Genomic DNA, 57,321 nt, shown 5'->3' on the forward strand with positions numbered 1-57,321 from the left:
TTCAATGGCGCACCACCCACCCCTGAGATCCACAGCCGCATCCCCTCGAGAAAATCAGCACTTCCACGTTGTCGCATCCTTGCTTCAACCAGCACCACAAAGCAGATCCACTCAGATCCCCTGTTAAACCGGAATTGCGATGCGAAATGCCGTGCGACAGGTCTCGGTGAAATTTTGTTCTCACCACGCTACCCCGCCGACACCATCCGGCAGTAGTAACTATCGGCCAACAAACATCTCAAAACGAGTTCCGCAGGTGGTAACCGCATCACACCCGACTCAGCCACCCTCCACACCCACACACGGGCAGGGCTGTCGAGGCTTATTCACAGAATGGCCAGCTATGACTAGGGGCAGTCCACTGGGAGCAGGTTTCTGAGCAGGCGGATCGGGAACTGGAAACGGCAGTTCCTTGAAGGTGACAGAGCTGGGATTGAGGCAGGTAGGTCCAAGCCCACGTCCCGGGAGTAGCAGTTGGAGGCTGAGCCGCCGAAGAGACCGCGGCCCCAACCGGCTCGTATGGCTGCACAGGATCTTGTGGTCGGACATGCGATGCCCCAAGCCGGCTTGGGGCATCGCACGATCTGGGCGATGACCCGTCACGACGAGACATAAGGTCTCACAGGCGACCATGCTGCGGCTACTGCGTGACGAGGACCTCTTGCTGCCCTCGACACGTACACCAAGCAACGTCGTGAGCTCGCCAAGAACCGCAAAGCCGGCGTTCGCGAAGATCCCGAACGGCCCCGTACCAGGTGTGGCAACTGGATCGTGCCCGAGTTTGAGACCACGGCTGGCAGGACCTGGTGGATTGCGGGATGCCGGGACTGGTGCTCCAAGCTTGAGTATCGATTGCCATATCTCGTCGACTGCGAACCAGCATGACGCGATCGCCCGGTCGAACTCGGCGGTGGTCTGAGTGAAGGTGCGCCGTGGGCAGGTCGGTTCCGGACACACCAGCCGGGGCTTGACCACGACGAGCTCACTCCCGGCACGGGGGATGTCTGTGACTCGCTGACGGAGCCATACATGGGCCCGCCCGGAAACCATCCACAGGCGAGACAGCCATCGGCTACCTGATCGGCTTTCACGATCACCCGGCACCCATTAAGCGGTCAGGGGGTCGGCAAAGTGGGTGGGTGAGGGCGGCTGAGCGTTGACAGGGGTGGCGTGTCGTTGAGGTGGGGCGCGGGCCCCGTAGGGACGATGAGTGGTGTCTAGTCATCCCTTTCGTCCTGGGAGCCCGCGCTGATGTCATCTTCCACCACGACCGTTCTGTCACGCCAGCCCCTGGTCGAGGTTCTTAAGAACGTGGACGACCCGCGTGATCGGCGGGGAGTACGCCACAGCCTGTTCACGGTGCTGTCACTGGCCGTGACCGGAGTGATGGCCGGGTGTCGCAGCCTGACGGCGATATGGGAGCACACCACCGATCTGACCGCCACCGACCTGGAGGCCCTGGGCCTGGAGGCGGGCCAGGCCCTGCCGTCGGAGTCCACCATCCGCAGGGTGCTCCAGGACCTGGACCCCGCAGACCTCAACACCCATTTGAGGTCCTGGTTCTGTACACGTACCGGCACCGTCGCCGGTCGAAGGGTGATCGCGGTGGACGGCAAGACCATGCGTGGGGCCCGTACCAGCAAGGACCCGGCGCCTCATCTCCTCTCAGCCCTGGATCACGCCACCGGCACGGTCCTGACCCAGGCGCGGGTGGCGGACAAGACCAACGAGATCCCGGCGCTCAGGGAGCTTCTCGAACCGTTGGACCTGGACGGGGCGGTGGTCACCGCCGACGCCATGCACACCCAGGTAGACACCGCTCACTGGATCCACGATCAGGGTGGTCACTATCTTCTCACTGTCAAGAACAACCAGCCCGGTGTACGTAGGACGCTCAAGAAGCTGCCCTGGAAGAACGTTCCGTCAATCTCAAGCGTTGACACTTCGCGTGGGCGGCGGGTGCGGCGTACCGTCAAAGCGGTCGAGGCTCCCGCCTGGGTGGACTTCCCCGGGGCGGCTCAGGTGATCCAGGTCCGGCGCACCCGAACCACCAAGAATCGCAGGAACACAGGCAAGAACAGCAGCGGTAGCGCCAAGACGACGACTGTGGAGGTGGTCTACCTGGTCTGCTCTCTACCCATGACTGATGCCCAGCCCGAGACCGTCACCGCCTGGATCCAAGGGCACTGGGGAATCGAGAACCGGCTCCACTGGGTCAGAGACATGGTCTTCGACGAGGACCACCACCAGCTGCGCACCGCTAACGGCCCCGAGATCATGGCCGCCCTGCGCAACCTGGCCATCAGCCTCATCCGACTGGCCTACGGCGTCCAAGCCGCCATCGCCTCAACCACCAGGTCCCTATCACGACAACCAAAACGCGCCATCAAGCTACTCACCCAAACAACCACCTAAACCGACTTTGCCGACCCCCTGATTAAGCGGTAGGTCGACCGCACCGATTACCCGATAGCCGGGCAGATCAAAAATCACACTCGCGGCATCACGCCGCCGCCCCGTACTTTCACACACAATTCGTGGTCCTTATCGGGTCGGATGCTTCGCAATACCCATCCAGCCCAAGGCTACACGCCCTCGCATCAACGACCCGCCACGCCCAACTGCGAAGAGCCCACAAAGCCCTCTTAGTAACTCGCCTGCTCGTGTCGCACCGGGAAGTGGGATCAGCTTATCTGTGAGACTTATCCCCGTGTTGGCGCATTGTTATGAGTCCGGACACCAGCAGGGTAGAAATCAGCGCGGGCCAGAATTGCGCGCTCCCTACGAGCGGTAGAGATATGGCAGCGACTATTAGGAGAGAAACAATGATCTTGTACGGCAGCTGCGCACTATTAACACGAGATATGAAGACTTCATATGCTGTACCCCCCAACACAACCACCGCCATCAGGCCAGCAATTGTTCCCGCAGTCTCAATGGAAACCCAGGTGGACAACCAGAAAGCCAAGAAAGCCAACACCACCAAGCCCAGTCGAAACGTACACAGGGCAAAGTACGCGACCGCCTTCTCTCGCGTACTGGGTTGCGTGTCACCCATCACTACGCCCACGGGGAAGCACACCAAGCAGCTGCACCAGCGAGGAACCCGATCAACCCGACGGTTCCACCCACCGCCTTCAGCCCCTCCTTCAAAGCCGCAGGCCCGACTACCCGAATCAGATGCGAAACCACCTTGGCATACTGCCCTTTGGTCAACAATGAAAGATAGCCCCCCTGCATAGCTTTCGTGACCACCGCTCCGAAACTTGGGACGAGAGCGTTGAGTACGCATTTGCCCCACTCCCCGCTGCCGAATTGGTGCTGGGGGCTTGCTCCCTTGCCACTTGTCCCCTTGTCCTCCGAACCCGGGAACACATACTTCCCGATCGGGACATTGAACCTTTCCGCGATACGTTGCAGTTCAGCCTCAGGTGCCCCGTCCTGCCGGACGGCCTCTACATTAACGCTCCACCTGCCCTCAGAATCCTGTTGAAGATAGCGTTCAAAAATGGTTGTAACCTCAGCCTCCACAGCCTGGAGATCGACATCTTCCTGCACAAGACTCGGAACCGACGCATCCTCGGGAACAGTGACGGCCGAAGCAGGAAGCATCGCCTGCCCACACGACATCGTCGCAACAAGAGCCGTCGTCGCCAACATCTTCTTGAACCTCACCGGAATCTCCTCATCCTCTCTTCTTGAGGCCTACCCACGAAACGGAAGTCAACGACCTTTCCCCACGGGTTCAGCACACGCACGAGTTCAATGGCGCACCACCCACCCCTGAGATCCACAGCCGCATCCCCTCGAGAAAATCAGCACTTCCACGTTGTCGCATCCTTGCTTCAACCAGCACCACAAAGCAGATCCACTCAGATCCCCTGTTAAACCGGAATTGCGATGCGAAATGCCGTGCGACAGGTCTCGGTGAAATTTTGTTCTCACCACGCTACCCCGCCGACACCATCCGGCAGTAGTAACTATCGGCCAACAAACATCTCAAAACGAGTTCCGCAGGTGGTAACCGCATCACACCCGACTCAGCCACCCTCCAGATCCGGCTGATCCCCTACCCTACCCTGATGTTGCGACAGCTCCTCGGCTTGCCTTCCCCATCGCATCGCCTTGTGACTATTCTTGTGTCCGGCACCCCAGTCAACGCTTCCGCAGTGGAGCATTACACAAACTGGAGCTGTCTCATGAACTCACCATCGCGACCGCTGCTGACCACGCTGGTCTGCTCCCTCGTCGCACTCACGGGCTGCGCCTCCCCCACGACACGGGAAGCGCTGAGTCCCGCCGACTCGCTCTCAGCCCCCGCAGCACCACAGTCTTCGGAGGACACCTGTCCCGGACCCGTTCCGACGTCACCCCATTCGGCTTCGGCAGGAAACGTCCCGTCCGCGCCCACATCGACAGCTGCCCAGCCGAGTGCCGGCCTGCCGGAGTTCCACTCCTTGGCCGATGCGCGCACGCAGCTCCCGAAGGACTCGACGGGTTTCGTCCTGACCGATGGCGTCACCTCACTCACCTACGCGAAGGGCACCGGGGATGGTGAGGTCACCATCAATGACACGACCTACGCCACCACCTTCGAAGAGGTCAGGGACGGCAAGAAAGTAGGGTTCGTTCCCCTGCTGGCGCAGGACATTCCCGCCGATGCGACGTCCACCCTCAAGGCCGCTCTGGAGCTCGCCACGCAACGTGGCGTCGGGGTCCGGCTGAGCCCGTCGCAGAGCTACACCATCTCCGCAGAGCTTCAGCTTCCGAAGGGACTGACGTACTTCGACGGCGCAGGCGCGACCATCACAGCCGCACTCAAGGGCGGGACCAGCAACGATCCGAAAAACGTTTTCCGAATCGCCCCGGGCTCCAGCGGAACGACCCTGACCAATACCACTATCGACATGACAGGTTCCGATACCTTCACTCGCGGGGTGCTGGCTTTCGCAAGAAATGGGGAGAACATCAGTGATGTGACCATCAGCGGTCTGACCATCGTCAATTCCCAGTATCGCGGTATCGCGGTGCTGGGACGCGAAGGCGATGTTGACAACATCCGCATCGAGAACAACCAGGTCACGGTACGGCCCGAGTTCCAACGCACCGAAGGAGTGGTTGCGATCGGCGTCTACTCCGGTCTCTCGAAGGACTCCACCCCGGTCTACGACCAATTCGTGACAACCGGTAAGGTGCCACAACTCACCCACAGGGCGACCCGGGTCACCGTCTCCGGGAACCGCGTCACGGGCGGGTACTACGGCATCGAGTTCTCTGGGGTCGGGTGCAGTGTCGTGAGCAACAACTTCTCCACCATGAACACCCGCAACCTGTCCATGCAGGACAGCTCCTACAAGAACACTGTGGAGGACAATCACTTCAACTACAGCATTTCTTCATCCATCCACCTGGCCTACGGGTCGCACGACAACACGATCCAGCGCAACACGATCGTCACCGGCGTCTCAATGGGGCAGGGACTGCTGCAGGCCTACCAGGGAAGCCACGACAACACCTTCCGGGACAACACCATCGAGGCTTTCGATGACAAAACAGTAAAGGTGCCTGACAAGAAAGATGATGATCCCATGCATCCCCACTGGATGTTGTACGTCGGGCCCCACTCGGACAACAACACCTTCAGCGGAAACGTCCTTTCAGGACAGGCCAAGAGGTCGGTCGTCGCAGTGGAATCAATCTGGGACAAGAAATCCTCATTCTCCGGCGAAGTGAGCGGAAACCCACACTCGTACATGGGAACCAAACCTGGATACCCGGGCACCTCCATCGAGGTGGACTATGTCGGGGGAAGAAGGGACCTCACAGGAACCACGATCACCGGCAATGTGATGCTGCCCACTGGAACCCCGTTCTACGTGGCCGCCGACGTCTCCAAGGGCTTGAAAGTCGAAAACAATGATGTCGCCAGGGCCTCGGAAGGCACCGAGCGTCTCATCGGCAACAATACGGGCCTGAACCTGTCCGGAAACCAGCTGGCGGGTACCGGCTACCCGGTCGACAAGCCCTTGGTTCAGCATGAGGGAACCCTCGACGGCGTCGGCACGGCACACGTCACCTACACCGACCGGACGATCGGTACCCACCACTCCCAGATCACCACCCAGCAGGGCGATGACAAGGACACCAACCTCGTCGTCGACTCCCCCGACGACACCGTGACCGACGCCGGGGGCACCGACACCCTCAACGCCGCCGTCGACTCGACCCTGCCGTCGGGGGTGGAGAATCTCCGGATGCTGGGCAGCGATCCACTGCGGGCCACGGGCAACGAGCTGTCGAACACGATGCACGGCAACTCCGCGGACAACGTCATTGACGGCGCCGCCGGCGACGACTCCCTGGCAGGCGGTCAGGGAAACGACACCCTCACCGGTGGCGCAGGACATGACAGGTTCGTCCTGGACGGCCAACTGAACGGTGACGTCGACACGATCACGGATTTCACCCCCGGACAGGACAAGATCAGCCTGCCCGTAGCCACCTTCGGCGGCCTGAGCGGCAACTGGTTCACCGCCGACGCGGTCACCGCCACCACGCGGGTGTACCAGCAGGGAGAGACGCTGCTCTTCGACGCCGACGGCTCGGGCACGCTGTTCACCCCGGTCGCATTCGCGACGCTGCCGTCAGGAGTCCAGCTCACCGTCAACGACTTCGCCTGACCCCCACGCCCTAGGTCTGCGAATCCGCGGTCGGGCGGCTTGCCGAAACAGGCCGCCCGACCTTTCACGTGATCACGGAACAACAGGTGCGGAATCAACCGTTTGGGAGGCTTCCTAGGATGGGGGCATGGGCATCTCCGACGACTCCACCACGCTCACTGTGAGGTCGGACTGCATCGATTCCGATGGACGTTTCCGAACCGACTTCACTGGGCGGGGCAGGAACATTTCCCCCAAGCTGCGCCTCGACGGCCTCGACCCGAGCACCCGCACCCTGGCGGTGACGCTCGAGGACCTGACCCATCCCCTGTTCGGCTCCATGGCCCACTGGATCGCATGGAATATCCCTCCGGGGGATTCGATACCGGCCGCCATCCCACCGGGTCGCGTCAACCCCTCGACGGGAATCGTCCAGGGAACCGCCTACGGGTGGCACAGATACCGTGGCCCGAAACCTCCCCAGGGCATGACACACACCTACCGGTTCACCGTTCACGCGCTCGACTGCACCCTGACGCTCCCCTCCAGAACCCGCTTGGCGGGCTTCAAACACGCGGTTGAGGGGCACGTCCTGCAGTGGGCCGTGCTCGAGGGAATCTACGAATAGCCGCGCACGCCCCCGTGGGCGAAGCGGTCACGCCTTGTTGGCAGGTTTCCGTCAGGGGTTCGGACGGTCACAAACCGCTTTCCGCGGCTGCTTCTCGCGCCATTTTTCCGTGCTCTCTCGGAGGATGCTTCTCCAACCAGTCGAGCAGGAATTTCATGAGGACGAGCGAGATCAGGCTGGCCGTCAGCGCCGCGAGGAGACCTTGGAAGAACGTCGTGAACAGCCAAGCGACCGCGAACCACATGAGGAGATCCTCAAAGACGTCATCGATTCTCCGGAAAATCCCCATGACGAGAAGAGCGGTCAGGAACTTATCGATGACCACAGTGATGACCCAAAAAGCAGGAAACATCCACAGGAGATTGAGCCAGAGCCATGGATCGTCGCTCCGAAGCTCACCAACACCCGGGATGAGGGCGACGCTCACCACACCCACAGCCATCGGTACGGCGGCAACGGCGCTGATAGCTGCAAGGAGCCAAAACATGATGATCGCACCCCAGAAGGTGCCAGGCTGATCCTTCGACGCCACGATCCCATTCCCTCCGATCACACGTTCAAAAAAGCAGTGGCGGGCTCGGCACATCGACGACCGATCACTGACTCCCCGGACACGATCACTTCGACGCCCCCTCCTTCCCGGCGCCATCATCACCGGGATCGTCATCATCCTTCGGGGCGTGTTTCTCCAGCCATGTCACGAAGGGCTTCATGGTGACAGCTGATATCAGACCGGCCAGCAAAGCTCCCAAGGGATCGCGAAAAAAGACAGTAAAAAACCACGATATCAAGAGCCAAATGAAGAGATTCTCCAACAGCTCCCCGAATTTCCGCGAGTTTCCCGTAGCGAAGAGATGTTTCAGAACTGGGCTGATGACCAAGCTGGAGGCCCAAGCCGCTGGATACATCCACAGGAAATGAAGAAGAAACCACGGGTTGAAGCTCTGGAGCTCCCCGACCCCCGGAATGAGAGCGACGATCGCGACCCCTACCATCATGGGGACGGTGGAAACGATGATGGCGGCGACGAGGAGCCAGAACATGATGATCACACCCCAGAATGTGACGGGCTGGTCTTTTGAACTCATGTCCTGGCCCCTCTCGTTCAGGCGAACGTCACGATCCACCGCGCGATTTCGATGGCCACATCCGCCGGGATGCCATTCTGCGTGAGGAAGGTTGCGATACCCAGCTCGCTCGTGGCTTCAATGGAGTCTACCAAGCCATAGATCTTGTCGGCCCAGGAACGGACCGGATTCGGCAGGAATGGGCGTCCGTATGTCAGGGCTATTTTGATCACTTTCCTGAGGATGGACCCCAAGGACTCCTGCCCATTGCTGGCTATGCCGTCTCGCTGGGCAATTTCACGCGCAATCTGAGCACTCTTCTGATCGCCTGCCGCTTCCGCTTGGCGCGCAATGGCTTCCCAGTTGGTGGCGCTGATGTACCCGGCGGTCCGTTCACCGTTCTGATCGTTCGCGAAGACCGCGGGCGAGCCACTCGTGGTCGCGGATGCCTGCTGCACTCCGAGGCCGACCCCGCCGAGCAGGATCGTCCCTGCCAGAGACGTCACGGCTGCTCTCTTCACGCGAGAGCGGAACGCGGATGTCAGTGTCATGTCAACTCCCCTGTGATGATTGGTTGATTCCGGGACGGGAAACAGCCTTCCAACACCCCATGACGGCGCGCAATGGTCAACCGGACCGATCAAGCACCCAGATGGATCAAGATGCTGCCAGAAGCAACCACACGGCCTCTGCGATCCGTGATCGCTGACCTTTCGGGTAGTCCTGCTGTCCTTCCAGGCAGTTTTCTTCATGCGCCGGCGAACCGGGCATGCCTGTCGTACGCTGAGAGGGTCGAGCCAGCGCGAGTGATGCAAGGAAGGGGTGCTTGGAGAAAATGAACATCAGAGTTCTAGTGGTCGATGATGACCTGTTCGTGCGGCAAAGTCTCCAGAAAATACTCTCACGCACTCCGGGAATCAGCACGGCCGGATTCGCCGAGAACGGCACCCAGGCACTTGAAATTTTTACCTCCGAGGCGGTCGACCTGGTCCTCATGGATGTTCAGTTGCCGGACATGGATGGCGTGAGTACCGCTGCCGAGATTCACGCCCTGGAACCAGAGGCTCGCGTGTTGATGTTCAGCTCGCGCTGCGACCAGAACAGTCTGAGAAAAGCGATCGGGGCGGGCGCCTCCGGATATCTTCTCAAGGACGCGGAGCCGGGTACGCTGATCAGTGCCATTCACGCTGCTGCTTCAGGCCTCGTCGTGTTCTCGGACATCATTCTCGAGATGCTCTTCGATAACCGTCCCACCGGGCCGCCACAGGTCGACGACTTGACCTCTGGGGAGCAGGATGCGCTGCATTTGCTGTCCTTGGGGAAATCCAATCGTGAGATCGCGGAGGCGTTGCATCTCTCGGAATCTTCGGTCAAGGCGAGGCTCTCGTCTGCCGCGTCGAAACTTGGCAGCTCTTCCCGCACGGGAACCGTTGCCCGCGCCAAGGATCTCGGAATTGTCTGACCCACGGCACCCCTCCCAGCATCCTCGCAGTGACACGCGGACGGGCAACGGCGCGCACCGCGGCGCCGGCAGATTCGGCACCAACTCTGTGCTCAACAACAATGATTTCGTCATCCTGCCACCCGACCACCCAACGGTCGTCGGCTTTCGTGACCTCATCGACACCCACAGAACGGAGATCCCGGGCATCGATCAGGAAACCCCATGGTCGGAAGCATCGCTTCTGGCAGCGGAACAAGCGTATGTACAGTTTTCGGACACCGAAGCGGAGCGGACAAGAACGCTCTACGAAGCTTTTCTCGGTGAAGGTCTGGTAAGGCTGTACGGCGGAAGCTGGGTGAGGCTCAGAGCCCACGCCAGAAGCGGCGAGCCATCATATGGATACGGAATTCACCACGACATCACCGACCACATCGACGTGGTGACGAGCCTCCCGCCGCTGGCGCGACGTCTGGGAACAGGATCACACTGGGCCACAATCTACGCATCGACGGCCACAATGCTGGACCTGGCCCTCACGCCCCGCCCGCCCGATGCATAGAACCGCCCTCCCGATCACCGCAACCGTCGGCGCGACCACGGCACCGAGCCCCAGGACGAGGCGGCGTAGACCGCACAACACCGCCGCCACCCAGCTCGTCAGCAACCAAAAAACCCTCCAGGAGGAAATCCCGGAGGGCGACACCCACATTCACTTGAGTGATGTTTCGTGTAAGTCGCTTGTGGTGAACACGGGTGGACTCAAACCGAACACTTGGCAGCGGCTCGAACGGCTTGGTTCCGCGTGGAAATAGGAGAAACTCACTGTTGGCGACGACCCAGAAGGTGCCGCAGAGGACGAGCCGGGAGTCATCGCGAACCCTAGGAGATGAGCTAGAACGCCCCTATCCGAGAGGCAAGTGGAAGCTATCTGAACTACACGCACGAACGGCGAGAGCGTGATCTCGCTCTGGCAGCGGTTCGACGTGCATCGGATGACCGTCTAGACGCACACGAGAGACTTGCTCTGACGTCCCCTCGTGCTGCACGCCGGAGGGCCCCGTGCACGAGCTGCGGCTTACGAGAGTTGCTGAGTCGGGAAGCCTGTTGGCTTCACTTGTGATAATGGCACCATGAAGTTCAAGCGCCGCAACCTCGAAGCTCTTGCTGACCTCATCGTGGGCAACACGGGCTGTGACGACGCTGAAAATGAGGACGAAGCCAAGTACTTCCCGTACCGGTCCAGCATGTACATCACCGAGTTCTTCCAGGAGCTGGAGACGGAGTACCGGCATGACGGTTCAACTCGCCACCGCTGGGTGGCAGATGTGTTGGAACAGATGCTGGCCGAACCGCACGACGGACCCAACCGCCCGCCAGAGATCTTCTGCCGCCTCATCGACCAGCTGATGAGCCCAGCTGATCGGCTCAACGAAGGGTCCGACCGTCCTCGGGCGCTCGCGCAACTCAATGAGGTACTTGGCCGCGAAGGTTTCGAGGCGTTCTATGGCGAGGACAACCACTGCTACCTCCGGCATGTCGGCACCCAAACCGTGACCATCCTTGCCGCCAATCCCCACCGCCCCTTAAGCAAGGCTGAACTAGAGCGGCGGCAGCTCCTGGCGGCGTACCTCGACCAGTGCAGTGAGGATGACCTCATCGAAGAGGTGCTACTCCCGATGTTCAGGCAACTTGGCTACCACCGCATCACCGCCGCCGGGCACAAGGACAAGGCCCTAGAGTACGGCAAGGACATTTGGATGCGCTACACCTTGCCGACACAGCACATTCTCTACTTCGGCATACAGGCGAAGAAGGGCAAGCTCGACGCTTCGGGGGTAACCAAGACGGGTAATGCCAACATGGCCGAGATCCACAACCAGGCACTCATGATGCTGGCACACGAGATCTTTGACCCCGAAACCAACCGTCGCGTCCTGGTCGATCACGCCTTCATTGTCGCGGGTGGCGAGATCACCAAAGCGGCCCGCAACTGGCTCGGCAACGCTCTCGACGCCCACAAGCGCAGCCAGATCATGTTCATGGATCGCGACGACATCTTGAACCTCTACGTCGTCGCAAACCTACCGCTGCCAGAAGGCGCGTTGCCACCAACGCCAAGCAGTCCGTGGTCAACGAGCGCCGAGACTCCGTTTTGAATCTCGACGGTGTTCGCCCGCGGAATCGGCGCGACGAAGGCAGATTGACCTATTCTGGCAGCCTCGGCGGACTAACAGAATCGAGGAAGGAGTGTAGTGAGCAATCAGTTTCAAAAGGCAGGTGAGTTCCTGCGGGATGCTGCACAAGAGTCTGCTCGACAGGTACTGAGCGATCATCATTATGACGGCTACATAAGAGGTTTCAGCAGAGCTGCCGGTATAGCCTTGCACCGAATTCAGGAGAAGCTTGATGCGTACAGAGAAAAGATGAAGGGTCCAGGCCTGTCCAAGTCTGAGCAAGCGAGTTACGCTCAATTGGATGAGCTGAGGTCTGAGATCGAGGCGGAATATGACCGCTATTGGCGAAGCAGCGGCATTGACTGGAGGCCATTGAAACCAGTCGCCAAGGGCATCGTTAAGCGAGCAAGCGAATCACAGTTTGACGACTGACGTGAAGTCTCGCCTCGACACGGAATCTAGATAATCGCGTCTTGCATTACCAGCATGTGGTTCATGATCGACAGCTCCTTGACTTTTCCAATTCCAGGAAAATGCTGACGCTGATACAGATCGCGAAACTCGTCGATTTCTAGGTTTGTCGGGAGCGACCTTTCGTCAACGAAGTCGATGAGCTTCTCAAGGGCCTCGAAGAACTTACCGGCTGGGTCATCCTGAGTCTCATTGCTGTCAGAGCAGAAATGCTTCAAGCGGACGACATCACCTGATTCATAAGTGAAGTGAATTACTACCGCATAGGCGGGACCGCCACCTGGTCGATATTCCCTTCCAAGCGTGAGAAAGTCGCTGACGTCAAGGCAGGGGGTCGGCAAAGTGGGTGGGTGAGGGCGGCTGAGCGTTGACAGGGGTGGCGTGTCGTTGAGGTGGGGCGCGGGCCCCGTAGGGACGATGAGTGGTGTCTAGTCATCCCTTTCGTCCTGGGAGCCCGCGCTGATGTCATCTTCCACCACGACCGTTCTGTCACGCCAGCCCCTGGTCGAGGTTCTTAAGAACGTGGACGACCCGCGTGATCGGCGGGGAGTACGCCACAGCCTGTTCACGGTGCTGTCACTGGCCGTGACCGGAGTGATGGCCGGGTGTCGCAGCCTGACGGCGATATGGGAGCACACCACCGATCTGACCGCCACCGACCTGGAGGCCCTGGGCCTGGAGGCGGGCCAGGCCCTGCCGTCGGAGTCCACCATCCGCAGGGTGCTCCAGGACCTGGACCCCGCAGACCTCAACACCCATTTGAGGTCCTGGTTCTGTACACGTACCGGCACCGTCGCCGGTCGAAGGGTGATCGCGGTGGACGGCAAGACCATGCGTGGGGCCCGTACCAGCAAGGACCCGGCGCCTCATCTCCTCTCAGCCCTGGATCACGCCACCGGCACGGTCCTGACCCAGGCGCGGGTGGCGGACAAGACCAACGAGATCCCGGCGCTCAGGGAGCTTCTCGAACCGTTGGACCTGGACGGGGCGGTGGTCACCGCCGACGCCATGCACACCCAGGTAGACACCGCTCACTGGATCCACGATCAGGGTGGTCACTATCTTCTCACTGTCAAGAACAACCAGCCCGGTGTACGTAGGACGCTCAAGAAGCTGCCCTGGAAGAACGTTCCGTCAATCTCAAGCGTTGACACTTCGCGTGGGCGGCGGGTGCGGCGTACCGTCAAAGCGGTCGAGGCTCCCGCCTGGGTGGACTTCCCCGGGGCGGCTCAGGTGATCCAGGTCCGGCGCACCCGAACCACCAAGAATCGCAGGAACACAGGCAAGAACAGCAGCGGTAGCGCCAAGACGACGACTGTGGAGGTGGTCTACCTGGTCTGCTCTCTACCCATGACTGATGCCCAGCCCGAGACCGTCACCGCCTGGATCCAAGGGCACTGGGGAATCGAGAACCGGCTCCACTGGGTCAGAGACATGGTCTTCGACGAGGACCACCACCAGCTGCGCACCGCTAACGGCCCCGAGATCATGGCCGCCCTGCGCAACCTGGCCATCAGCCTCATCCGACTGGCCTACGGCGTCCAAGCCGCCATCGCCTCAACCACCAGGTCCCTATCACGACAACCAAAACGCGCCATCAAGCTACTCACCCAAACAACCACCTAAACCGACTTTGCCGACCCCCTGGACGTCAAGGTAGCCTGCACTCTTGTAGCCGGCAACGCGAGTGCTTAAGCGGCTCATCGCAAATGAGGGTGTAGGTGGTTCCTGAAGCCGCTGGTCTCAAGCAGCGACCGGGCGATGTAGTTCGTCAGGTTCCGGAACCCCAAGGCCGATCCGCGGAGGTGCTCGAGGCGGCCGTTGATTGCCTCCGTGGGGCCGTTGCTGGTGCCGGGGCGGTCGAAGAACGCGAGGATGTCGGCGGCGCGCTGCTTCAGGGTGCGGCCGAGGCGGCGCAGCTCGACGAGCCGGTTTGGGACACTAGTGGTCAGCGAGTCGATGACGGACTGCATGAGGAACTTTCCGAGTTTGCGGTCGGGTTCCCGGTAGGCGGTGACCATCCGCTGGTAGATGCCCCAGCTCGCCTCGACCTCGACATGCTGCTCGTCGGCGAACAGTGCTTTCAGGCGTGTCTGCTGCTTCTCGGTGAGCAGGCCGGCGCCGGTGTGGAGGGTGCGGCGGGCCTTGTATAGCGGATCGTCCTTCCGGCCCCGCCGCCCGAATACGTCGCGCTGGATCCGGCGACGGCACTGGTCCAGCGCGTCGCCGGCAAGACGGACGACGTGGAATGGATCTATCACCGTCACCGCGTCGGGCAGCTCCTCGCTGGCGGCGGTCTTGAACCCGGTGAACCCGTCCATCGTGACGACCTCGACCCCGTCCCGCCAACCCTGGACTCGGGCGGCGAGCCAGGTCTTGAATACGCTCTTGGAGCGCCCCTCGACCATGTCCAGCAGCCGCGAGGGGCCCGTCTTCTCACGCACCGGGGTGAGGTCGATGATGACGGTGACGTACTTGTCCCCGGACCTCGTGTGGCGCCAGACGTGCTCGTCGACGCCGAGCACCCGAACCCCGTCGAACCGGCCGGGGTCATCGATGAGCACGCGGCGTCCCTCGGCGAGGACCGCATCATTGGCCGTGTGCCAGGACACCCCCAGCCCTGCGGCGACCCGGGACACAGTGAGGTGGTCGATCACGATCCCTTCCAGCGCCCACCGCATCCCGCGACGAGACAGCTTCGCCCGCTCCGCCGCCGCAGCAGTGAGGTCCTCGCGCCAGGAGCGCCCGCACCCAAAACACTTGTATCGGCGGACGCGGACCAGCAGCATGGTCGGGCGGTACCCGAACGGCTCATGCGCGAGCTGTCGCGTGTCCGTCCCGCGGGAGAGCGCCCTGCTGCCGCAGCCCCGGCACCACGGATCTGGTTCAGCGACCCGGCACTCGATCACCGCCCGATCCGGGGCCAGCCGCTGGCCGACGGCCACGAGGCCGAGCTCGTCGAGACGGCAGAACACAGTCAGGTCAGGGGTCACGAAGGTAGCATGGAGCACGTCGAGGTCTTCCAACAGATGGTCAGTGTGAGAACTTCCATCATCGGAAGGCCTCGACCCTCATCCCGGCACCGACGCGCTCAGCCAGCTACCCACTCATCTGCGAAGAGCCGCTAACCGAAGGATTCTCCATCCCAGCTCAGCGAGAAGCCTGCCACCGCAAAGCCAAGAGCCTTGGCGCGGAAGTAATCGAAGAGTTCATCGACGCCGGCGAGAGCGCCAAATCCGCCCAGCGTCCCGAGCTACAGCGAATGCTCACCTACGTCAAACACAACACCATCCAGCTGGTCATCGTCCACAAAGTCGACCGCCTCGCACGCAACCGCATGGACGACGTCCAGATCAACTTCGAGATCCAACAAGCCGGCGCCCAACTCGTCTCCTGCTCAGAAAACATCGACGAAACACCAAGCGGCATGCTGCTACACGGCATCATGAGCTCCATCGCCGAGTTCTACAGCCAAAACCTCGCCACCGAAGCCAAGAAAGGCATGACCCAGAAAGCCAAATCCGGCGGCACCCCCGGACGCGCCCCATTCGGCTACATCAACACCACACAGCGCACCACCGAAGGCCGCGAAGTCCGCACCGTCGTCACCGACCCGGATCGAGCCCACTGGGTGCCATGGATATACGAACGCTACGCCACCGGCGAATGGACCATCGGGATGCTCCGCGACGAACTCAAAACCCACGGCGTCACCACCCTCGCACGCCCCAAACAACCAGCAAAACCCCTCACCACCTCCATGGTGCACTCCATCCTCAGCAACCCCTACTACACAGGCCTAGTCATCTTCGGCGGCGCCACCTACCAAGGCAAACACCAACCCCTAATCTCCACCGAACTATGGTCAAAAGTCGAAGCCATCCGCCACGGCAGATCCCACGCCAAAGAGAAACCCGCCATCCGAACCCACTACCTCAAAGGCAGCCTATTCTGCGGACAATGCGGCTCACCCCTCAGCTACGAAATCTCCCGCAACCGCCTCGGCAACTACTACCAATACTTCTACTGCCTCGGACGCCAAGCACGAAAAAACGGCTGCACCTTCGTCGCAATCCAAGCCCACCACGCCGAACAACTCATCGAAGACCACTGGGCAACCATCACACTGCCAGACAAAACCCTCACCACAGTACGCGAACTAGTCATCTCCCACCTCGATACCATCCTCAAAGAACACAACCACCAAGCACACCAAGCAGAAACCACCCTCGCTGAAGCCACCGCCCACAGCGAACGCCTCATGCAGGCCTACTACGCCGGAGCCATCGACACAGAACTACTCCGCAAAGAACAAGAACGCATCAGAACCGACAAAACAACCGCCGAACGCCAACTCCGCCACCTACAAACCTCCCGAGACAAACTCCACACCGCCCTCGACCAATGCCTCTCCGTCCTCCACAACGGACAACAGCAATACCTCGCAGCCACCGACAACTCACGACGCGACCTCAACCAAGCCGTCTTCGACAAGATCTACCTCGACGACGACGAGATCACCAACAGCCAACACAAAGCCGTCTACCACTACCTCCTCGACAGCAACCTCCCAGCAGTCCTGGAGAACGAAGCCAAGAAGCAACAGGACACCACCACCCCTGACAAAACCAAAAACCTCCGACCAATGGCCGGAGGTTCTAACATGACACTTTTGGTGGAGCTAAGGGGATTCGAACCCCTGACCTTCTCATTGCGAACGAGACGCGCTACCAGCTGCGCCATAGCCCCAAGTACCGGATGATGGTAGCACCAGCGTCCGGCGATGTGGCAAATCATCACTGCCCCACGGCCCTGGGCCAGGAGCTCTCCTCCTCCATGTCCCAGTCAGCAGGAGCGGCCCGCCGCGGTTTGGGTCCTGCCGCCGGACGTTCGGCTGTGGGGATGATGACGGTGTTGGTGACGGGAGCCGACAGATCGATGGTGCGAACGGTTCGCGGCACGAGCGGCTTCGAGACGTAAGTGGGGGTAACCACGGGAATCGGGTCCCACAGCGGCCCGGTCTTCTCAGGCGCCGTCAGATCGACGGAGAACTCGTGGGAGGTTTCCTCCTCGACCGCCTTCATCGTCGAGGTGGCCTCGCTGTCGACGTAACCAGCCTTGACCTGCGCGGCCTTCTCGTCGAGCCTGCGATGCATCTTCTTCACCCCGACCCGAGCGGAAACCAGGAACGCTCCCAACGCGACGACAGGGATCGCGACCGCCCAGCCGGGCACGACGTTGAACACGCTGAGCACCAGGCACAACAGGGTCATCGACCCGAGCATCGTGACCATGCGTCGCCGCCGCATGGCGGCAGCTCGGGCCCTCAGCCGCAGTTCGGTGAGCTCGGCCCTGCGGGTCAGAGGCGTCGACACCTCTACGGGAGGCTCGTCGTCGTAGTCGGCGGCGGTGTGCTCACGCAGAATCCGCATGGAACCGGAGAAGCGTTCTGCCGGATCCCCGTCGATGGCGTCAAGGTCGTCCTTGTGCACCGACAACCAGGGCAGCCCGAAGGCCAGGACGGCCAGGACCAACACACTGATGACAATTCCCGCGAGCACGATCACACGTTAAACAACACCGATGTGATTCGCGCCGGTGGCGCGCCGCCGACGCGCCAAGAATCCTGAAAAAAACTCAGGATTTGTCTAGCAGCCAGCATTGTACGGCTTCCCCGGGTCGTACCAGCTCGGTGTCCTCATCCAAAACGATCAATGCATTTGCGCGACCCAGTTCCGCCATGGCAAAAGGGTCGCTGATCCGGGTGGCGGTGCGGAGCCGCCCGTCGTCGATCACCTCAGCGCGCAACAGGTGCCTTTGCCCCCAGATTGAGCGCATGGTCGTCCTGGCGATGGCGCGCACGGACTTGCGGCGCACCTCGGCACCCATGAGACGCCGCAGCAGCGGCCACACGAACACCTGGAAGGACACATAAGCCGACACAGGGTTCCCGGGCAACATCACCATCGGGACGCGTTCCTCACCGATCAACCCGAAGGTCTGGGTGCGTCCCGGCGACATCGCCACCTCGACTGCATCCACCAGGCCCAGTTCGGACATGGCCTCGGCCACCGCTTCGTACTCCTCGCGACGCCCCCCGGTGGTGGAGATGACCAGGTCGGCACGAATCAGCTGGTCGGTGATGGCCTGTTTCAGTTCCTGCTTGTCGTTGGAGTGCACGGCGACACGGAACACCGTCGCACCGGCAGCCCGGGCGGCGGCGGAAATCAGGAACGAGTTGGCATCCGTGGACTCGCCGTAGCCGACGCTCTCCCCAGGTTCCACCAAATCCGCCCCGGAGCTGACGACCACCACGCGCGGTCTTGGCCTCACCAGCACCTTGTCGATGCCCGCGGCGGCCAGCATCCCCACGCTGCGGTCGGTGAGCGCCTCCCCCTCGGAGAGGAGCCGGTCCCCCACCGCGAGATGTTCACCTGCGGCGCGCAGGTATTCGCCCTCCGCCACCTCCTGGATGATCTCGATGCGATCACCGGCGACAGTCGCGTAAGAGTAGGGCAGAACCGCTGTGGTTCCACGAGGAACCACCTCTCCGACATCGACCGGCACGGCCTGGCCAATCCCGAGATGTTCCGTGCCGGTGGCCAGCTGAAGCGATTCCACCACCTGGTCGTTCTGCCACAGATCCGTGGCACGCACGGCATAGCCCGCAACCTTGCTCGTGGAGTTCGGTGGAACGTTGATCATGGAGTCGATGTCCTCACAGATCACCTGGTTCCATGCCTCCAGCACCGACATGCCGAACGGCTTGAGGGGTTCGACGAGTTCCAGCAGGTACTCGACATGGTCCTGAACACGGCGCAGCCCGTTGAGATCCGGCTCGGGTGGCGGTGGAAGGGTCGGGACGGGAAGCTCCTCAACATTCTGAGATTCCTCTTCCACATGCTTCCTGCGACCGAAAAGCGCCATGTTTCTACGATAGGCCAATGGAATTCACACATGAGAAGGGCGCGCTGCGCGAGACCATCACCGCGCGCCGCAAGGCACTGGACGACACCAGCTGGCAGAGCTTCGACGAGGCCCGCCTCACGGCTCTCCTGAAGGCACTCCCGCCCCCCGGGGTGATCGCCATCTATGCATCACGTCGACATGAACCCGGCACCTTGACCACCATCAAAGAATTGCGAAGCCGAGGCTGGCAGGTGCTGCTCCCGAAACTGTCCAAGGAACCGGACTGGGCCTGGGCCACCGACGAGCTTCGTTCCGGCTGGGCGGGTATCCCCGAACCATCCGGTTCCGCCCTAGGAATCGATTCCCTCGCGCAGGCCGATGTGATCGTGGTGCCGTGCCTGGCGGTCTCCCGCGACGGCACCCGTCTGGGCATGGGGGGCGGCTGGTATGACCGTGCACTTCGCCACCGCCGGTCCGGAACACCCATCTGGGCCCTGGCAAACGCCGACGAGGTACTGCAGAAACTCCCCAGCGAGCCACATGACATCCCCGTCGACGCAGTGGTCACGGAGAACGGATTCACTCACCTCGGGGCGGGGAGCGTATCCTGATTCGCGTTTGTCCACCACAGCGGGAGCGTGAATGCCCACCTATCAGTACCGTTGCACGGCCTGCAGCAAAGAACTCGAGGCCGTCCAGAAGTTCTCCGACCCTGCGCTGACCACCTGCCCGGCGTGCAGTGGTGACCTGAGGAAGGTCTACAGCGCCGTCGGCGTGGTGTTCAAGGGTTCCGGGTTCTACGCGACGGATTCCCGCACGTCGAGTTCCGCATCCACACCGGCCTCGACCCCGGAAACCAAGAAGGAATCGACCCCGACGCCTGCCAAGGCCCCGGAAAGCACCACGACTGCTTCCTGAGAGGATCCACGAACGAGAACCCCAGGCTGGTCGAACCGACCCATGCGCATCGGCGAATGGGCCGGTTCGACCATCTCCTCGACGGGAACTCTCGCTCGTCCACCTGTTGAAAAGTGATCAGTGCGGGTCATGTGCTCCCACAAAGGGGATGTGGAGAGTTTCATCCGGCGCCTGGGGCGCTTCCTGAGCTGGCATCGACGCGCCATCGCAGCCCTGTTGGCAGGACTCGGTGCCTTCGCATTGGCGACGCACCTGTCCCCGAACGACCAGGATCGGGTACCGGCGGTTGTTCTGACCCGTTCCGTCGCAGCGGGGACGGAGCTGAGGAGCGATGACCTGAGGATCGCGCACCTGCCTTCCGAGATGCTTCCCGGGCAACGGTTTCCTAATCCCGGGGAGCTCATCGGCCAGACCCTGGGGTTTGGCCTGGAGGCCGGCACCGTACTGCAACCCGGAATGTTGGCGGCCTCGCCATCGCTAGCCGCGGGGCGGTCGCTGGTGCCGGTCCTGATCCGCGACAACTCACTGCGGTCGCTCATGACCCCCGGCACCCCAATCACACTGGTGCTGGCCGATTCAGGGCAGGTGGTCACCGCTGACGCCCGGATCTCGGCCGCACCAACCAGGTCCAGCGGGACGGTACTGAACCCGGGTGGTGATGCGAAGCCCCTCGTCCTGGTCGACGTTCCCTCGGAGATCGGCCCCGAGGTTTCCGCTCTGGGGCAGCAGGGAAAACTGACGGTGATCCTCGGAAACACGCCATAGGGCTCTGCACATTGCCGGGGCAGCATGCAAGGATCCCTCCGGACCAGATCTCCGTTTGTTCGAGGCCCACGATTCATCCTGATCCGTCATGAAACAACCCCATCCACAGATCTCCGGTCAGCATTTGATACACGCTGAAGAAGTCGCTTTCGACACCAACGGCGTCATCCGATTGGCCAGAATTTACCCCCAACCTGCGTTTGTTGGTCAAAAAGCTGGCTTCATCCGGCACTGTCTGCATAGAGTGATGCCGGTCTTCGACGCGAAGACCACCCGGACCTGAATCCGCAGGTTCCGGGCCACTCTCCGGCCTTCACGAAACCGGAGCACAGAAGGAAAGCAGATGAAGGGCTTCAAAGAATTCATCATGCGAGGCAATCTCGTCGAGCTTGCCGTCGCAGTCATCATCGGTACCGTGTTCTCCGCGGTGGTCAAAGAGTTCACCTCCGTACTCATGGGTTTCATCGGCAAGATCGGTGGCCAGCCGGACTTCTCTCACGTGACCATCTTCGATGTCACCATCGGTCTGTTCATCAATGCGACGATCACCTTCGTGATCACGTCAGCGGTCGTCTACTTCTGCGTGGTGAAGCCATACAACATGCTGCGCGAGCGTTACTTCCCGAAGAAGGAAGAGGAGGCGGGCCCCAGCTCCGAGGAGCTGCTCGCCGAGATCCGCGACCTGCTCCGCAGCCGCGGCTGATTCCAACGACGTGCCGCTCCACTGGGCGAGAGCTTCCGGCGAGCGATTACCCCCAGTGGGGCGGCCGATCCGCCAGCAGCCGGCGTTCGTCGGCGTTGAGCGGACGCACCGGGGCCTGTGCCCGGGACCTCGTCCCGGCCAGGCCCAATTCTTTTCTCACCTGGGCAAGCAGCGCATCGAAGCGCGCGAAGCCCAGTTCTTCACGAGCATCCAGGCTGATCGGGAAAGGCCAGGGCAGGCGCCGCCGCATCCGTTCCGCCCGCAGTGCGGTCAACCGCTCGGCGTCCCAGCCGAGCCGGGCCAGCTCTGCGACCAGACCAACTGCGTCACCGGTGACCGGCAGAACCTCACCCGTGAGTGCCCGGGCGAGCTCCACCGCCTCGTCAACCAAGATCAGGCACCCAGGACGGTACCGCCGGGGATCACCCGTGGCCTTCCCTCGTCGGCCAAGTCAACGGAACCCACGACCTTCACATCCGGTTCGAAGGTCCAGTCCCCCTTGACCCGAAGGCTCTCCGCCCCACGCAGCGACGGGGGCTGCGGAATACGGGCATCGAAGTCCTGGATGGTCTTGTAGTACCGGGAGTCCAGGTTCACCTCGGGTGTGGCGGAGCGCGCCACGAGATGGCCGTTCTCGTCGAGATCGTAGACGTCGGAGCGCAGCAACAACAGCTCGTTGGTTGTCTTGACGGGCTGGAACCGATCGCGTCCAACGCAGATGGCGGTGGCCCCCGGGAAAACCTCGATCGCAGCCCCCATCGCCGTCTCCACCTGGATGACCTTGGGTGAGCCGGGATCAGCAGGATCCACCGTCTTCTCGTTGCGGATCATCGGCAGGCCAAGAACCGCGTCACGCTCGCGAATGGTGTCGAACAGGCGTTGCAGATCGAACCACAGGTTGTTGGTGTGGAAGAACGGATGCCGGTGCTCGTCAGTGAAATAATCCATTTCCTCGGGTGCGGTCTGGGCGGTGTCACGAAGGATGAGCTGCCCGTCACGTTTGCGGATGGCCAGGTGTCCGCCCTTGCGGTCGTTGACGGTGCGGCGGCACAGCTCGGCTGCGTAGGGGGCACCCGAAGCAGCGAACCAACCTGCCAGACGAGCGTTCGGCGCTGCCCCGAGGTTGTCTCCATTCGAGATACAGGCATAGCGGAAGCCCTTCTCGATCAACCGCTGCAACAGGTTATGGCTCCACAAGGCGGTGTAGAGATCGCCATGGCCCGGCGGGCACCACTCCAGGGACGGATCCTCGGGCCACTCCACCGGGGTCAGGTCATCGGCCCGCAGCTTCGGTTCCTGACTTTGCAGGAAGCTGAGCGGTAGGTCATCGACGGGAAGGTCGGGGTAGCGCTCCAGATGGGCGAGGGTGTCGGTCTCGGTGCGGAAGGAGTTCATGAACAACAGCGGCAGCGGAGCGTCCCAATCCCGTCGAGCCGCCCGTACCTGTTGCACGATGAGATCCAGGAAATTCAGACCATCACGCACCTCGAGCAAGTTTTTGGCCCGGTCGAGCCCCATTGAGGTGCCAAGCCCACCGTTGAGCTTGATCATGACGGTTGCGCCTATCGCTTCGCGGGCCTCGTTATCGCTGACCTCGACGTCATCGAGCATCGGCGGATCGAGCAGAGGGTCGATGCTTTCCTCCCGGATCAATCCGGTTTCCCCGGATTCCAGGAGCTGGTAGTAGTGGGAGAACACCTCGATCGCAGAGGGAACCACCCGGGCTTCCGTCATCTTCCTACGAGCAGCCTCCAGGCCCTGTTGCGACATTGCGATCTCCCTTCTCAGATTAATCGCCATCCTAGTGAACGGGAAAATGCCCCGGCGAGATGCGCGCCGATTCTTTCGAGACTTCCGGCCCGCTTCACACGGCCTCGACCACACCCCCTCTTCCTGCGAATCCCCATACACGGAGCTTGTCTTGCTGCACGTACAGATACGATAGGGATTCGCAGAGACTGGGAGGTGATGGTGAATTCAATCCTGCTGGTCTCCCCCACCGGTCCGGCGCCCGACTTCCTATCGCTGCTGAATCACAACCTCAGCACCGCCGCGAGCGCGGAGGAGGCCCTGCGCAGCATGGACGTCGCCGATGTTGTCGTCATCGATGCACGCGGCGACCTCGCCTGGGCGCGCACCGCCACCACCATTGTCCGGCAAACCCATCCCGACATGCCCGTATTGCTCCTGGCCACGACAGCAGCCCTGGGACTCCTGAGCCACGACTGGGGCTTCTCCGACTTCGTGCTCGACGGCTGCGAGGCGGCGGAGGTCGATGTCCGGTTGCGGTTGCTACTGCACGCAGGTGAGCAACCACACGTGCTGGTGGCGGGGCCTATCCGCATAGACGAGGACGCCTACCATGCCACCATCTCAGGCGATCCCCTCGATCTCACCTACACCGAGTTCGAGCTGCTCCGCTACCTGGTGCAGCACCAGGGAAAGGTGCTGACCCGTGAGGTACTGCTCAGCAAGGTGTGGGGGTACGACTACTTCGGCGGCACCCGTACCGTCGACGTCCATATCCGCAGGCTGCGCGCAAAGCTCGGCCAGTTCGACCACTTCATCGGAACCGTGCGCAACGTCGGTTACCGGTTCGCGGCACGTTGGGAGGATCACGATGCCTGAACTAGACCCCCGTGTATTGGCTGCTGCCTGCGAGGCCCGTGATGGTTTCAGCCCCCTCAACGACTCCGCTCGCCTGGTCCTAGATCACGCCCGGCAAGGTGAGGTGCTGACGCACCAGGATGGTTTCGCGGTCCTCGACGACCACGACAACACCATCCTGGTCGCCGTCTCGCCCGGGGCCAGGGGCAAGGGACTCGGCACGTCCTTGGTGGCCGAAGCCATCAAGGCACGTCCCGGACACTCGGTCTGGGCATTCCACACCTTGCCAGCGGCCCGCGCCATCGCGGCGAAACTAGGGCTCCAGCCGATACGCGAGCTGTTACGAATGGGGCGCCCTCTCGCAGGAATTGCCGCGGTCCCCGCGCCTCCCGGCTACCGCATCCTCCCCTTCGAAGCGGCGGACACCGACGGGGTGGTGGCGGTCAACCGGGCGGCCTTCACCCGCCACCCGGAACAGGGAAGGCTCACTGTCGACGACTTCCAGGCGCTGGCCCGGCAACCGTGGTTCGATGCGGGCGGGCTGCTGGTGGCCCACCACGACGACGAGGTAACAGGTTTCCACTGGACGAAACGTCACGACGCAGCCCTGGGAGAGGTCTACGTCCTGGCCGTCCACCCCAACCACGGGGGTGTGGGGCTGGGCCATGCCCTGTTGACGGCGGGATTGGCCCACCTGCACTCCGTCGGCTGTGAGAACGTCGAACTGTACGTCGAAGCTTCCGAAGAAAAAGTGATCTCGCTGTACACCACAGCTGGTTTCCGCACGCTGACCACCGACACCGCCTATCGCCAGAGAGGTGCGCCGTGAGCGGACACAGGAATGAGAAGCTCCCGAAACACCGTTACCTGGACCGGGAGCTGGCCTGGCTGGACTTCAACAACCGGGTTCTGGACCTTGCCCGCGATGCACAGCGCATCCCGCTTCTGGAGCGCGTAAAATTCCTGGCAATCTTCTCCAGTAACCTCGACGAGTTCTTCATGGTGCGGGTCGCGGGGCTGAAACGCCGCATCCAGGCCGGGGTGGCGGTGACCACCATCACCGGTGCCCGGCCAGGTCAGTTGCACGCATCGATCCTGCAACGCACCGCCGAGCTCGCCGCCGAACAGTCCCGCTTGTTCCAGCAGGAGATCCGACCCCAGCTGCACGCCGAAGGCATCGAGATCCTCACGTGGGACGAACTGACCGCTGCGGAAAAAGATCGGATGCGCACCTTGTTCGGGGAACGCATCTTCCCGGTGCTGACCCCCCTCGCGGTGGACCCATCACACCCATTCCCCTACATCTCCGGGCTGTCGGTGAACCTGGCGGTGCTGCTGCGCAATCCCGCAACGGGCGCCAGTCAGTTCGCCCGCGTGAAGGTGCCCACCAACCTGTCACGATTCGTGAAACTCGCGGAGGGGCGCTTCCTGCCCCTGGAGGAGATCATCTCCCGGCACCTCGGGCAGCTGTTCGCGGGCATGGAGGTGCTGGACCACGCCACCTTCCGCGTCACCCGCAACGAGGACATCGAGGTGGAGGAGGACGACGCCGAGAATCTTCTCTACGCGTTGGAGAAGGAGCTGCTACGACGCAAGGTGGGCCGTCCCCCCGTGCGCCTGGAGGTGGAAGAGGACATCGATGAGACGATGCTGGCCACCATCATCAGCGAACTGGACGTTGCCCCCGGCGAGGTCTTCCACCTGCCCACTCCTCTCGACCTAACGGGTCTGTTCGCCCTGGAGGACTCACGTCGCGAGGATCTCAAATACCCGGGTTTCCTTCCGATCACCCACCCGGACCTGGCGGAGGTGGAGTCGGCCTCGCCCGCCGACATGTTCAAGGCGTTGAAGCGCCGCGACGTGCTGGTGCAGCATCCCTACGACTCGTTCGCCACCAGCGTGCAGCGGTTCATCGAGCAGGCCGCCGCCGATCCCGCGGTGCTGGCCATCAAACAGACCTTGTACCGCACCTCCGGCGACTCCCCCATCGTTGACGCCCTCATTGAGGCCGCCCAGGCGGGAAAACAGGTGCTCGCCGTGGTGGAGATCAAGGCTCGTTTCGACGAGCAGAACAACATCTCCTGGGCCAGGCAGCTGGAGCAGGCGGGGGTGCACGTCGTCTACGGCATGGTCGGGTTGAAAACCCACTGCAAGCTGTCCCTGGTGGTGCGTGAGGAATCCGGAGGGCTGCGCCGCTACGCCCACGTGGGCACCGGCAATTACCATCCCAAGACCGCCCGCAGCTACGAGGACATGGGATTGTTGACCGCCAATCCTGTCATCACCGACGACGTGGCGCGCCTGTTCAACCACCTGTCCGGAATCACCCACCAGACCGAGTACCGCCGACTGCTCGTCGCCCCACACGGCATCCGCAGCGGCCTGCTGGAACGCATCGAAACCGAAATCGCCAACCACGCCGCGGGTCTGCCGTCGGGAATCCGCATCAAGGTGAACTCCATCGTCGACGAGGCCGTCATCGACGCCCTCTACCGCGCTTCCCGGGCGGGGGTGAAAGTGGACGTGTGGGTGCGGGGTATCTGCACCATCCGGCCCGGTGTGGAGGGGCTGAGCGAGAGCATCCGGGTGCGTTCCATCCTGGGACGGTTTCTGGAACACTCCCGCATCTACTGGTTCGAGGCGGGCGGGCAGCCGAACGTCGGGATTGGTTCCGCGGATCTGATGCACCGCAACCTGGACCGGCGCGTCGAGGCCGTCGTCGGGTTGTCGAATCCGGTGCACATCGCCCGCATCAGGGACCTCTTCGATCGCGCCTTCGACGACCGAACCGCACACTGGGAGCTGCAGGACCGCACCTGGTCGGTCCACACCACCGGCCCTGACGGCCAGCCACTGACAGACCTGCAGGAGGAGCTGATCCGGCTCACCCGCGAGAGGCGACGTCGATGAGCAAGAAACCGAAGATCGTCTCTGCGGGGGGTGTGGTGCTGCGCGAGCACACCAACGGTCTCCAGGTGCTGCTGATCCACCGGGAACGCTACGACGACTGGTCACTGCCGAAGGGCAAGGGAGAGGCCGACGAGCTGCTACCAGAAACCGCCATCCGCGAGATCCAGGAGGAAACAGGCGTCACGGCACGGTTGGGGCTGCGGTTGCCGAGCCTGCGTTACAAGGTCGGCAAACGTCCCAAGGCGGTTCACTACTGGCGTTCCTCGGTGCTCTCACAGCGTCCCCGCCGACCCGACCAGGAGGTGTCGGCGGTGAAGTGGTTTCCCATCGATGCGGCTCTGAAGAAAGCCACCTACCCAGATGAACGCGCCGTGATCGAGGCGGCCGTCGCGGCCCCTCCGACGAATGCGCTGTTGATCGTCCGACACGCCAAGGCGATGCAACGCAAGCACTGGTCCGGCGACGACCGGAAACGCCGCCTCTCGGGCCGGGGGCGGGATCAGGCAAACCGCCTCGTCGACGTACTGGCGGCCTTCGGGATCGAACGTCTCGTCAGCTCCGCATCGGCACGCTGCAAGGAAACGCTCAAGCCCTACGCAAAAACCCAGAAGATCAGCATCGAGACCTACGACCAGCTCACCGAGGAATCCGCTGCGAAGAATCCAAAAGCAGTGCACAAACTCATGGCAGAGCTGCTGAAGAATCTTGATCGCCCGACGGCGGTGTGCGGCCACCGCCCGGTGCTTCCGGAGATGTACGCGGGCCTTGCCGTCAAGGAGAAACCGATGGTGGTCTCGGAGGTACGTGCTCTGCACTTCGGGCCCGACGGTCTGGTCACCATGGAAACCTTCAAGCCGACGGCGTAAAGCACGTCCCCGAATTGGCCATTCGGATGACAGAACCACACGGCCAAGGACCATAGAGTTGTTGATTAGGCAACGAGGGAAACGAGAACTGCGATGAACAGCTTCTTCCCGATTCAACCCCACATCTCGCGCCGTTCGCTCGGCGCGGTAGGTCTGTCGGTGGCGGCGTCGTTGGGTCTTTCCAGCGCATTCGCCCACGCCGACACCGCGAACCCGACCACCACCGGGGAATCCTCCCGTCTGGTTCTGCCCCCCGAAGGAGGGTTTCGCCTGGATTCGGCGGAGTTCTCCCGACTCTACGGCCCCGGTGTGTTCACCATGTCAACCCTGTACAACGTTCCCGTCGGGATCGAGGGCGGGATGGACAAAATCGCCTCCCTCCGGTTCCGGGCCGTTGTCGCAGGACCGCTGCAGAAGATCCGTCTGTACTGGCCAACCGGCTCCGGATACTCGGCGGGCACGGGCGGGAGGATCCGCATCACGGTGCTTCCCGATGACGGTTCCGACACGCACCTGCCCGTCCTGGATGGCTCCCCGCTGGCCCAAACCCACTTCACCCCGGGCCTGAATCCACGCTCGCCACGGTCCCTCCTGGACGACATCACCTTCGAACAGAACCCACATCCCCTGGTACCGGGCGAGCTATACCACGTGGTGCTGGAGAACGTCGATCCACAACCGTCGACGAACTTCATCAGCGTCAACAACGTGCTCGTCCCGCGCCCCATCGGTCGCCCCGCTAGGTGGTTGAACGACACCGACTGGGGGACGCTGCTCGGGCGCAGGGCACCGGGTTCCGGGGCGGACCGCACCTGGCTCGACCTCACCGCGACCGGGTCGGGGGACAAACTGATCGCCCCGATCATGCAGCTCACCACCACCGACGGCGCATCGCAGGGGTCCTCCGACATGGAAAGCGGCAGCGTCGACCCCGGACGTACCTATGAGGCCGATGCCGCCAAGCCGATCCGGGAGCGTTTCACCCCCTCCGCCGACAAACGCGTCACGGGTGTGTCCGTGGCGGTCGTCGCCACCGTCGCGGGCAGCCTGCGGTGGCGTCTCCTGGAGGGGTCTCAGGAACTGGCTTCCGGGATGATCCAGGACGAGGCGAGGTTCTCACCACATCTGATGGGCCACCGAACCGTCAACGGAAAGCAGGAGGCCATCAACGTGACCAACTTCATCTGGTACGACGCTCCCACCTCTCAGGACGTCACGCTGCATGCCGGGAACACCTACGACCTGGAGCTGCGCCCGGAGGGCAGCAGTCGCTGGAAGTTCGCGGCTCACCGCAACGGTTCCGGCTGGGGCTTCACCTGGCCCGCGGCCTTCACCGAGTCACGGGCCCAGCACCTGCACGACGGCCAGTGGCTGGACACCAATTTCTGGAACTACTCAGCCTCGGGCGGAGACAACAACTGGCCGGTGGTGCTACACCTCGCACCGTGAGACGTCGATGGCGGGTCCGTGCTCACGACCGCGGGCCCGCCCCGCAGCCCGTGCGGGCGAGCACACCGGCAGGACCAGCCTGCGATGCGCCGGTTAACGATCCTTTTCCTCGGGTGGGCGGCAGCGCCACCCGGTACCGCCCTCCTGCCAGGGGTGCGGGCCGGTCAGGGGACGGTGCCCCAGACCCGCCGCGTCGAAACGCTTGAGGTGTCCCGAAAGCCGGGAGGTGAAGTCGGCGAAATCCCGTCCCTCCGGCTGCGACCACGCCACCTCCGCCAGCGCACAGCCGCGCGGCCAGGCCGCGTACTGCACGGCCCGGTAGGTGGGCAGGAACTCCGACCAGAGCTGGAACTGCGTTCCCAGCACACGCTCCGCCGCCCCGGGCGGCATGCCCTCGACCGGGTCGAACCCGTACACCTGTTCCAGGGTGGTGGTGGCAGGCTGCGCGTAGGGTTCACCCGGCAGATCGGACTGGTAGTAGTCGAAGTAGGTGTGAGTGTTGGGGCTCATGATCACGTCCATGCCCTGCTCGGCGGCCTTGACGCCGTGCTCCGCGCCCCGCCACGCCTGGCACACCATGCCTGCGACGGGCCCGTCGCCGATCACCTCGTCCCATCCGATGGGGGTGACCCCGCGCTGCAAAAGCCAGTCGCGCATGTGCAGCGTGAACCAGCGCTGGAGCGAGGTGACGTCGTCGACGCCGAACCCCACAGCCCGTCGCTTCACTTCCTCGGAGGCCTCCCACTGCGCAGTCGGAACCTCGTCACCGCCGATGTGGGCATAGCGTGCACCGGTGGCTTCCAGTACCTCGGACCAGATCCCGTGCGCGAAATCGAGGGCCTCGGGTGAGAAGTTGAGGACGTTGTCGAAGACATCCGGGTGGCACGCCACCCCAGTGACCGCCGCAGGGTCGGTGGCAATCCCGGGATAGGCAGAGAACAGGGCTGTGGCGTGCCCGGGTAGGTCGATCTCGGGGACGATCCCGATGCCGCGTTGCCGGGCGTACTCGGCGACAGCGGCAATCTGGGAAATGGTGTAGCAGCCGCCGTGCGGGGTGCCGTCACCACCCCACGTCAGGTTCACGGTGTGGGGACGCCAGCTGGCTTTCTCCGCAAGCAGCGGGTAGTGCTCCGAAGCGACCCGCCAGCCCTGGTCGTCGGTGAGGTGCCAGTGGAGGATGTTGAGTTTGTGGCGGGCCATCCAGTCGATGAAGTCGAGGATTTCCGCCACCTGCAGGAAGTGCCGGGCCGAGTCGATCATCGCGCCACGCCACGCGAACCGGGGCGCATCCTCGATCCGCGCGGTCGCCACCTTCACCGTACCTCCCAGCGGTGCGGTGTAGACGTCGTCGCCTCCGAGTTGCAGCAGGGTCTGGGCCGCCCACAGGGCGCCCCGGCGGTCGGCCGCGGCAATGGTCACGCCGTCAGGACGCACCTCGAGTCGGTAACCCTCGGTGGGCAGACCGGTGTCGATCCCGACGAGAATGTCCGGCTTCTCGGCGACAGGCAGCGGCAGACTCGTGGTCGTGGACAACACCAGCCGCGCTGCCCGTGCGGCCCCGGTCTCCTCCGGTCCTGCCCCGGCGCGGCAACCGATCGTGCTGCGCTCGGTCAGCGTGTGCTCCGCTCCTTCCCATTCGACAGCGGCAGGAAACGGTATCAGGGACGGCATGGGTGCTCTCCTTCGAGTCGGCACCGGGGCTCGGTGCAACCGAGCCATGATCTCACCGAGCGGTTTTTCCAGCCATCGGGGTGATCGTGGGGGGCGGCAGGGCGCCGACCCGGTAGATGTGTTCGGCGCACTGGTCGAAGGCGAAGACGAGAGCTCCGTGCACCGCCGCCTCATCCCCCAAACGGGATGCGATGACGGGCAATCCGAGGGGCAGACCGATGTGGCGGGCCATCGCTTCCCGGAGCGGTTCGAGCAGTTCCTCGTCGGCCAGGGACATGCCACCGCCGATGATCACGATCGCGGGGTCGATGGCCATCACCACCGTCGCGACTCCCCGAGCCAACTCGTTGATGAACTCGCGCAGCTCCTTCCGGGCGTGCGCATCCTGGTGGCGGGCGAGCGCGAACACCTCCTTGGCGGTGCGACCATCGCGCCATCGAATCTGCCCGGTGCGTTCATTGAGCCCGCGGAACGCGACCCGTCCGATGTCCCCGGCCACATTGTGCGCCCCCCGTCGTGGATAGCCTCCCAGGATCATTCCCGCGGCGATCCGGGTTCCCACGGACAGATACAAGACATCGTCGAAACGTCGACCGGAGCCCATGTGGTGTTCGGCGACGGTGGCCAGCCGGACCCCGTTGTCCATGATGACGGGGCAACCGAACCGTGCTCGCAGCTCTCCCACCATGTCGACCCCCGCCCAGGCCGGAAAGATCACGGAGGCGACCACATTGCCGAACCTATCGATGATGCCGGGCAGGGAAATCCCGATCGCCCGCAGGCGCCCGGGATCCAACCCGGATATCGCCTCACCGAGTTGTCCGATGACCGTGTCGAGCTGTGTTGCGGGGTCGAGGGTTGGGTCCACTCCGTCGGTGGTGGAGGCGACCAGGGTGGTGCCGGCCAGGTCGGCCACCACGACACGCAGACTGTGGACGCCGATGTCGACGCCGGCGACCAGCCCGCCGGCAGCGTGAAACGCGTAGTGCCGGGCTGGACGACCAGCTCCGTGGGAGCGTCCCGGCACCTCAATGATCAGATCGTGACGCTGTAGAACAGCGAGAGCATTCTCGACGGATGTACGCGACAACTTCAGGTCGCGGGCCAGGGCCGTGATTCCAGCGGGACCCGTGTCGCGCAGCCACGCGGCGGCCTTGATCGCAGTCGAGGACTGCATGGCTGCTCCTTCCACCCCATATCGCGCCCGTGCATCCACGGACAATCCCACCTCTCGGAGAGATTATCATACCCCTGTAATATAATTTATTTTTTTACGGCGCGGCTCTTCCGTGAGTTTTCACACCCGGTTATGATAATTCTGGATTCCGCGGCCACATCCTCCCCCTGTCCGCGGAATCCTTCAACGAAACCGGGATCAACCGAAGGAGCGTCGGGTCATGAGAAAGCTCTTACGGGTAGCGGCGCTGGGCCTGGCGGCGCTAATCATCTTGAGCGGATGCGCCGACGGTACCACGGGATCCGATGAGCAGACGGTCACGGTGTGGGCATATCCGACCATCAGCGACGACGCCCGCCACAAGGAGCTATGGGCGAACCTGGTCTCCAGGTTCAACGAGACCAACCCGGAGGTCAAGATCGATGTCGAAATCTTTCCCTGGGCGAAGCGTGACGAGGCCCTCCAGACCGCAATCACATCGGACACTGCTCCCGATCTGGTCTATCTCGTGCCGGATCAGCTCTCCAGCTACGAGGCCTCGATCGAGCCGATGAACACCTACCTCGAGCAGGACCGCAGGAACACGTTGCTCCCCAACGTCGCGCAGGCCGTCACCGCAGGAGACAGGCTGTTGGGCGCTCCAATGCTGATCAGCTCCAACCCCTTGGTGTGCAGCGCCACGGCCTTCCGGGCCGCCGGAGTCATGACATATCCGAGTACCTGGGAGGACATCACCGAGATGGCGCCCCGGTTCACGGAGAAAGGCATGTACGCCATCACCTACTCGGCTGATCCGGGCCAGACTCTCAACATGTCGTTCTACCCCCTGCTGTGGCAGGCCGGAGGATCCGTCTTCGACGCAGATGAACAGATCGCCTTCAATTCCCCCCAAGGGGTCCGGGCACTCGAGTTCCTGACCGCACTGGCACGGGGCAACGCCCTCGAGCCCGATTCCCTCACAACCGCCCTCAACACCGAACAAACCGAGTTCGCTGCGGGACGTTCCGGCTGCACGTGGTCAATCCCTGCCGTCGATCTGACTCCGGTTCTGGGCGAGGAGAACGTCGTGGTCCTGCCACCGCTCATCGATGAACAGTCGGTGGCCTACGGCACAGTCGGCTCCCTGTCGCTGCTCAAGAGTTCCCGGAACAAGGAGGCCGCGGGAAGGTTCGCAGCATTCGCGACCGATCCCGTGAACTCCATCGACTACCTGCGAGCCGGGGGGTACTTCTCCCCCGCGGCAGGAGCCACGCCACTGTACGCCGGCAGCCCGCTCCAGAGCAGAGTCGAGCAAACCCTTCCCACCGTCCGATTCGGAGAGCAGAATCACGCCGCACGTCAGGTCATGGGGGTGCTCTCCCCCGAGATCCAGGCTGCGCTGCTGGGACAGAAATCGCCACGGCAGGCCCTGGCGGACGCCGCCGAGGCCGCGAAACCGCTCCTCCGGTGAGAGCGGGCATCGTGCTCACCTACTTACCGCGGCAGAGCCGGCCCAGGAACCCACTGGCCGGGCGGAGTGCACGCACCGGCATGTTGTTCGCGCTGCCCGCATTCGCGCTGTTTCTCGTGTTCCGTTTCGGCCCGGCAGCCGCAGGAATCCTGCTGAGCCTCTTCAGGTTTGGCGTGGAGGGTTCGTTCTCCTGGGCCGGGGGTGAGAACTTCGCCCGGCTGATCGCCGATCCGGTGTTCTGGCGGGCACTGTCGGTAACCCTGACCTACGTGCTGTTCTCAGTTCCCGTTTCCATCGCTTTGTCAACTGTGCTGGCGCTGGGGTTACGGCGCGGGTTCCGTGGGGCGCGATTCTTCCGCTCGGTCTTCTTCCTGCCCTTCATCACGTCACTGGTGCTGCTCGGATCGGTCTTCAAATGGATCTTCTCCACCGACGGTCCCTGGTCGACGCTGATGGCCCCGCTCGGGCTGGGGGGTTCGTGGCTCGGCAGCACGATCCTGGTGCTTCCCGCCGTCATCGTGGTCGGCGTCTGGTCGCGCTTCGGGTACGGAATGCTGATCCTGGTGGCTGCTCTGCAGGACGTCCCGCAGGACCTGGAGGAGGCGGCCCTGATGGACGGCGCCGGGACCTGGGGACGGTTCCGTCACGTCCTTCTTCCGACCCTGAGGCCCGCCCTGTTCTTCCTGGCAGTGCTCGAGACCACCGTCGCCTTCCAGGTCTTCGACGTGATCTATGTCATGACCGGCGGCGGTCCGGCGAACTCCAGCCGCTCGCTGAGCCTGTTCCTCTACGACCAGGGGTTCCGCTACTCGGACCACGGGTACGCCTCCGCGGTCGGGGTGGTTCTGTTCATCATGACCCTCTCGGTGGCACTCATCCAGCGTGTCGTCCTGGGAAGGCGGTCATGATCCGCACCCGTTCCCGTCACGCCCTGCGCCCCTGCCGATTCACCGTCGCGATCCGGTGGATCGGGCTCTCGCTCATGGCCTCTGCCTGCCTGTTCCCCTTCTACGCGATGATCGTGCTGAGCCTGAAATCGGGCACGGTCGAACTACCCGGGTCGCTGTGGCCCTTCAGCGATGTCTCCCTCGACTCCTACCGGCAGGTGCTCTCCGGGCAGAATCTACCCAGATGGCTTCTCAACACCGTGATCTACTCGGTGACATCGGTGGTGGTCGTACTGTTCGTCTCGGCCTTGGCCGGCTACGCCTTCGCCAAGAAACGTTTCCCCGGTCGGGAGGTCATGTTCTGGACCTTCCTGTCCATGGTGATGGTGCCCTTCCAGGTCACGGTGATTCCCACGTTCATGCTCATCAGCACGTGGAAGGGAATCAACACCTACTGGGGGATGATCGTGCCAACCCTGGCGAACGCGCAGGCGGTGTTCCTGATGCGCCAGTTCATCCACGGGCTCCCCGACGAGTTGTTTGAGGCGGCCCGCGTCGACGGTGCGGGGGAGTTCACGATCTTCTGGCGCATTGTGCTGCCGCTCAGCAGACCGATCCTGGCTACCCTCGGGCTTTTCGTCCTCCTGTGGCACTGGAACGACTTCCTGTGGCCCCTGATCGTGGGCAGACGCAGCGAGATGTGGACCCTGACGGTCGGGGTCGCCTCGCTCCAACAGCAGACCGTGCCGTTGAACGTCACCCTCGCGGGCTCGACGGTGGCGCTGCTGCCACTCTTCATGGCGTACCTCGTGGCGCAACGTCATGTCCAGGAGGGATGCACAAGCACCGGAATCAGAGGATGAGCAATGACCACACACGCCATACCGAACAAAGTCACGGACGAGACGACATTGGAGCGGCTCCTGGCCAGCCCGCGCCCGGAACTCGTCACGGACCTCCGGAGCTGGTCGGGGGACCTGGTCGTGCTGGGGGCCGGGGGCAAAATGGGCCCCTCCCTGGCGAAACTGGCCCGGGCCGGGCTAGATGCCGCAGGACGTACGGGTGACGTCGTCCACGCGGTCTCCCGATTCCCCGAGGACAGCCTGCGTCGCGACCTGACCGAGGCCGGGGTAAACGTGATCCCCTTCGATCTGGTCGCGAACGACGACCTTTCCTCCCTGCCCGAGGCAGCCGGTGTGATCCACATGGTGGGTGCGAAATTCGGTGCCGGGAACAACCCGTCATGGGCGTGGGAGATCAACGCCGCGTTGCCGGATCGGGTGGCCCGCCGCTACCGCACATCCCGCATCGTGACGCTGTCCACCGGCAATGTCTACCCCTTCGTCACCCCCGGCAGCGGCGGGGCAACCGAGGCAACACCGCCCGAGCCCGTCGGGGAATATGCACAGTCCTGCTTGGGGCGGGAACGGGTGTTCGGGTTCGCGGCACGCACCTGGGGAACCCCGCTCAGCGTGATCCGTCTCAACTACGCCATCGACCTGCGCTACGGAGTGCTGGCCGACATCGCCACCCTCATCGCCGTGGGAGAACCCGTGCCGATCACAATCGGCCACGTCAATGTGGTCTGGCAGGGTTATGCGAACGAAGTGGTGCTCCGCAGCCTCACTCACGCCAGCACGGAGGTGTTCACGATCAACCTGACCGGCCCGGAACTGCTGGAGGTCCGGGACGTGGCGCACCGGTTCGCGGAGTTGTTGGGCACGGATGCGCGTTTCACCGGTTCCCCGGGACCGACGGCACTGCTGAGCGATTCCACGCGCTGCATGACGATGTTCGGTCGCCCCAACGTGACCGCTGACCGGTTGATTCAATGGCAGGCCCAATGGATGCTCGACGGACTTCCAATGACCGGGAAGCCCACGAAATGGGCGGTGCGGGACGGAAGGTTCTGAGATGCGCAACCACCCCGTCCTGCTCGCGGTCGTGCCTGAGGCTCTGTCTCGGGAGTTCTTCGACAAGACCTCCCGTGGCCTGCTCCAGGACGCCGCCGTCGCCCTGGGTGGCACCGCCATGTTCCGGGTCGATTCCTTCCCCGGAGACATCAACCTCGATGAGGTACGAGTGCTCGTCACGAGCTGGGGATTGTCTCACCTGGGGGCTGAGCTGCTGGACCGGATGCCATCGCTCGGACTCGTGGCCCACACCGGGGCCAGCATCCGGTCGTTCATCACCGATGAGGTGTTCGCCCGCGGCATCAGCGTCACGCAGGCAGGACAGGCCATGGCACCCGCCGTCGCGGAGGTGTCGCTGGCGTTCACCCTGACCCTCCTGCACCGGATTCATCGCATGGACCACGCGATGCACGAGGGCACCTGGCCTGACGCGACCGTCTTCGGCACACAGCACGAGCTCAGCGGGTCGGTGATCACCGTGGTGGGCGCGTCCAGGACGGGACGGGCCTACCTGTCGCTACTTCGCGCACTGGAGGCCCGTCCGCTGATCGTTGATCCGACCCTGGATCCCGCGGAGGCCTCACGGCTCGGAGCGGAACTGGTGCCCCTGGATGAGGGACTCAAACGGGCACGGATCGTGGCGCTGCACGCCCCATCACTGCCCACGACCCGACACCTGCTGGGAACCCGCGAACTGGCGTTGATGCCGGACGGGGCGGGCCTGGTTAACACGGCACGGTCGTGGCTGGTGGACGAGCAGGCGCTGCTCGCCGAGGTGCGGTCGGGCCGGTTGGATGCAGCGATCGACGTGTTCGACGAGGAACCCCTGCCCCCCGACAGCGAGTTGCGCACCCTACCGAACGTGGTCGTGACCCCGCATCGCGCGGCAGGAACTCACGAGGGCAGGCTCCGGCAGGGACTGATCGTCGCAGGGGAGGTCCACGCCTGGGCGCGTGGTCTTCCCCTCGCCCACTCTGTCGATGCACACCGCCTGCGCCTGATGGCTTGAGGGGTTCCACGAACCGGTTCGATCAGTTTCTCACAGGCCCGTTGACGCGGCCTCTGGGATCATTCGTACATGATCCCAGGACCCGCTCCATCCACCGACCCCACACCGCCTGACGCACCTGCCGGACTCCTGCCTCCAGCCAGCACCACCGAATTGACGTTGACCCTGATCTGGCGATTAGTCCTCACCCTGGCCTCCGGCGCCGGGCTGATCCTGATGTTCGCCCCGTTGAGGACGCCACCGCAGATCCTGAATCAGGTGCTGTACTTCACGACGATCTCCACCATCCTCGTGTTCCTGGTGGCGTTGTTCGGGCTACTCAGACCATTGTTCTTCCTGACTTTCCCGGCACGTCGGAAGCTGGAGGGGAATCTGGGCTGGCTGCGTGGTCTCTCGACGTGTGCGTCTCTGCTGACGGGCTTGGTCTTCGGGTTCATCATCTCCGGCAACCTGAGCACGCCAACGAGTTTCATCCCTCATCTGGCGCTACCGGTTTTGTCCGTGATCGACTGGACCCTCGTGGGCAGGAACCAGTCCCTGCTGCCCTGGTGGGTTCCGCTGACCTGGACACTGTCGCTGGTTCCGTACCTGTTCATCTACGCCTGGGACGCGCTGAACGACAAACCCATGTACGCCTTTCTGAATCCGGCGCGTCCCGACTGGTGGCCGTGGGTGGGAATGCTGAGTGCCGGTTTTCTGCTCCTCGCATATGTGCTCTGGGGAGCAGGCAGACTGCGTGCCCGGGGACACATCCGTGGCCCACAACCTGCCGGTCACCGGCCCGGTCCGGGCATGCAGGGTTCCCGGAGGCCGTGACCTCCGGGAACCCTTTTCCCGACGTCCCAGGGAGGCACCCCTACTTCCCCAGGACGTCGTTTCCCCGGCTACTCCGTGGTGTCGGGCGGGGTGCCCGGCGTTGAGGCCACGGAGTTCGGCAACGAGATCGGCGCCGGGGTGGTCCGGGTCGGGACGATCGGCCAGATGGTCATCGGCCTGCCTTCGCGTAATCGTTACGGTAGATGTCCGCCCCGCGTGCGTAGTACAGGTAGCCGTCCTTCCCGAGGGTCAGGGCACTGACGCCGCCACCGGCGATGGACTGTGAGGTGAGGTCGCTGGTCTGGATCGCGTAGAGAGTGCCCTGCACGACCCCGAACAGTTGTCCGCCGTGCTGGACCAGCCAGCTGCGGTTGACCTCCTGGGCGTCCTTGAGCACCTTGTTCTTGGTGATCGCGAAGGAGGCGGTATCCACCTTGAACACCCGGGCCCCAGTGATGCCGTAGAGCATTCCGTCGTCGCCGAAGGTCAGCGCCGTGATGGCGTTCTGGCCCTCACCCTCGAAGGGGTTGACGACGCGCGTCACCGTGCTGCTGGCGACGTCGAATTCGACGAGCTGCGCCTCCTGCGGCTTGTTGGTCTTCTTGTCGACCGCCACATTGCTGTGTCCGCCGCGCGCGGTGGTGCCGATGTAGAGCTTGCCGTTGCGGTAGGCCATGGAGATCGGCGACTGCTGCGCCAGACGATCCTGCGGGACACCCGCCGCGTAGCTCAGGCTGTCGAATGCGATGGTCTTCTGAATCTTGTGGGCGTTCGCGTCGTAGAAAGCCAGCGCTCCGCCAAGCTTGCCGTCCCCCGGAACAGTCCCGATGGCGAACACGTTGCCCGTGGTGTGGGTGATCGCGTAGGGACGATCCTGGCCGGCAACCGTTGCGGGAACGGCCTTGTACTCGGCATCATTCGTGGTGGAGCGGGACGTGACCAGGGCACCCGGGTAGAGCCCGACGACCAGCGTGTCACCGTTCACCGCCATTCCTTCTCCCTGACCGGTCGGGGAGTCCACCAGCTTGAATGTCGCGCCGTCGGCCTTCTCACCGGGGGTGACGCTGAGCAGCTGGTCCGCCGTCATGTACCAGGATGCGAACAGCCTGCCATTGTCCGCGGCCACCATTGACTGAATGGCGCGGTCCGGTGCCTTGAGCGCCTCATTGCCATCGATCCTCTTGACGGAATCCGCGCCCTGCTTGGTGGTGTCGTAGATGGTCAGGTTCCCCCTGTGCATCTGCGAGGAGACGAACATGTCGTGGGTGACCCAGCTGTTCGGGCTCAGCCGCGTGAGCAGCTGGTTTCCAGCGGGCAGCGACGTGTGCGTGGCGGTGTCAGGGTCGTACTCCACCAGCTGCTTGTCGCGAGCGTAGTAGACCTTCGTGGCCTCCCCCGGGCGGGAGATGACCTTGCCGCTGGCCTCGTTCAACCAGCTGGACGTGCCGGACGCGAGATCGTGAACGAGGTTCCGCTTCTCATCACAGGATTCGACATACAGTCTGCCCGCCCTGGCCTCGAGATGAGGCAGCTTCCCTTCGGGACACACCTCGGCAGGCAACGGCAGAGCTTTCTTCGCCCCGGTTTTCGGGTCGATCTGATAGACCTTCGGGGCGCTCGCCCCGACAGCCACGTAGACCTTGCCGTTCTCGTAGGCGATACTCCGGGCCTGCGGCTGCTCCGGATCGACGGGGTCGCCCCCCTTGAGGAAGCCCGGCCCGCTGTCCTTGTTCCAAGTCAGCACATGGCCACCGCCATTCCTGCTACCGGCGAAGGTGGCGATGTAGGCGGTGTCGTGCTCATCGACGACGACGTCCCAGAAGAAGTTGGCATTTTTGATTGCCTTATTGTCTCCCTCGATGAGGTGCTCAACGCTGTCATCCTTGGGGTCGTAACGCCACAGGCCGCTCAGCCCGGCCGCAATCAGGACCGATTTGTCGCTGAGGGTGGCGAACCCCCAGGGTTGCACATCGTACGTCTCGCCGGCGAAGTCCTTCTGGACGATGGTTGTCCCGCTGACGAGATCGACGACGTTGAGCTTGCCGCCTATCCCCCCGCTGACGACGACCGCCACCGGAGTGTCACCCTTGATGGTGGTGCCGTAGTTCGGCACGTTCACCGGTGCGGGTGGCCGCTCCCCATTCGACGTGATCTTCTCCTCGTGGCCCGCCTGATCCGCGACCGCGGTGCCGCCGAAGGACAAGGCGGTCGCAAGGCCGAGGACCAGACAGGTCGCGGCCCGGACGAACCGCCGAGGTCTGGCTTCTTGGTTCCGATGCATTCCTCACGCTCCTTCGTTGCTCACCAATTATCTTAACCAGGTGGCATAATCTTTGGTCAACATTTTCGGGCCATTCAGCGAGTTCCGTCATATGAATGTGATAATTACCCGGTGAGGAGAGGCCCTTACTCCTCGTCTCTGGCCCCGTGGCGCCACACTCCTGGACCATGCCGTCCGGGCGGCAGGCCTCACAGACCGCGCTACCCAGAGCGTGACCTGCCCCACGAGGAATCAGCCGGTTCCATTCCCCGCGAACTACACTTGCAGCATCATCCACGCGAACCGGGGCATCTTGTCCCCGACACCGATTTGGGACAGCGGCTGCTGGCCGCACGGTTTCCCGCCGGTTCTTCTCCAAGGAGTCCCTATGAACACCACGGTCTTGCTCTTCCACCCCAACCTGGCCGCCTCCCGGATCAATGCCCGCCTCGCGCAGGCGGCCCGCAGTGCCGGAACCGCAGAGAACCCGGTGGAGGTCCGCGACATGTACGCCCTCTACCCGGATTTCAAGGTCGACGTCGCTGCCGAGCAGGCCGTCTGCGAGGCCACCGACCGGATCGTCCTGCAGTTCCCCATGTACTGCGGCCCTGCTCAAGCAGTGGCAGGACGACGTCCTCACCTACGGCTGGGCCTACGGTTCAACCGGCAAAGCCCTCCACGGCAAAGAAGTCGCCATCTCCGCCTCTCTCGGGGCACCGGCCTCCAGCTACGACCGCAGCGGCGAGTACCACTACGAGCTGCACGAATTGCTGCGTCCCTTCCAGGCCATGAGCAACATGGTCGGGACCCGTTTCGTCGCCCCCTTCTTCACTGCCGGAGCCCTCAACCTGACCGACGCGGACCTGGAGTTGCGGGCCGATGCCTACCACATCTGGCTCACCTCCGAACACCCGGAACTCGACCTTCTCGGCTGAGAAACCGCGTCGCCAAGACCTGCGTCTTCCCCGCTCCTCGATGCGCTGGGGCCGACATCGTCGAGGGGAGCGACCGGGTCGAACGGCACGTCGATCCAGCGTTCACCGGGCGTTAACCCGGGTGTAGGTGTGCTGTCATCTTGCACGTCTAGCTTCGTTGACTGTGAGGTTTCGTGACCTGAAGGTGCGCCTGACCGCAATGCTGGGTTGTAGCATCCTGCTGCTGACCGGCTGCTGGAGCGGAGGTGTCGCCGTTCACCCCATCGCCACGGGGACCGCAGGTTCCCACCGGCCCACGTGCCCGGGCGGGGCGATCCGTGGAGAGGGGGCGAGTTCGCAACGAACCGCGATGGAAAAACTGATCCAGGACTACACCGCTGTCTGCCCCGGCACGGTCATCGACTACACCACTTCCGGGTCCGGCGCTGGGGTCAAAGCGTTCTTCGGCGGCACCGTCGATCTAGCCGGCTCCGACTCCCCGCTCAGTCACAGGGAGCACGACGGGGTGATCGAAACCGAGAAGGCGGAGAAACGTTGCCGAGAAAACACCGCCCTGAATCTTCCGATGGTCCTTGGCCCCATCGCCATCGCCCACAACGTCGAGGGCGTCACGGATCTGAACCTGAGCGCCGAATTGATCGCACGAATCTTCACCGGCGACATCACCCGCTGGAATGACCCCGCGATAGCGGCTGCCAATCCCGGGGTTTCACTTCCCGACGCCGGGATCGCGGTGTTCCATCGGGCCGACGAATCCGGAACCACTGAGAACTTCACGAAATACCTGGCCAAGACCACCGGCGATGCCTGGGGGCACGACGCGTCAAAGAAATGGCCCGCCACTCGGGGCGAAGGCAAGGAGAAGACCGCAGGTGTTGCGGACGCCGTCGCAAGTACCCGCAATTCCATCACCTATCTTGAATGGGGCGCCGCTCTGGAACGCGACCTGAAAGTCGTTCGCATCGACGGGGTGGTGCTGTCAGGGGAAACGGCTAGCCGGGCCGTCGCCGCAGCCGAGGCGGAGACCGACGATGACGGCATCCGCCTGGACATCAATTACGCCCCGGGGAATGGCGCCTACCCACTGGTGATGGCCACCTATGAGGTCGTCTGCTCCGCGGACGCTGCCAACCCTGAGCTGCTGCGCGACTTCCTGGAACTGTTCGCATCCGAGACCGCACAGGCCTCCCTCGAGGAACTCGGCTACGCTCCCCTGCCCGACGAGCTGCGAGAGAAGGTGAGTCGGAGCGTCTCCGGGATCCGATGAGTAACGACGAACACGCCACGCCCGGGAACGGGAAGCCCGCTCCCGGCGCTGCCACCGATGTCCTGACCAGTCGGGGCCGCAGCACCATTCACCTCGGCGATCTGCTGTTCGGCGGCTCCGCACGGGCCTCCAGCCTGGTCATCGTCGTGGTGGTGCTCATCATCGGGACGTTCCTGCTCGGCAACGCCTGGCAGCCGTTGCTGGACAACACCGCGAACTTCTTCACCTCCACCACCTTCGACTCCTCCTCGCGTCCCCCGCACTTCGGCATCGCGGCGCTGCTGTGGACCACGGTGCTGTCGTCGGTGATCGCACTGCTAGTCGCGGTACCGGTGGCGATCGGGATCGCGCTGCTGCTGACCCAGTACGTGGGGGGACGGGTCTCCCGGGGGATCGGGTTCGTCGTTGACCTGCTGGCGGCAGTCCCGTCGGTGATCTTCGGGCTGTGGGGCATCAAGGTGCTCGGCCCGGCCCTGCAGCCCGTCGCGCACTGGTTGCAGGCCCATCTGGGCTGGTTCCCGCTGTTCGGCAGCACGCAGGTGACCTCCCCCGGCACGGTGTTCACGGCATCTCTGGTGCTGGCTTTGATGATCCTGCCAATCATCACAGCTGTCACCCGCGACGTGTTCTCCCAGACTCCCAGGGAACAGATCGAGGCAGCCCTGGCTCTCGGAGCAACCCGCTGGGAAACGATCCGCATGGCTGTACTGCCCTACGGACGTTCCGGCGCTACTGCGGCCGCCATGCTGGGGCTGGGCCGTGCGCTGGGTGAGACGATCGCTGTGATGCTGATCCTGTCGGCCAGTTCCTTCAACGTCTCGATCTTCGGCGGCGGTGAGACCTTCGCCTCCATCATCGCTCGCAACGCCGCCGAGTTCGACACCGCCTACAAGGCCGGGATCTATATCTCTGCTGGCCTGGTCCTGTTCGTCCTGACGTTCGCGGTCAACGCCTTGGCGCGCATCGTCGCCGAACGCGGAAAGGCAAAATCCTGATGTCCGCTCCCCCGTCCCCCAACTCCTTGAATCTGCAACGCCCCACCGGGTGGCGGGCCGTGAAGAACAACCTGGCGACGGGCTTCGTGTGGTTCTCCGTGGCCGCGGCCACGATCCCCCTGCTGTGGATCCTGATCTCGGTGGCGGTCAAGGGCGCCCCGCTGCTGTACAGCGTCGGCGCCGACTACCACGTGATCTGCATGGACCGCTCCGAGAAAGTGCGACTCACCGCCGACGCCTGCGGGGGCGACGTAAACGCCACACCCGCCGACGAGGCCGTCGAGTGGCGTTACGTACCGGGTGGGCGTTACGTCGCAGTCGGTGAAAGGGTGAACACCTACCGCACCCGGACCACAGCTCCCGTCTCCCCCGACCCTGGACGACCCTACGACATCGTCATGATCACCGATGCCGGTTCGGGGGACGCCCGCACGCCGTCGTTGCAGTGGTGGACGACACCGCTCGGGTCGGCGCAGGCCACCGACGCCAGGGGCGGTGCCGTTCAGGCCATCTACGGCACCCTGATGCTCGGGCTGCTGACCGCGGTGATCGCGGTGCCGCTCGGGATGCTGGGCGCGATTTTTCTCGTCGAGTACGGGCGGGGCACGAAGGCGACACGGGTGGTGTCGTTCATGGTCGACGTGCTCACGGGTGTGCCGTCGATCGTCGCGGCCCTGTTCATCTACGCCCTGCTGATCACCACTTTCGGGCAACGTCCCTCGGCATTCGCGACGGTGCTGGCGCTGGTACTGCTGATGCTCCCGATGGTGCTCAGATCCACCGAGGAGATGCTGAAGCTGGTCCCCGATTCTCTGCGGGAGGGCTCCTACGCGCTGGGAGTGCCGAAGTGGAAGACGATCCTGCGGATCGTGGTGCCGACCTCCTACAGCGGCATCCTGACCGGGGTGGTGCTGGGCATCGCCCGGGTGATGGGCGAGACGGCGCCGCTGTTGATTCTGATCGGCTACACCCAGAACCTGTTCCTCGACCCGTTCGGGAACTCGATGGGGGCGCTGCCCACCATGATCAACTCGGGAATCTCCGTGCCGGAGGGCCAGCCGGGCGCCGACCGGGTGTGGGCGGCCGCCCTGACCCTGGTGCTGATCGTGATGGTGCTGAACCTGATCGCTCGGCGCATCGCCAGCCGCAACAGGCTCACATGACCGCAACGCGATCCGAAGGGATACTGGATCCATGTCGAAGCGTATCGAGGTAAAAAACCTCAACATCTACTACGGCAGGTTCCACGCCGTCTCGGACGTGAACCTGGTGGTGGAACCACGCAGCGTGACGGCCTTCATCGGACCGTCGGGATGCGGCAAGTCGACGGTGCTGCGCACCCTCAACCGGATGCACGAGGTCATTCCCGGTGCCCACTGCACCGGTGAGGTGCTGCTGGACGGCACCGACCTGTACGGCCCCGGCGTCGATCCGGTGGCGGTACGGCGGGTGGTCGGGATGGTGTTCCAGCGCCCCAACCCGTTCCCGTCGATGTCGATCTACGAGAACGTCGCCTCCGGGCTGCGACTCAACGGGGAGAAAAACCGCGCGGTGCTCGACGAGGCCGTCGAAAAGGCGCTGCGGGGCGCGAACCTGTGGAAGGAAGTCAAGGACCGGCTCGGCAAGGCCGGTGTGGGTCTCTCCGGTGGGCAGCAGCAGCGGTTGTGCATCGCCCGGGCCATTGCGGTGCAGCCCGATGTGCTGCTGATGGACGAGCCCTGCTCAGCCCTCGACCCGATTTCCACCCTCGCCGTGGAGGATCTCATCCACGAACTCAAGGAGCACTACACCGTCGTCATCGTCACCCACAACATGCAACAGGCGGCGCGGGTCTCCGACGAGACGGCCTTCTTCAACCTGAAAGCCCAGGGAGAACCGGGACATCTGGTGGAGATCGGCCCGACGGAACGCATCTTCCACAACCCGGAGAAGAAAGCCACGGAGGACTACATCACCGGTCGCTTCGGGTGATACCGGTGCGGCTCACGGTTGTCGCCGGAATTCGACTCGATCTCCAGGCCGAAGCGGCCTTCTTCCCGTTTGAGGGCTGTGCAACCAGGAAAATTCACTCCCAGGAACCGTAGACCGGTTCCCACATTGCGTCCTTGATGGCACGGGCGAGGTCATCGTGGGTTCGGGATGCGGCCCCTTCGGTCTCCGCGCATCGCGCGACCGCCTCCGCAACAATCGCCGACGACGCCCGCAGATCGCGCACCGGCGGCAGCAGCGCCGCTCCTCGTGGCAGCGGATCCACTTGAGAAGCGACGGCTTCAGCGGCAGCCAGCAGCATGCCGTCAGTGATCTCCCTCGCTCCCGAGACGACCGCCCCGAGACCGAGCCCCGGGTACAGCAGCGCATTGTTGCCCTGTCCGATGGTGTAGGTGACGCCGTCGTACTCCACGTCCTCCACTGGGATGCCGGCCGCCACCAAGGCCCTGCCGCCGGACCAGGCGATCACGTCGGCGGGCATGGCCTCAATGCGCTCGGTCGGGTTCGACAACGGCAACACGATGGGACGGTCCGCCCCCACGCACAGCGCTTCGATAACGTCCTGGGTGAAAGCACCATGGTCGGTGGATGTGCCGATCAGGATGGTGGGCCTGACTCTCCGCACCACTTCCAGCAGCCCGATTCCGCGGGAGCCACGCTCCCAGTCCGCCACATCTGCGGCGGGGCGGGCGTAAACCTGCTGGTAATCGGGCAGATCCGGCATGTCGTCGGTGACCAGGCCGTCGCGGTCAATCAGCCAGATCCGCGACCTCGCCTCGGTCTCACTCAGTCCATCGCGAACCATTCCCGCGTGAATCTGGTCGGCCATACCGGTACCCGCGGTCCCGGCGCCGTAGACCACGAGTCGCTGGTCAGCAAAAGACGTGCCCGTCACCTTCATGCCCGAGATCACGGCCGCGGTGACGATGGCCCCCGTGCCCTGCATGTCATCATTGAAGATTCGATAAGTGCCACGGTATCGCTCCAGGATGCGGCGGGCATTCGACGGCCCAAAATCCTCGAAGTGCAGCAGCGCTTGCGGGAACAGCTCTGAGGCGACCCTCAGGTATTCGGCAATGAAAGCGTCATAGCGCTCCCCCCGGACGCGTGGGTGCCGGTTGCCGAGATAGGCGGGGTCGTCGAGGAGCTGTTGATTGTCGGTGCCGCAGTCGAGGTTGATGGCGATGGCGCGTGCTGGGTGGATGCCGGCGGCGGCAGTGTAAACGGCAAGTTTTCCGACGGAAATGTCGGTACCGTTGACACCCCAGTCGCCGATACCCAGGATCTCCTCGGCATCGGAGCAGACCAGAAGATCCACGTCCGCCGCTCCCAACCCCAGTGATTCGAAGGAGACCCGGATGTCCTCGGGCCGGTCAATGCTGAGGTAGACGGCCCTGGAGCGACGATAGTCGCGCGACCACTCCTTGATGGCATCCCCCACCGTCGGGTCGTACACGACGGGTAGCAGTTCCTGCAGGTGGTCGACCAGCAACCGATAGTAGAGCACTTCGTTGCGGTTATGAAGCTGGTCGAGGAAGATGTAGCGGGCCATGTCGGTAGACTGGGAGCGTAGCTGCGTGTAGGCGCGCCGGGCCTGTTCGTCGAGAGTTTCCACCGCCGAGGGCAGCCTGCCGATCAGCCCCAGCTCGCGACGCTGCTCAAGAGTGAAGGCCGTGCCTCGATTGGTGAGCGGGTTGGTGATGACGGCGGGTTTGTCGGACATGGTTTCCTCCTAGGTCTGTTTTCCAATCCTGTCGACGGGTCCTATGTGCTCAGAGGGGTCTCTATTCCGGGACTCCCCAGGCGCTTTGCTTGCCTTGAACCCGACTTCAGGCGTTGAGTTCCTTTGGCCGGGGTACCTTCAGCAGGCCAAGGAGAGCGTTCTCCAGGACCTCGGTCAGCGCAGGATGGATCCAGTACTGGCCACGAGCCAGTTCCTGCACCGTCTGGCCGAAGCTCATGGCCTGGATCATCGGTTGAATCAGGGTGGCTGCCTGGGGACCGATGATGTGGGCGCCGAGGAGATGCCAGGTGCGCGGGTCGGCCAGCAGTTTCACGAAATGCCCCTCGTCCTCCAGCGCCCAGCCGAACGCGACATCCGCATAGCGCTGCGTGAACCCCACATAAGGAGCACCCCATTCCTGGAGCTGTTCCTCTGTGGCGCCGACGGCGGCGATCTGGGGTTCGGTGAACACGGCGTGAGGAACGTAGCGGTGATCGGTGACCGCCAGTTCGCCTCCATCGATGAGGAGGTTCGCGGCAACGGTGCGGGCCTCCGCGTTTGCGACGTGCTTGAGCAGCCAGTCCGAGGACACGTCGCCGAGCGCCCAGATATGCGGCTGGCTGGTGCGCTGGTGTTTGTCGACGCGGATCTGTCCCCCCGATCCCACCTTGACCCCGGCGGCGGCCAGGTTGAGGGAATCGGAGTTGCGAATGCGACCCGTGGCCACCAGCACCGCGTCGGCCAGATACTCGTATTCGACGCCGTTGCGGTCGGTGGTGATGACCAGCACCTCCCCGTCGGGACCGGTGGCGACCTCGGCGATGCTCTGGTTGAGGATCAGGTTGACCAGCGCGGCATGCTCCTGTTTGAACTCCTCGGAGATCTCCCGGTCCTCACCGCGCAGCAGCACCTCGGAGCGGTTGATCTGGGTCACCTGCGACCCGAACCCCGCGAAGATCTGGGCGAACTCACAGGCCACGAACCCACCGCCGAGCACGACGAGCCGGCGAGGCAACTCGTCCATGCGCATCACGTCGTCGGAGGTGTGGAACCGCGACCGCAGCTCCTCCGGGATCTCCACCGGCAGCGGTCGGGGTCGCGACCCCGTGGCGATGACGATCTGGTCGGCGCTGATCTGCACGTCGCCGACCAGGAGGGTGTGGGCGTCGACGAAGCTGGCGTGCCCCTCAAAGAGGGTCACCCCTTCTCCTGTACGACGCCACTCGCGTCCGGCCTGTGAGATCGGATCGATGCGCCCGAAGACGCGGTCACGGATGGCAGGCCAGTCGACACCCTTGAACTCCAGGTCCACCCCGAGCCGGGCGGCATGCCCGGGCATCCGGGCCCCCTCGGAGGCCACCACGAACATCTTGGTGGGAATGCAACCCCGGTTCAGACAGGTGCCACCGAAGACCGGGCCTTCCTCGATCAGGGCGACGTCCAGGTGGGAGAAACGCTCATCGATGATGGAGTTGCCCGAACCGGATCCGATCACGGCAATGTCGAAATGCTGCATGCACCCATTTTGTCATGCGTCACCGGCCCCGCCCGCCATGAAACTGAGTGGACCCGCAGGTGAGCATCCTCCTGTCACCAAGCCGGGTGAGCCGATTCGTGAGGAACGAGCGACCCGAGTCGGACCCACTCCACTCCCGAAAACCAGACCCGGCCTCAAGACCCCAGGCACCCACACCATGGTTTCGACACGACCGGTTTGCTGACGCTCATGATGTCTATGTCAACCCGCTTCGAGAGAAAATCCGAGGGCCGAGCCTGACGATCTCGTCCCCTTCCACGCGACGCCAGAGTTGCCCAACCCGAGTACCTGCACCTGAGAATCGATGTTTGAACGCCTACACTTTCCCCATGACAGGTTGGGCAGTTGTGACGGGGGCCTCGGGCGGACTCGGGGCAGGTTTTGCGCGAGAACTCGCGCGGCAGGGGGCGAACCTGATCCTGGTGGCCCGCAGCGCAGACAAAATGGATGCGATCGCGACCGAGATACGCGCGACGCAGCACGTCCAGGTGGAGACCTGGCCCTGCGACCTCACCAACCGCGGCGCCCGGGCCGTGCTGGCCGCCGACCTGGCCTCCCGTGAGATCCACACCCTGATCAACAACGCGGGTTTCGGATCTATCGGCGACTTCACCGACCTGCCACCGGAGCGCATTGCCGCCGAGGTGGAGCTGAACGTGGTGGCCCTGACCGAACTGACCCGCCTCGCGCTGCCGGGCATGAAGCAGCGGGGGCGTGGGGCGGTCATCAACATCGCGAGCACCGGAGCCTTCCAACCAATCCCCGGGTTCTCCACCTATGCCGCGACGAAGGCCTACGTGTTGCGCCTGTCGATCGGGTTGTGGTCGGAACTGCACGACAGCGGCGTGCGGGTGTTGGCCGTGTGCCCCGGCCCCACAGAAACAGGTTTCTTCACCGCCGCCGGCAACGACCAGGTGATGCGACAGCGCCGCAGCGTCGAGCAGGTGGTGAACAGCGCGTTCCGGGCGTTGCGTCGTCACCGCCCCTACGTCGTCGACGGAGTGGGCAACACAATTCTGGCGGAGGCTACCCGTTTGATGCCCACCCGTTGGACGTCCAAGGTGGCTGGTTGGGTCGCTTCTCGTTGAGGCTCGCGTGAAGCGTCACTCGACAGTGATGCTGCGACTCTCCAGCGACGTCTGCACGACCCCCATGTCATCGGTCCAGCTGGTTTCCACACGCACCAGGTAGCTTCCCTCTCCCAGAGTCAGCGACACCGACCACTGACGCCAGCCGTCGCTCCCCGTTGTCACTTCGGTCTGAGCGTACTGCGAGGCCAGCAGAGTGTCGTTGGAGTCGGTGACGAGCACCCGCGGCTGACCCGCTACTGGTTGCACCACGCCGGAAAAAGTGACGGACCCGGCAGCCAGTCGTGCCCCGTTACCGGGAGTGTCAATCCACAACGTCGCCAGCGATGCCGCCCCCGGCAGCTGATGATCGCCCGCGAACGCAGCCGGTGGCGCCGCTCCGTTCGCCGTGAACCGAACCTTCAGATCCGAGGCATCGAGGACCTCGTAGACCGCTTGAACGACCTGACCGATGGCCTGCTGCGTCAGTTCCTGGTCGGTGCCGTCGGGGAAGGCGTCGGCAGACAGGTTCACGGTCACCACTGATCCCTCGCGACTGACGCCGATGACCCTCCCAGGATTCCAGGCGGACCTGTAGTCCGGATCGAGAGGGGCCACTGCCAGAATCGCGTTCACGACCGTCGAGACCATGTCCCCCGAGGCCGCCAGATTGCGGAATTCCCGGTGCAGCTTCCCGTCCTGGCGACCGATGTAGTACACCGGCACCGCCTGCACCTGCGCCGGCAGTACCCGAGCCTGTGGTGCAACGGACTGCGGTGACTCGACCAGCGTCGGAACTGGTGCCGACTGGTGAGCACGCCCGAGCACCCAGGTCACGGAGAACACCAGCATCAGAACCAACAGCACCACAAGTACGGCCAGCAGCAGCGGAACCCCAGGGGCCCGCGCTCCCTTGAGGGAACGCAGTTCTGCTTCCAGGGTCTCAGTTCCTGGGGACTGGACCAGCCGTGCGGCGGAGCGCAACGCGGCTGTCAGTTCCTGCGACAGCGATTCGATCACCCCGGGTAGGCTCACCGGTTCCGGTTCACCGACGGCCCTGCGCAGCGCATCGAGGGCTTCCTCGAGTCGCTGGTTGCAGCCCCGCACCGTCATCCGCATGATCCCGGCCAGCTCCGGTCCGAAAACGGAGAGGTAGTGAGAGACCAGCAGGATCTCTCCCAGCCGGATGGGCAGGGCGAGGATGGCGCGACGAATCTCCTCCTGGCGTGAATCGGCGATCTTCAGCAGCTCCAGCGTTCCGCTCGGTCCCCGCACGGAACGCGCCTGATGCACCACCTGTTCCGCCAAATATTCCACCCGGGCCGATGGGTCGACGATCCGGTTGGAGCGTTTCGCCAACCCCAGCAGCGAGGTGCGCAGGATGTGACCCGACTCAGATTCGGCGCCGAGCATCACGGCCAGCCGGTGCATCGTCGGCCCCTGCTCGTCAAACAGGTCGATCAACCACGTGGAGGTATCGGACAAAGGACGTCACTTCCCCCCGCGCCCGGCGGGACGTTTGGTGTGGGAATCCCTCACGTCGACTCCTTCCGGGTGTTGGGGAAACAAGCCACCATTCCACCATTGTGCACTCCCACCCCCCGGAGCTGGCAAGGGGCCTTGTGCTGTTGCACGCTTCAGGTCCCGACCCGGAACCTGCGCCCCCGTCTGGAAGGAAGCAGATCCTGCGCAGGCTCCGCGTAGTCGATGGCGGTGACGAAACCATTGCGGAACGTGAAAGAGGTCACGGACACCAGGGTGCAGCGGCGACGACGGGGGTCGTGAACCAGCGTTTTGCCCTCGGCATCACGGCGGGCCATTTCGATGGGAAGCTGATGGCTCACAACCAACGCCTGTCCTCCAGGCCCGGCTGCCGCCGCGGCGTCCTTCATCGCGGCTCGCATCCGCGCCACGATCTCCCGGTACGGCTCACCCCAGCTTGGGCGGAGCGGATTCAGCACGTGCCGAATCATGCGCACATCCCACAGAGCTTTGTTGTTGGCGCCGAAAACCTTGCCCTCGAAGGCGTTGGCTGCTTCGATGACGCGCTCGTCGATGACCACGTCGAGTTGTGGGAACAGATCGGCGGTGGGCGCGAGGGTTTCTCTGGCTCGCTGCAAAGGCGAGCAGCGCAGGTGCGTCAGCGGAGCGCCCTTCCAGTACCCGGCGAGCCGTGCCGCCATGTCGTGGCCGAGTTCCGAGAGTCCGAAACCGGGCAGCCTCCCATACAGCACCCCTTCGGGGTTGTGTACTTGCCCGTGCCGCATCAGGTGAACCACCGTCGGCTGCTGCATCACGACCTCCGGGCGGAGTCCTTGCGACGCCGACGTCGCCGCTGGGAAGGTTTTGTGTCCGGCAGTCCCTGCGCCAACCGGTTGGCACGACGTTCATCCGCGAACCGCGCCAGGCCAATGGCCACCGACTCGAAGCTTGGGGAATCCGCCACCACATCCACCCTGAGGCCATGCATCTCGCAGGTCGATGCGGTGGCCTGTCCGATGGCCGCGATGATGGAGGTCGCATGGGGTTTGCCCGCGATACCGATCATGTTGCGCACCGACGACGACGAGGTGAACACCACCGCGTCGAACAACCCGGTCTTGATGCGTTCTCTGATCTCGGCGGGCGGCGGGGCGGCGCGCACCGTCCGATAGGCGGTGACCTCCTCGACCTCCCAGCCGAGATTCGTCAACCCCTGCACCAGATCCGCCACCGACACGTCAGCGGTCGGCACGAGCACCCGCGCCATGGGGTCGATCAGGTCGTCGTAGGCGGGGAACTCCAACGCCAAGTCGTGGGCGGTATCACCCTCCGACGGCCTCAGGTCCGGGGTGAGTCCGACGCGACCAAGGGCCTCCACCGTGCCGCGACCGACCGCAGCCAGCTGGATGCCGGAGAGGGCACGCGAATCCAGGCCGTACTCCGCGAGTCTCTCCACGATGGCTCGTACCGCATGCTGCGAGGTGAACACCACCCACAGGAACCGCCCGTCGACGATGCCACGAACCGCCTTCTCCATGGCCTGTTCCGTGCGAGGCGGTTCGATGGACATCGTCGCCACCACCTCGGTGGAAGCCCCGAAGCGGGACAGGTGGTCCGTCAGCTCCGTGACCTCGTCCTTGGTGCGCGGCACGAGAACACTCCAGTCGAACAGCGGTTTGGATTCGAACCAATCGACGCGAGCGCGCGCGACGTCTCCGATGCCGGGACCGAAGAGCAGGAACCGGGGTCCACCGCAGGGTTCGGATCCGAGATCACCCCACGTGGTCAGGCGGGTTTTCTGGGATGTGCCACCGAGCCCGGTCAACTCCAGCACCTTGGCGTCTTTCCCGTAGATAGCTCGGGCCTCGTCGACCACTCGGGAAATCGACTCGTCGGTTGCACGGATCACCACGGTGCCACGCTTGGGCCAGCCATCCTTGTCGGGAAGCTCGATGGAAGTGTCGCAGAAACCCATCACCGAGGTGGGAGCGACGGCGCCGTAGGTCAGGGCCGCGTTCCAAGTCGTGATCCCGGGAATCAGGTGGGTGCGGATGCGTTTGCCCTCGAGGAGCCTCCGCAGAACGTCCACGTGCCCAGCCTCGGTGAAGAAGTCCCCCTCCACGAGCCTCACGACGGAGCGTCCATCGGTCACAGCCGCGACCAGCTGGGCCACCTCGTCGGCCTCGACCCGGACAACTTCACCCAAGGGTTCGATACCGACCGAGGCGAGTTCCCCCACCATGGTCGGGGAATCGACCACGAGAAGATCAGCCCCTGTCACTTCGCGGCTGCCCGCCCATGTGATGAGCCCGGGGTCCCCGGGGCCGAAACCGACAAACGTGACCGTGCCCATGGGCGTCTTGGTCGGTTCCGTCTCCTCGGTGTGGATCACGCACTGACTCCTGCAGGGTTGGCCCGCACCGCCTCGGGCGGGCGGGGATCAGCTCACTTGCCGGCGCGGCGGCGCTGAATGCGTGTACGCTTCAGCAACTTGCGGTGCTTCTTCTTGGCCATGCGCTTGCGGCGCTTCTTGATGACAGAGCCCACTGTTCGCCTTTCAGTAACCGCCCCGGAAGCGGGGTACAGGGAAAAGCCGGGACGGTCCCGGCAGGTTCCTTATCGTAACGTGCGACGCCACCGGGACGCCAACCGTTGGTCACACCCGGCGGAACGTGAACCATGGACAAGGAAATGATGGGATTGAACTGGCGTGTCTCGGTTTCCCCAGCGGTCCTGCACTCATGGTGGCGCGTGTCTCAGGCATCGGAACGGTTCAGATTCCTGACCGTGTTGTTTGCCTGCAACCGTGTCGCGGAGCGCTGGTTGGGACTGGCTTCTTTCTCGCTCAGAGTTCCGAGCTACGGCGGGCGCAGGCCTCGATGGCAGCCAGGAAAGCAGCCCGGATGGCCCTCTCATCAAGCACTCGGAGGGCGGCGGCTGTGGTGCCAGCCGGGGATGTGACTCGTTCTCGCAGCTCGGTGGCCGAGGCGTCCACCCCCTCCAGCATGGCCGCGGCACCAGCAAATGTACCGTTCACGAGTTTCGTCGCGACGTCTCGCCCGAGGCCCTGGTGAACCCCGGCTTCGATCATCGCCTCCGCGATCAGGAACAGGTAGGCCGGACCGGAACCGGAGATCGCGGTGAGTGCGTCGAACTGGCTCTCCGGCAGCTCCACACAGGTCCCGACGGCCTCCATCATCCCGACCACCCTGGCGGTCTGCTCCGGGGTGACGGTGGGCCCGGTTGCGAGACCCGCGACCCCTTTGCCGACCAGCGCGGGTGTGTTGGGCATGACCCGGATCACCGGCTGCCCCTCGGGCAGCACCTCGACCAACCGCGCCAGGGTCACGCCAGCGGCCACGGAGACGATCACGGCGTTCGGCCCCAGGTGGGGTGCGACGTCGGTGAGGGCGGTAGCGACGTGGTGGGGCTTGACGGCCACCACGACCACCTCGGCCACGCTCACCCCGGACACCTCGACGGAGCGCACCCCGCGACGTTCCCGCAGCTTCGCCAGGCGATCGGTGTCCTGGTCGACGGCGACGATCTCATCGGGTGAGGTGCCCGCGGCGATCCACCCCGCCATGAGCGCCTCCCCCATGGCTCCTGCCCCGATGACGGCGATCATCGGATCAGCAGCTCTGCGACCTGGATGGCGTTGAGCGCAGCTCCCTTGCGGAGGTTGTCGTTGCTGACGAACAGCACCAGACCGGTCCCGTCCTCGACGCTCTGGTCTCGCCGGATGCGACCTACGTAGCTGGGATCTTTGCCCGCGGCCTCCAGAGGGGTGGGGATCTCGGACAGCTCGACACCGGGGGCGTCGGTCAGCAGGGAGCGGGCCTCATCGGGGGCGATGGGGCGGGAGAACCTGGCGTGGATGCTGAGGGAGTGTCCCGTGAAGACGGGTACACGCACGCAGGTGCCCGCCACCAACAGCCCGGGAATGTGAAGGATCTTGCGGGACTCGTTGCGCAGCTTCTTCTCCTCGTCGGTCTCGCCCTCACCGTCGTCAACAAAGGAACCCGCCTGGGGCAGGGCGTTGAAGGCGATGGGTTTGACATAGGGCCCAAGATCGGTGGGCGCGAGAATGGAGCCGTCGTGGGCCAGCTCTTTCGGGTCGTCGATCTGCCGGATCTGCTCCGCGAGGGCGCGCACCCCGGAGATCCCGGAGCCCGAGACGGCTTGGAAGGTGGTGATCTGCATGGCCTTGAGGCCAGCCGCGTCGTGAAGAGGTTTCATCACGGGCATGGCGGCCATGGTGGTGCAGTTGGGGTTGGCGATGATGCCCAGCTCCGCCTTGTCGACGTCCTCCGGGTTGACCTGGGAGACGATCAACGGGACACGCGGATCCATGCGCCAGGCCGAGGAGTTGTCGATGACGGTGGCGCCGGCTCGGGCGACCTCCGGGGCCCACTGCTTCGAGGTACCGCCACCGGCGGAAAACAGGGCCACGTCGATGCCGCGGAAATCCGCTGTGGCGATGTCCTCCACCACAACCTCACGATCGCCCCAGGGCAGGACCCTGCCCGCGGAACGTTCGGAGGCGAAGTAGCGGATCTCGTCGACGGGATAGTTCCGCTCCGCCAGCAGGGTGCGCATCACGCCGCCGACCTGACCGGTGGCTCCAAAAACTCCAACTCGCATGGTCCAATCCTAGAAGAACAACCGGTACCGGTCGCGCGGAGCACCCCTGTCGGATAGATCCCTCACAGCCAGGGAATGTGGGGTTTGAGGAGGGCGTAGCCGACGAAGGCGAAGATGTCGAGGAGGGAGTGCACCACCACCAGCGGCATCACCCGCTTGGTCCGGAGGTAGAGCCAGCCGAACAGCACACCCATGACGACGTTCCCGACGAACCCCCCGAAGCCCTGATAGAGGTGGTACGCGCCACGGATCAGGGCGCTGCCGACGAGCACCACAACGATTCCTCCCCCGGACTGGCGCCAGCGGGTGAACAGGTAGCCCACCATCACCACCTCCTCCAGGACGGCGTTCTTGACGGCGAGCAGCAGCAGCATCGGCACGGTCCACCAGGCAGCTGTCAGGTTCGCCGGTGAGACGGAGGTGTTGTATCCCAGCTCCCGAGAGACGTAGTACAGCACCAGACCACCGATCCCGATACCGACGAACACCGCCGATCCGACACCGAGGTCAAAGCCGGGCCGCCGCAGATCGAAACCCATGGAACGCAGCGGGCCGCCGTGGGGTCGCTGATACACCCACAGCAGGTACAGCACCAGCGCCACCGGCACCAGCGGGAACACCAGGTTCGCCACCTGGTAGGCCAGGTCCAGCCACGGACGATCCGGGGTCTTCGACGTGTTGATGGAGGTGGTCTGCCGGTTGAGCGCCACTTCCTGGGTGAGCTTGTTGATCAGCGACAGCAGCGCGTAGACCGCCGACTGCCCCAGCGAGATCCCCAGCACCACCAGCATCTCGACGCGCAGCCGCCACCGCACGTCCGGCCCCGGATTCATCACCGGCTCAGTCTAGAGGTGCACCGGGCAGGCGGGGCCGCGACGACGAAGCCGATCGAATCACACGGGGCTCATCCGGCGACCAGCGGGGCGGGT

At 63.8% G+C, this 57,321-nt stretch carries 52 protein-coding genes, 1 tRNA gene and 2 pseudogenes; 31 read left to right on the forward strand and 24 right to left on the reverse strand.

Translation table 11 applies throughout. From position 1 onward, the window contains the following. Nucleotides 1–1,251: 1,251 nt before the first annotated feature. Nucleotides 1,252–2,415 carry an ISAs1 family transposase gene (locus V7R84_RS06920; protein WP_338571637.1) on the forward strand — a complete coding sequence of 388 codons (1,164 nt, stop codon included), beginning with the start codon at nucleotides 1,252–1,254 and terminating at the stop codon, nucleotides 2,413–2,415. A 645-nt stretch (nucleotides 2,416–3,060) separates the two neighbouring features. On the opposite strand, the gene V7R84_RS06925 is transcribed toward V7R84_RS06920, so the two are convergent. After that, entirely contained in the window at nucleotides 3,061–3,675 is a 615-nt protein-coding gene (locus V7R84_RS06925) for a hypothetical protein (protein WP_338573437.1), read from the reverse strand. A gap of 524 nt (nucleotides 3,676–4,199) precedes the next feature. Between V7R84_RS06925 and V7R84_RS06930 the strand changes: the two genes are divergently transcribed. Together V7R84_RS06930 and V7R84_RS06935 are read left to right on the forward strand one after the other, a co-directional pair. Then, on the forward strand, nucleotides 4,200–6,680 hold the full coding sequence (locus tag V7R84_RS06930; protein ID WP_338573439.1) for a right-handed parallel beta-helix repeat-containing protein: 2,481 nt from the start codon (nucleotides 4,200–4,202) through the stop codon (nucleotides 6,678–6,680). 127 nt (nucleotides 6,681–6,807) lie between these two features. Continuing rightward, nucleotides 6,808–7,287, forward strand: a complete 480-nt coding sequence (locus V7R84_RS06935) for a YbhB/YbcL family Raf kinase inhibitor-like protein (RefSeq protein WP_338573441.1) — start codon at nucleotides 6,808–6,810, stop codon at nucleotides 7,285–7,287. Between the two features lie 67 nt (nucleotides 7,288–7,354). Here V7R84_RS06935 and V7R84_RS06940 read toward each other — a convergent pair whose 3' ends face one another. From V7R84_RS06940 to V7R84_RS06950, 3 genes are all read right to left on the reverse strand, one after another. Next, entirely contained in the window at nucleotides 7,355–7,819 is a 465-nt protein-coding gene (locus V7R84_RS06940; protein ID WP_338573443.1) for a hypothetical protein, read from the reverse strand. A gap of 85 nt (nucleotides 7,820–7,904) precedes the next feature. Further along, nucleotides 7,905–8,375: a hypothetical protein gene (locus V7R84_RS06945; RefSeq protein ID WP_338573445.1), complete on the reverse strand. Its 471-nt coding sequence runs from the start codon at nucleotides 8,373–8,375 to the stop codon at nucleotides 7,905–7,907. 17 nt (nucleotides 8,376–8,392) lie between these two features. Then, entirely contained in the window at nucleotides 8,393–8,905 is a 513-nt protein-coding gene (locus V7R84_RS06950) for a hypothetical protein (protein ID WP_338573448.1), read from the reverse strand. Nucleotides 8,906–9,189: 284 nt separating this feature from the next. Between V7R84_RS06950 and V7R84_RS06955 the strand changes: the two genes are divergently transcribed. The 4 genes from V7R84_RS06955 (at nucleotide 9,190) to V7R84_RS06970 (ending at nucleotide 12,404) form a co-directional block, all read left to right on the forward strand. After that, entirely contained in the window at nucleotides 9,190–9,816 is a 627-nt protein-coding gene (locus tag V7R84_RS06955; protein WP_338573851.1) for a response regulator transcription factor, read from the forward strand. Beyond that, nucleotides 9,809–10,357: a hypothetical protein gene (locus V7R84_RS06960; protein ID WP_338573451.1), complete on the forward strand. Its 549-nt coding sequence runs from the start codon at nucleotides 9,809–9,811 to the stop codon at nucleotides 10,355–10,357. The genes V7R84_RS06955 and V7R84_RS06960 overlap by 8 nt, the downstream gene beginning before the upstream one ends. Nucleotides 10,358–10,928: 571 nt before the next feature. Further along, a complete protein-coding gene (locus V7R84_RS06965) occupies nucleotides 10,929–11,954 on the forward strand; it encodes a hypothetical protein (RefSeq protein WP_338573452.1) in 1,026 nt (341 codons plus the stop codon). Between the two features lie 96 nt (nucleotides 11,955–12,050). Next, entirely contained in the window at nucleotides 12,051–12,404 is a 354-nt protein-coding gene (locus V7R84_RS06970) for a hypothetical protein (protein WP_338573455.1), read from the forward strand. A gap of 26 nt (nucleotides 12,405–12,430) precedes the next feature. Here V7R84_RS06970 and V7R84_RS06975 read toward each other — a convergent pair whose 3' ends face one another. After that, nucleotides 12,431–12,784, reverse strand: coding sequence for a sce7725 family protein (locus V7R84_RS06975; protein ID WP_338573457.1), 354 nt, complete (start codon nucleotides 12,782–12,784; stop codon nucleotides 12,431–12,433). A 121-nt stretch (nucleotides 12,785–12,905) separates the two neighbouring features. Between V7R84_RS06975 and V7R84_RS06980 the strand changes: the two genes are divergently transcribed. Further along, complete coding sequence (locus V7R84_RS06980) at nucleotides 12,906–14,069, forward strand: ISAs1 family transposase (RefSeq protein WP_338571637.1); 1,164 nt, start codon at nucleotides 12,906–12,908, stop codon at nucleotides 14,067–14,069. 74 nt (nucleotides 14,070–14,143) lie between these two features. On the opposite strand, the gene V7R84_RS06985 is transcribed toward V7R84_RS06980, so the two are convergent. After that, nucleotides 14,144–15,454: an ISL3 family transposase gene (locus V7R84_RS06985; protein ID WP_338570219.1), complete on the reverse strand. Its 1,311-nt coding sequence runs from the start codon at nucleotides 15,452–15,454 to the stop codon at nucleotides 14,144–14,146. A gap of 131 nt (nucleotides 15,455–15,585) precedes the next feature. On the opposite strand from V7R84_RS06985, the pseudogene V7R84_RS15460 reads away from it, so the two are divergent. Continuing rightward, nucleotides 15,586–16,545 (forward strand): annotated as a pseudogene (locus V7R84_RS15460) (recombinase family protein); the annotation flags it as partial. A 357-nt stretch (nucleotides 16,546–16,902) separates the two neighbouring features. On the opposite strand, the gene V7R84_RS06995 reads toward V7R84_RS15460, so the two are convergent. The 4 genes from V7R84_RS06995 to glp all read right to left on the reverse strand — a co-directional run bounded on the left by V7R84_RS06995 (nucleotide 16,903) and on the right by glp (nucleotide 19,370). Further along, nucleotides 16,903–17,046: a hypothetical protein gene (locus V7R84_RS06995; protein WP_338571981.1), complete on the reverse strand. Its 144-nt coding sequence runs from the start codon at nucleotides 17,044–17,046 to the stop codon at nucleotides 16,903–16,905. 70 nt (nucleotides 17,047–17,116) lie between these two features. Continuing rightward, nucleotides 17,117–17,192 (reverse strand) — tRNA-Ala (locus V7R84_RS07000). A 47-nt stretch (nucleotides 17,193–17,239) separates the two neighbouring features. Beyond that, nucleotides 17,240–18,004 (reverse strand): hypothetical protein, encoded by a 765-nt coding sequence (locus V7R84_RS07005; RefSeq protein WP_338573460.1) that lies wholly within the window; start codon nucleotides 18,002–18,004, stop codon nucleotides 17,240–17,242. A 76-nt stretch (nucleotides 18,005–18,080) separates the two neighbouring features. Further along, entirely contained in the window at nucleotides 18,081–19,370 is a 1,290-nt protein-coding gene (glp, locus tag V7R84_RS07010) for a gephyrin-like molybdotransferase Glp (RefSeq protein WP_338573462.1), read from the reverse strand. A gap of 17 nt (nucleotides 19,371–19,387) precedes the next feature. On the opposite strand from glp, the gene V7R84_RS07015 reads away from it, so the two are divergent. From V7R84_RS07015 to mscL, 4 genes are all read left to right on the forward strand, one after another. Continuing rightward, complete coding sequence (locus V7R84_RS07015) at nucleotides 19,388–19,963, forward strand: 5-formyltetrahydrofolate cyclo-ligase (RefSeq protein WP_338573463.1); 576 nt, start codon at nucleotides 19,388–19,390, stop codon at nucleotides 19,961–19,963. A 31-nt stretch (nucleotides 19,964–19,994) separates the two neighbouring features. Continuing rightward, nucleotides 19,995–20,270, forward strand: a complete 276-nt coding sequence (locus V7R84_RS07020) for an FmdB family zinc ribbon protein (protein WP_338573466.1) — start codon at nucleotides 19,995–19,997, stop codon at nucleotides 20,268–20,270. Between the two features lie 150 nt (nucleotides 20,271–20,420). Continuing rightward, on the forward strand, nucleotides 20,421–21,035 hold the full coding sequence (locus tag V7R84_RS07025) for an SAF domain-containing protein (protein ID WP_338573469.1): 615 nt from the start codon (nucleotides 20,421–20,423) through the stop codon (nucleotides 21,033–21,035). A gap of 343 nt (nucleotides 21,036–21,378) precedes the next feature. Then, nucleotides 21,379–21,738: a large conductance mechanosensitive channel protein MscL gene (gene mscL / locus V7R84_RS07030; protein WP_338573472.1), complete on the forward strand. Its 360-nt coding sequence runs from the start codon at nucleotides 21,379–21,381 to the stop codon at nucleotides 21,736–21,738. A gap of 46 nt (nucleotides 21,739–21,784) precedes the next feature. Here mscL and V7R84_RS07035 read toward each other — a convergent pair whose 3' ends face one another. Both V7R84_RS07035 and V7R84_RS07040 read right to left on the reverse strand, forming a co-directional pair. Further along, nucleotides 21,785–22,129 (reverse strand): hypothetical protein, encoded by a 345-nt coding sequence (locus V7R84_RS07035; RefSeq protein WP_338573474.1) that lies wholly within the window; start codon nucleotides 22,127–22,129, stop codon nucleotides 21,785–21,787. Nucleotides 22,130–22,131: 2 nt separating this feature from the next. Continuing rightward, the gene (locus V7R84_RS07040; RefSeq protein ID WP_338573476.1) at nucleotides 22,132–23,508 is read right to left on the reverse strand and encodes a UTP--glucose-1-phosphate uridylyltransferase; all 1,377 of its coding nucleotides are present in this window, start codon (nucleotides 23,506–23,508) and stop codon (nucleotides 22,132–22,134) included. A 198-nt stretch (nucleotides 23,509–23,706) separates the two neighbouring features. Here V7R84_RS07040 and V7R84_RS07045 point away from each other — a divergent pair, with 198 nt between their 5' ends. From V7R84_RS07045 to V7R84_RS07065, 5 genes are all read left to right on the forward strand, one after another. After that, complete coding sequence (locus tag V7R84_RS07045; protein WP_338573478.1) at nucleotides 23,707–24,366, forward strand: response regulator transcription factor; 660 nt, start codon at nucleotides 23,707–23,709, stop codon at nucleotides 24,364–24,366. Next, entirely contained in the window at nucleotides 24,359–25,174 is an 816-nt protein-coding gene (gene mshD / locus V7R84_RS07050) for a mycothiol synthase (protein WP_338573480.1), read from the forward strand. The genes V7R84_RS07045 and mshD overlap by 8 nt, the downstream gene beginning before the upstream one ends. After that, the gene (locus tag V7R84_RS07055) at nucleotides 25,171–27,255 is read left to right on the forward strand and encodes an RNA degradosome polyphosphate kinase (protein WP_338573483.1); all 2,085 of its coding nucleotides are present in this window, start codon (nucleotides 25,171–25,173) and stop codon (nucleotides 27,253–27,255) included. The genes mshD and V7R84_RS07055 overlap by 4 nt, the downstream gene beginning before the upstream one ends. Continuing rightward, nucleotides 27,252–28,121: an NUDIX hydrolase gene (locus tag V7R84_RS07060; RefSeq protein ID WP_338573486.1), complete on the forward strand. Its 870-nt coding sequence runs from the start codon at nucleotides 27,252–27,254 to the stop codon at nucleotides 28,119–28,121. Before V7R84_RS07055 ends, V7R84_RS07060 begins: the two co-directional genes overlap by 4 nt. A 93-nt stretch (nucleotides 28,122–28,214) precedes the next feature. Then, nucleotides 28,215–29,570 carry a hypothetical protein gene (locus V7R84_RS07065; RefSeq protein WP_338573489.1) on the forward strand — a complete coding sequence of 452 codons (1,356 nt, stop codon included), beginning with the start codon at nucleotides 28,215–28,217 and terminating at the stop codon, nucleotides 29,568–29,570. A gap of 93 nt (nucleotides 29,571–29,663) precedes the next feature. Here V7R84_RS07065 and V7R84_RS07070 read toward each other — a convergent pair whose 3' ends face one another. Both V7R84_RS07070 and V7R84_RS07075 read right to left on the reverse strand, forming a co-directional pair. Continuing rightward, nucleotides 29,664–31,241, reverse strand: a complete 1,578-nt coding sequence (locus V7R84_RS07070) for a beta-N-acetylhexosaminidase (RefSeq protein ID WP_338573491.1) — start codon at nucleotides 31,239–31,241, stop codon at nucleotides 29,664–29,666. Between the two features lie 52 nt (nucleotides 31,242–31,293). Then, nucleotides 31,294–32,418 carry an ROK family protein gene (locus V7R84_RS07075; protein WP_338573493.1) on the reverse strand — a complete coding sequence of 375 codons (1,125 nt, stop codon included), beginning with the start codon at nucleotides 32,416–32,418 and terminating at the stop codon, nucleotides 31,294–31,296. Between the two features lie 220 nt (nucleotides 32,419–32,638). Here V7R84_RS07075 and V7R84_RS07080 point away from each other — a divergent pair, with 220 nt between their 5' ends. From V7R84_RS07080 to V7R84_RS07105, 6 genes are all read left to right on the forward strand, one after another. Then, complete coding sequence (locus V7R84_RS07080; protein WP_338573496.1) at nucleotides 32,639–33,868, forward strand: ABC transporter substrate-binding protein; 1,230 nt, start codon at nucleotides 32,639–32,641, stop codon at nucleotides 33,866–33,868. After that, on the forward strand, nucleotides 33,865–34,776 hold the full coding sequence (locus V7R84_RS07085) for a sugar ABC transporter permease (RefSeq protein ID WP_338573499.1): 912 nt from the start codon (nucleotides 33,865–33,867) through the stop codon (nucleotides 34,774–34,776). Before V7R84_RS07080 ends, V7R84_RS07085 begins: the two co-directional genes overlap by 4 nt. Beyond that, nucleotides 34,773–35,618 (forward strand): carbohydrate ABC transporter permease, encoded by an 846-nt coding sequence (locus tag V7R84_RS07090; RefSeq protein ID WP_338573501.1) that lies wholly within the window; start codon nucleotides 34,773–34,775, stop codon nucleotides 35,616–35,618. Before V7R84_RS07085 ends, V7R84_RS07090 begins: the two co-directional genes overlap by 4 nt. A gap of 3 nt (nucleotides 35,619–35,621) precedes the next feature. Then, nucleotides 35,622–36,668 carry an NAD(P)-dependent oxidoreductase gene (locus tag V7R84_RS07095; protein ID WP_338573503.1) on the forward strand — a complete coding sequence of 349 codons (1,047 nt, stop codon included), beginning with the start codon at nucleotides 35,622–35,624 and terminating at the stop codon, nucleotides 36,666–36,668. A gap of 1 nt (nucleotide 36,669) precedes the next feature. After that, nucleotides 36,670–37,677, forward strand: coding sequence for a hydroxyacid dehydrogenase (locus V7R84_RS07100; protein ID WP_338573506.1), 1,008 nt, complete (start codon nucleotides 36,670–36,672; stop codon nucleotides 37,675–37,677). Nucleotides 37,678–37,746: 69 nt separating this feature from the next. After that, entirely contained in the window at nucleotides 37,747–38,493 is a 747-nt protein-coding gene (locus V7R84_RS07105; RefSeq protein WP_338573508.1) for a hypothetical protein, read from the forward strand. Between the two features lie 169 nt (nucleotides 38,494–38,662). Here the strand turns inward: V7R84_RS07105 and V7R84_RS07110 are convergent, their stop codons facing one another. Next, on the reverse strand, nucleotides 38,663–40,774 hold the full coding sequence (locus V7R84_RS07110; RefSeq protein WP_338573510.1) for a hypothetical protein: 2,112 nt from the start codon (nucleotides 40,772–40,774) through the stop codon (nucleotides 38,663–38,665). 367 nt (nucleotides 40,775–41,141) lie between these two features. On the opposite strand from V7R84_RS07110, the pseudogene V7R84_RS15465 reads away from it, so the two are divergent. The 6 genes and pseudogenes from V7R84_RS15465 to pstB all read left to right on the forward strand — a co-directional run. Next, nucleotides 41,142–41,297, forward strand: a pseudogene (locus V7R84_RS15465) (flavodoxin family protein); the annotation flags it as partial. Further along, a complete protein-coding gene (locus V7R84_RS07115) occupies nucleotides 41,221–41,688 on the forward strand; it encodes an NAD(P)H-dependent oxidoreductase (protein WP_338573511.1) in 468 nt (155 codons plus the stop codon). The pseudogene V7R84_RS15465 and the gene V7R84_RS07115, both read left to right, overlap by 77 nt. A gap of 163 nt (nucleotides 41,689–41,851) precedes the next feature. Further along, nucleotides 41,852–42,955: a phosphate ABC transporter substrate-binding protein PstS gene (pstS, locus tag V7R84_RS07120; protein ID WP_338573513.1), complete on the forward strand. Its 1,104-nt coding sequence runs from the start codon at nucleotides 41,852–41,854 to the stop codon at nucleotides 42,953–42,955. Continuing rightward, the gene (gene pstC, locus V7R84_RS07125; RefSeq protein ID WP_338573515.1) at nucleotides 42,952–43,950 is read left to right on the forward strand and encodes a phosphate ABC transporter permease subunit PstC; all 999 of its coding nucleotides are present in this window, start codon (nucleotides 42,952–42,954) and stop codon (nucleotides 43,948–43,950) included. Before pstS ends, pstC begins: the two co-directional genes overlap by 4 nt. Beyond that, entirely contained in the window at nucleotides 43,950–45,113 is a 1,164-nt protein-coding gene (pstA, locus tag V7R84_RS07130; protein ID WP_338573517.1) for a phosphate ABC transporter permease PstA, read from the forward strand. The genes pstC and pstA overlap by 1 nt, the downstream gene beginning before the upstream one ends. Nucleotides 45,114–45,144: 31 nt before the next feature. Further along, nucleotides 45,145–45,921 (forward strand): phosphate ABC transporter ATP-binding protein PstB, encoded by a 777-nt coding sequence (gene pstB, locus V7R84_RS07135; protein ID WP_338573519.1) that lies wholly within the window; start codon nucleotides 45,145–45,147, stop codon nucleotides 45,919–45,921. A 94-nt stretch (nucleotides 45,922–46,015) separates the two neighbouring features. On the opposite strand, the gene V7R84_RS07140 is transcribed toward pstB, so the two are convergent. Continuing rightward, nucleotides 46,016–47,662, reverse strand: coding sequence for an NAD-dependent malic enzyme (locus V7R84_RS07140; RefSeq protein ID WP_338573522.1), 1,647 nt, complete (start codon nucleotides 47,660–47,662; stop codon nucleotides 46,016–46,018). A gap of 106 nt (nucleotides 47,663–47,768) precedes the next feature. Beyond that, complete coding sequence (locus V7R84_RS07145) at nucleotides 47,769–49,178, reverse strand: mycothione reductase (RefSeq protein WP_338573524.1); 1,410 nt, start codon at nucleotides 49,176–49,178, stop codon at nucleotides 47,769–47,771. Between the two features lie 350 nt (nucleotides 49,179–49,528). Here V7R84_RS07145 and V7R84_RS07150 point away from each other — a divergent pair, with 350 nt between their 5' ends. Next, the gene (locus tag V7R84_RS07150) at nucleotides 49,529–50,287 is read left to right on the forward strand and encodes an SDR family oxidoreductase (RefSeq protein ID WP_338573526.1); all 759 of its coding nucleotides are present in this window, start codon (nucleotides 49,529–49,531) and stop codon (nucleotides 50,285–50,287) included. A gap of 15 nt (nucleotides 50,288–50,302) precedes the next feature. Here the strand turns inward: V7R84_RS07150 and V7R84_RS07155 are convergent, their stop codons facing one another. From V7R84_RS07155 to V7R84_RS07185, 7 genes are all read right to left on the reverse strand, one after another. After that, a complete protein-coding gene (locus V7R84_RS07155) occupies nucleotides 50,303–51,751 on the reverse strand; it encodes a GerMN domain-containing protein (RefSeq protein WP_338573528.1) in 1,449 nt (482 codons plus the stop codon). Nucleotides 51,752–51,903: 152 nt separating this feature from the next. Beyond that, the gene (locus V7R84_RS07160) at nucleotides 51,904–52,560 is read right to left on the reverse strand and encodes a histidine phosphatase family protein (RefSeq protein WP_338573531.1); all 657 of its coding nucleotides are present in this window, start codon (nucleotides 52,558–52,560) and stop codon (nucleotides 51,904–51,906) included. Next, entirely contained in the window at nucleotides 52,560–54,140 is a 1,581-nt protein-coding gene (locus V7R84_RS07165) for a bifunctional uroporphyrinogen-III C-methyltransferase/uroporphyrinogen-III synthase (protein WP_338573532.1), read from the reverse strand. Before V7R84_RS07165 ends, V7R84_RS07160 begins: the two co-directional genes overlap by 1 nt. A gap of 53 nt (nucleotides 54,141–54,193) precedes the next feature. Further along, nucleotides 54,194–54,295, reverse strand: a complete 102-nt coding sequence (locus V7R84_RS07170) for a 30S ribosomal protein bS22 (RefSeq protein ID WP_042842924.1) — start codon at nucleotides 54,293–54,295, stop codon at nucleotides 54,194–54,196. 298 nt (nucleotides 54,296–54,593) lie between these two features. Beyond that, on the reverse strand, nucleotides 54,594–55,376 hold the full coding sequence (gene proC / locus V7R84_RS07175; protein ID WP_338573535.1) for a pyrroline-5-carboxylate reductase: 783 nt from the start codon (nucleotides 55,374–55,376) through the stop codon (nucleotides 54,594–54,596). Next, nucleotides 55,373–56,392, reverse strand: a complete 1,020-nt coding sequence (locus tag V7R84_RS07180; protein WP_338573538.1) for an aspartate-semialdehyde dehydrogenase — start codon at nucleotides 56,390–56,392, stop codon at nucleotides 55,373–55,375. Before V7R84_RS07180 ends, proC begins: the two co-directional genes overlap by 4 nt. 62 nt (nucleotides 56,393–56,454) lie before the next feature. Then, complete coding sequence (locus tag V7R84_RS07185; RefSeq protein ID WP_338573852.1) at nucleotides 56,455–57,225, reverse strand: CPBP family intramembrane glutamic endopeptidase; 771 nt, start codon at nucleotides 57,223–57,225, stop codon at nucleotides 56,455–56,457. Nucleotides 57,226–57,321 lie beyond the last annotated feature (96 nt).

Source organism: Arachnia propionica (assembly GCF_037055325.1).
In the GTDB taxonomy this organism is placed as follows: domain Bacteria; phylum Actinomycetota; class Actinomycetes; order Propionibacteriales; family Propionibacteriaceae; genus Arachnia.

Bases quoted from the DNA above. Each gene is read 5' to 3' on its own strand.
- V7R84_RS06920 (WP_338571637.1), top strand. From the start codon at position 1,252: ATGTCATCTTCCACCACGACCGTTCTGTCACGCCAGCCCCTGGTCGAG.
- V7R84_RS06930 (WP_338573439.1), top strand. From the start codon at position 4,200: ATGAACTCACCATCGCGACCGCTGCTGACCACGCTGGTCTGCTCCCTC.
- V7R84_RS06935 (WP_338573441.1), top strand. From the start codon at position 6,808: ATGGGCATCTCCGACGACTCCACCACGCTCACTGTGAGGTCGGACTGC.
- V7R84_RS06945 (WP_338573445.1), bottom strand. From the start codon at position 8,375: ATGAGTTCAAAAGACCAGCCCGTCACATTCTGGGGTGTGATCATCATG.
- V7R84_RS06950 (WP_338573448.1), bottom strand. From the start codon at position 8,905: ATGACACTGACATCCGCGTTCCGCTCTCGCGTGAAGAGAGCAGCCGTG.
- V7R84_RS06955 (WP_338573851.1), top strand. From the start codon at position 9,190: ATGAACATCAGAGTTCTAGTGGTCGATGATGACCTGTTCGTGCGGCAA.
- V7R84_RS06965 (WP_338573452.1), top strand. From the start codon at position 10,929: ATGAAGTTCAAGCGCCGCAACCTCGAAGCTCTTGCTGACCTCATCGTG.
- V7R84_RS06980 (WP_338571637.1), top strand. From the start codon at position 12,906: ATGTCATCTTCCACCACGACCGTTCTGTCACGCCAGCCCCTGGTCGAG.
- glp (WP_338573462.1), bottom strand. From the start codon at position 19,370: ATGGCGCTTTTCGGTCGCAGGAAGCATGTGGAAGAGGAATCTCAGAAT.
- V7R84_RS07015 (WP_338573463.1), top strand. From the start codon at position 19,388: ATGGAATTCACACATGAGAAGGGCGCGCTGCGCGAGACCATCACCGCG.
- V7R84_RS07020 (WP_338573466.1), top strand. From the start codon at position 19,995: ATGCCCACCTATCAGTACCGTTGCACGGCCTGCAGCAAAGAACTCGAG.
- mscL (WP_338573472.1), top strand. From the start codon at position 21,379: ATGAAGGGCTTCAAAGAATTCATCATGCGAGGCAATCTCGTCGAGCTT.
- V7R84_RS07040 (WP_338573476.1), bottom strand. From the start codon at position 23,508: ATGTCGCAACAGGGCCTGGAGGCTGCTCGTAGGAAGATGACGGAAGCC.
- V7R84_RS07045 (WP_338573478.1), top strand. From the start codon at position 23,707: ATGGTGAATTCAATCCTGCTGGTCTCCCCCACCGGTCCGGCGCCCGAC.
- mshD (WP_338573480.1), top strand. From the start codon at position 24,359: ATGCCTGAACTAGACCCCCGTGTATTGGCTGCTGCCTGCGAGGCCCGT.
- V7R84_RS07060 (WP_338573486.1), top strand. From the start codon at position 27,252: ATGAGCAAGAAACCGAAGATCGTCTCTGCGGGGGGTGTGGTGCTGCGC.
- V7R84_RS07065 (WP_338573489.1), top strand. From the start codon at position 28,215: ATGAACAGCTTCTTCCCGATTCAACCCCACATCTCGCGCCGTTCGCTC.
- V7R84_RS07070 (WP_338573491.1), bottom strand. From the start codon at position 31,241: ATGCCGTCCCTGATACCGTTTCCTGCCGCTGTCGAATGGGAAGGAGCG.
- V7R84_RS07075 (WP_338573493.1), bottom strand. From the start codon at position 32,418: ATGCAGTCCTCGACTGCGATCAAGGCCGCCGCGTGGCTGCGCGACACG.
- V7R84_RS07080 (WP_338573496.1), top strand. From the start codon at position 32,639: ATGAGAAAGCTCTTACGGGTAGCGGCGCTGGGCCTGGCGGCGCTAATC.
- V7R84_RS07090 (WP_338573501.1), top strand. From the start codon at position 34,773: ATGATCCGCACCCGTTCCCGTCACGCCCTGCGCCCCTGCCGATTCACC.
- V7R84_RS07095 (WP_338573503.1), top strand. From the start codon at position 35,622: ATGACCACACACGCCATACCGAACAAAGTCACGGACGAGACGACATTG.
- V7R84_RS07100 (WP_338573506.1), top strand. From the start codon at position 36,670: ATGCGCAACCACCCCGTCCTGCTCGCGGTCGTGCCTGAGGCTCTGTCT.
- V7R84_RS07105 (WP_338573508.1), top strand. From the start codon at position 37,747: ATGATCCCAGGACCCGCTCCATCCACCGACCCCACACCGCCTGACGCA.
- V7R84_RS07110 (WP_338573510.1), bottom strand. From the start codon at position 40,774: ATGCATCGGAACCAAGAAGCCAGACCTCGGCGGTTCGTCCGGGCCGCG.
- pstC (WP_338573515.1), top strand. From the start codon at position 42,952: ATGAGTAACGACGAACACGCCACGCCCGGGAACGGGAAGCCCGCTCCC.
- pstA (WP_338573517.1), top strand. From the start codon at position 43,950: ATGTCCGCTCCCCCGTCCCCCAACTCCTTGAATCTGCAACGCCCCACC.
- pstB (WP_338573519.1), top strand. From the start codon at position 45,145: ATGTCGAAGCGTATCGAGGTAAAAAACCTCAACATCTACTACGGCAGG.
- V7R84_RS07140 (WP_338573522.1), bottom strand. From the start codon at position 47,662: ATGTCCGACAAACCCGCCGTCATCACCAACCCGCTCACCAATCGAGGC.
- V7R84_RS07145 (WP_338573524.1), bottom strand. From the start codon at position 49,178: ATGCAGCATTTCGACATTGCCGTGATCGGATCCGGTTCGGGCAACTCC.
- V7R84_RS07150 (WP_338573526.1), top strand. From the start codon at position 49,529: ATGACAGGTTGGGCAGTTGTGACGGGGGCCTCGGGCGGACTCGGGGCA.
- V7R84_RS07160 (WP_338573531.1), bottom strand. From the start codon at position 52,560: ATGCAGCAGCCGACGGTGGTTCACCTGATGCGGCACGGGCAAGTACAC.
- proC (WP_338573535.1), bottom strand. From the start codon at position 55,376: ATGATCGCCGTCATCGGGGCAGGAGCCATGGGGGAGGCGCTCATGGCG.
- V7R84_RS07180 (WP_338573538.1), bottom strand. From the start codon at position 56,392: ATGCGAGTTGGAGTTTTTGGAGCCACCGGTCAGGTCGGCGGCGTGATG.
- V7R84_RS07185 (WP_338573852.1), bottom strand. From the start codon at position 57,225: ATGAATCCGGGGCCGGACGTGCGGTGGCGGCTGCGCGTCGAGATGCTG.